Origin of the sequence: Vibrio cincinnatiensis (genome assembly GCF_022113815.1) — a bacterium.
GTDB classification, from domain to species: domain Bacteria; phylum Pseudomonadota; class Gammaproteobacteria; order Enterobacterales; family Vibrionaceae; genus Vibrio; species Vibrio cincinnatiensis_A.
Genome location: NZ_SGOM01000006.1, coordinates 1 through 57,671, shown reverse-complemented (window position 1 = coordinate 57,671; position 57,671 = coordinate 1). Strand labels below are relative to the sequence as shown.

52 protein-coding genes, 2 tRNA genes, 1 riboswitch and 1 other annotated feature (1 of these 56 running past the window's edge) are annotated in these 57,671 nt (G+C 44.2%); of the genes, 44 read left to right on the top strand and 10 right to left on the bottom strand.

Annotation, left to right across the window (positions count from 1 at the left end):
* From EXA13_RS09270 to EXA13_RS09235, 8 genes are all read left to right on the top strand, one after another.
* Nucleotides 1–438 carry the 3' end of a type II secretion system F family protein gene (locus tag EXA13_RS09270; RefSeq protein WP_238132919.1) on the top strand. The gene continues 462 nt to the left of window position 1, outside the view, so 438 of the gene's 900 nt are visible here — the last part of the coding sequence; its start codon lies beyond the left edge, outside the window; its stop codon occupies nucleotides 436–438.
* Nucleotides 431–1,291, top strand: coding sequence for a tetratricopeptide repeat protein (locus EXA13_RS09265; RefSeq protein WP_238132918.1), 861 nt, complete (start codon nucleotides 431–433; stop codon nucleotides 1,289–1,291). Before EXA13_RS09270 ends, EXA13_RS09265 begins: the two co-directional genes overlap by 8 nt.
* Complete coding sequence (locus EXA13_RS09260; RefSeq protein WP_078924827.1) at nucleotides 1,288–1,785, top strand: TadE family protein; 498 nt, start codon at nucleotides 1,288–1,290, stop codon at nucleotides 1,783–1,785. Before EXA13_RS09265 ends, EXA13_RS09260 begins: the two co-directional genes overlap by 4 nt.
* Nucleotides 1,766–2,287, top strand: coding sequence for a tight adherence pilus pseudopilin TadF (gene tadF / locus EXA13_RS09255; protein ID WP_238132917.1), 522 nt, complete (start codon nucleotides 1,766–1,768; stop codon nucleotides 2,285–2,287). Before EXA13_RS09260 ends, tadF begins: the two co-directional genes overlap by 20 nt.
* A 2-nt stretch (nucleotides 2,288–2,289) precedes the next feature.
* The gene (locus tag EXA13_RS09250) at nucleotides 2,290–3,600 is read left to right on the top strand and encodes a TadE/TadG family type IV pilus assembly protein (RefSeq protein ID WP_238132916.1); all 1,311 of its coding nucleotides are present in this window, start codon (nucleotides 2,290–2,292) and stop codon (nucleotides 3,598–3,600) included.
* A gap of 31 nt (nucleotides 3,601–3,631) precedes the next feature.
* Nucleotides 3,632–3,856, top strand: a complete 225-nt coding sequence (locus EXA13_RS09245) for a hypothetical protein (protein ID WP_238132915.1) — start codon at nucleotides 3,632–3,634, stop codon at nucleotides 3,854–3,856.
* 108 nt (nucleotides 3,857–3,964) lie between these two features.
* Nucleotides 3,965–4,603: an OmpA family protein gene (locus tag EXA13_RS09240; protein ID WP_238132914.1), complete on the top strand. Its 639-nt coding sequence runs from the start codon at nucleotides 3,965–3,967 to the stop codon at nucleotides 4,601–4,603.
* A gap of 186 nt (nucleotides 4,604–4,789) precedes the next feature.
* On the top strand, nucleotides 4,790–5,737 hold the full coding sequence (locus EXA13_RS09235) for a glutathione S-transferase family protein (RefSeq protein ID WP_238132913.1): 948 nt from the start codon (nucleotides 4,790–4,792) through the stop codon (nucleotides 5,735–5,737).
* A 74-nt stretch (nucleotides 5,738–5,811) separates the two neighbouring features.
* Here EXA13_RS09235 and pta read toward each other — a convergent pair whose 3' ends face one another.
* Nucleotides 5,812–7,956 carry a phosphate acetyltransferase gene (gene pta, locus EXA13_RS09230; RefSeq protein WP_238132912.1) on the bottom strand — a complete coding sequence of 715 codons (2,145 nt, stop codon included), beginning with the start codon at nucleotides 7,954–7,956 and terminating at the stop codon, nucleotides 5,812–5,814.
* A gap of 142 nt (nucleotides 7,957–8,098) precedes the next feature.
* Nucleotides 8,099–9,295: an acetate kinase gene (locus tag EXA13_RS09225; protein ID WP_238132911.1), complete on the bottom strand. Its 1,197-nt coding sequence runs from the start codon at nucleotides 9,293–9,295 to the stop codon at nucleotides 8,099–8,101.
* 368 nt (nucleotides 9,296–9,663) lie between these two features.
* On the opposite strand from EXA13_RS09225, the gene yfbV reads away from it, so the two are divergent.
* From yfbV to EXA13_RS09200, 5 genes are all read left to right on the top strand, one after another.
* Nucleotides 9,664–10,116, top strand: a complete 453-nt coding sequence (yfbV, locus tag EXA13_RS09220) for a terminus macrodomain insulation protein YfbV (RefSeq protein WP_238130722.1) — start codon at nucleotides 9,664–9,666, stop codon at nucleotides 10,114–10,116.
* A gap of 275 nt (nucleotides 10,117–10,391) precedes the next feature.
* Nucleotides 10,392–11,357: an ABC transporter substrate-binding protein gene (locus EXA13_RS09215; RefSeq protein ID WP_238130723.1), complete on the top strand. Its 966-nt coding sequence runs from the start codon at nucleotides 10,392–10,394 to the stop codon at nucleotides 11,355–11,357.
* Nucleotides 11,358–11,412: 55 nt separating this feature from the next.
* Nucleotides 11,413–12,345, top strand: coding sequence for an ABC transporter permease (locus EXA13_RS09210; RefSeq protein WP_238130724.1), 933 nt, complete (start codon nucleotides 11,413–11,415; stop codon nucleotides 12,343–12,345).
* Nucleotides 12,342–13,136, top strand: a complete 795-nt coding sequence (locus tag EXA13_RS09205; RefSeq protein WP_238130725.1) for an ABC transporter ATP-binding protein — start codon at nucleotides 12,342–12,344, stop codon at nucleotides 13,134–13,136. The genes EXA13_RS09210 and EXA13_RS09205 overlap by 4 nt, the downstream gene beginning before the upstream one ends.
* 284 nt (nucleotides 13,137–13,420) lie before the next feature.
* A complete protein-coding gene (locus EXA13_RS09200; RefSeq protein ID WP_238132910.1) occupies nucleotides 13,421–14,881 on the top strand; it encodes a sensor domain-containing diguanylate cyclase in 1,461 nt (486 codons plus the stop codon).
* On the opposite strand, the gene dusC is transcribed toward EXA13_RS09200, so the two are convergent.
* Nucleotides 14,878–15,828: a tRNA dihydrouridine(16) synthase DusC gene (dusC, locus tag EXA13_RS09195; RefSeq protein WP_238132909.1), complete on the bottom strand. Its 951-nt coding sequence runs from the start codon at nucleotides 15,826–15,828 to the stop codon at nucleotides 14,878–14,880. The two genes, EXA13_RS09200 and dusC, sit on opposite strands and share 4 nt — an antisense overlap.
* 172 nt (nucleotides 15,829–16,000) lie before the next feature.
* On the opposite strand from dusC, the gene EXA13_RS09190 reads away from it, so the two are divergent.
* From EXA13_RS09190 to nirD, 13 genes are all read left to right on the top strand, one after another.
* A complete protein-coding gene (locus EXA13_RS09190) occupies nucleotides 16,001–16,621 on the top strand; it encodes a YecA family protein (protein ID WP_238132908.1) in 621 nt (206 codons plus the stop codon).
* 83 nt (nucleotides 16,622–16,704) lie between these two features.
* Complete coding sequence (gene lolA, locus EXA13_RS09185) at nucleotides 16,705–17,298, top strand: outer membrane lipoprotein chaperone LolA (protein WP_238130812.1); 594 nt, start codon at nucleotides 16,705–16,707, stop codon at nucleotides 17,296–17,298.
* A gap of 21 nt (nucleotides 17,299–17,319) precedes the next feature.
* Nucleotides 17,320–18,669 carry a replication-associated recombination protein A gene (locus EXA13_RS09180; protein ID WP_238132907.1) on the top strand — a complete coding sequence of 450 codons (1,350 nt, stop codon included), beginning with the start codon at nucleotides 17,320–17,322 and terminating at the stop codon, nucleotides 18,667–18,669.
* Between the two features lie 103 nt (nucleotides 18,670–18,772).
* On the top strand, nucleotides 18,773–20,080 hold the full coding sequence (serS, locus tag EXA13_RS09175; protein WP_238132906.1) for a serine--tRNA ligase: 1,308 nt from the start codon (nucleotides 18,773–18,775) through the stop codon (nucleotides 20,078–20,080).
* Nucleotides 20,081–20,347: 267 nt separating this feature from the next.
* Nucleotides 20,348–22,978: a nitrate reductase gene (locus EXA13_RS09170; RefSeq protein WP_238133064.1), complete on the top strand. Its 2,631-nt coding sequence runs from the start codon at nucleotides 20,348–20,350 to the stop codon at nucleotides 22,976–22,978.
* Nucleotides 22,979–23,031: 53 nt separating this feature from the next.
* Nucleotides 23,032–23,838 (top strand): uroporphyrinogen-III C-methyltransferase, encoded by an 807-nt coding sequence (cobA, locus tag EXA13_RS09165; RefSeq protein WP_238133063.1) that lies wholly within the window; start codon nucleotides 23,032–23,034, stop codon nucleotides 23,836–23,838.
* A gap of 10 nt (nucleotides 23,839–23,848) precedes the next feature.
* A complete protein-coding gene (locus EXA13_RS09160) occupies nucleotides 23,849–24,799 on the top strand; it encodes a glycosyl transferase family protein (RefSeq protein WP_238132905.1) in 951 nt (316 codons plus the stop codon).
* A 163-nt stretch (nucleotides 24,800–24,962) separates the two neighbouring features.
* Nucleotides 24,963–25,541 (top strand): ANTAR domain-containing response regulator, encoded by a 579-nt coding sequence (locus EXA13_RS09155; RefSeq protein WP_238132904.1) that lies wholly within the window; start codon nucleotides 24,963–24,965, stop codon nucleotides 25,539–25,541.
* Between the two features lie 299 nt (nucleotides 25,542–25,840).
* Nucleotides 25,841–27,175 (top strand): CmpA/NrtA family ABC transporter substrate-binding protein, encoded by a 1,335-nt coding sequence (locus EXA13_RS09150; RefSeq protein WP_238133062.1) that lies wholly within the window; start codon nucleotides 25,841–25,843, stop codon nucleotides 27,173–27,175.
* Between the two features lie 98 nt (nucleotides 27,176–27,273).
* Nucleotides 27,274–28,242, top strand: a complete 969-nt coding sequence (locus EXA13_RS09145) for an ABC transporter permease (protein ID WP_238132903.1) — start codon at nucleotides 27,274–27,276, stop codon at nucleotides 28,240–28,242.
* A 10-nt stretch (nucleotides 28,243–28,252) separates the two neighbouring features.
* Nucleotides 28,253–29,080: an ABC transporter ATP-binding protein gene (locus tag EXA13_RS09140; protein WP_238132902.1), complete on the top strand. Its 828-nt coding sequence runs from the start codon at nucleotides 28,253–28,255 to the stop codon at nucleotides 29,078–29,080.
* Between the two features lie 15 nt (nucleotides 29,081–29,095).
* Nucleotides 29,096–31,579 carry a nitrite reductase large subunit NirB gene (gene nirB, locus EXA13_RS09135; protein WP_238133061.1) on the top strand — a complete coding sequence of 828 codons (2,484 nt, stop codon included), beginning with the start codon at nucleotides 29,096–29,098 and terminating at the stop codon, nucleotides 31,577–31,579.
* Nucleotides 31,579–31,929, top strand: a complete 351-nt coding sequence (gene nirD, locus EXA13_RS09130; protein WP_238132901.1) for a nitrite reductase small subunit NirD — start codon at nucleotides 31,579–31,581, stop codon at nucleotides 31,927–31,929. The genes nirB and nirD overlap by 1 nt, the downstream gene beginning before the upstream one ends.
* A 110-nt stretch (nucleotides 31,930–32,039) precedes the next feature.
* Here the strand turns inward: nirD and bioA are convergent, their stop codons facing one another.
* The gene (gene bioA / locus EXA13_RS09125; RefSeq protein ID WP_238132900.1) at nucleotides 32,040–33,329 is read right to left on the bottom strand and encodes an adenosylmethionine--8-amino-7-oxononanoate transaminase; all 1,290 of its coding nucleotides are present in this window, start codon (nucleotides 33,327–33,329) and stop codon (nucleotides 32,040–32,042) included.
* Between the two features lie 141 nt (nucleotides 33,330–33,470).
* Between bioA and bioB the strand changes: the two genes are divergently transcribed.
* Genes bioB through bioD form a run of 4 tightly spaced genes read left to right on the top strand, consistent with a single transcriptional unit; the run spans nucleotide 33,471 to nucleotide 37,144 of the window.
* A complete protein-coding gene (gene bioB, locus EXA13_RS09120) occupies nucleotides 33,471–34,523 on the top strand; it encodes a biotin synthase BioB (protein ID WP_238130781.1) in 1,053 nt (350 codons plus the stop codon).
* Nucleotides 34,510–35,661, top strand: a complete 1,152-nt coding sequence (gene bioF / locus EXA13_RS09115) for an 8-amino-7-oxononanoate synthase (protein WP_430794486.1) — start codon at nucleotides 34,510–34,512, stop codon at nucleotides 35,659–35,661. The genes bioB and bioF overlap by 14 nt, the downstream gene beginning before the upstream one ends.
* Entirely contained in the window at nucleotides 35,658–36,461 is an 804-nt protein-coding gene (gene bioC, locus EXA13_RS09110) for a malonyl-ACP O-methyltransferase BioC (protein ID WP_238132898.1), read from the top strand. Before bioF ends, bioC begins: the two co-directional genes overlap by 4 nt.
* Entirely contained in the window at nucleotides 36,458–37,144 is a 687-nt protein-coding gene (gene bioD / locus EXA13_RS09105) for a dethiobiotin synthase (protein WP_238132897.1), read from the top strand. Before bioC ends, bioD begins: the two co-directional genes overlap by 4 nt.
* A gap of 60 nt (nucleotides 37,145–37,204) precedes the next feature.
* Here the strand turns inward: bioD and EXA13_RS09100 are convergent, their stop codons facing one another.
* The gene (locus EXA13_RS09100; RefSeq protein WP_238130777.1) at nucleotides 37,205–37,372 is read right to left on the bottom strand and encodes a hypothetical protein; all 168 of its coding nucleotides are present in this window, start codon (nucleotides 37,370–37,372) and stop codon (nucleotides 37,205–37,207) included.
* 250 nt (nucleotides 37,373–37,622) lie between these two features.
* On the opposite strand from EXA13_RS09100, the gene htpX reads away from it, so the two are divergent.
* Nucleotides 37,623–38,486, top strand: a complete 864-nt coding sequence (gene htpX, locus EXA13_RS09095; protein WP_238130776.1) for a protease HtpX — start codon at nucleotides 37,623–37,625, stop codon at nucleotides 38,484–38,486.
* A 115-nt stretch (nucleotides 38,487–38,601) separates the two neighbouring features.
* On the opposite strand, the gene purB is transcribed toward htpX, so the two are convergent.
* From purB to mnmA, 3 genes are read right to left on the bottom strand one after another with little or no spacing between them, the layout of a single operon-like run.
* A complete protein-coding gene (purB, locus tag EXA13_RS09090) occupies nucleotides 38,602–39,972 on the bottom strand; it encodes an adenylosuccinate lyase (protein WP_238130377.1) in 1,371 nt (456 codons plus the stop codon).
* Nucleotides 39,973–40,029: 57 nt separating this feature from the next.
* Nucleotides 40,030–40,647 (bottom strand): high frequency lysogenization protein HflD, encoded by a 618-nt coding sequence (gene hflD / locus EXA13_RS09085; protein ID WP_238132896.1) that lies wholly within the window; start codon nucleotides 40,645–40,647, stop codon nucleotides 40,030–40,032.
* Between the two features lie 20 nt (nucleotides 40,648–40,667).
* Nucleotides 40,668–41,786, bottom strand: coding sequence for a tRNA 2-thiouridine(34) synthase MnmA (gene mnmA, locus EXA13_RS09080; protein WP_238132895.1), 1,119 nt, complete (start codon nucleotides 41,784–41,786; stop codon nucleotides 40,668–40,670).
* A 435-nt stretch (nucleotides 41,787–42,221) separates the two neighbouring features.
* Here mnmA and EXA13_RS09075 point away from each other — a divergent pair, with 435 nt between their 5' ends.
* Nucleotides 42,222–43,526: an inosine/guanosine kinase gene (locus tag EXA13_RS09075; protein WP_238132894.1), complete on the top strand. Its 1,305-nt coding sequence runs from the start codon at nucleotides 42,222–42,224 to the stop codon at nucleotides 43,524–43,526.
* Nucleotides 43,527–43,617: 91 nt separating this feature from the next.
* On the opposite strand, the gene EXA13_RS09070 is transcribed toward EXA13_RS09075, so the two are convergent.
* Nucleotides 43,618–44,031, bottom strand: coding sequence for an H-NS family nucleoid-associated regulatory protein (locus tag EXA13_RS09070; RefSeq protein ID WP_238130381.1), 414 nt, complete (start codon nucleotides 44,029–44,031; stop codon nucleotides 43,618–43,620).
* A 489-nt stretch (nucleotides 44,032–44,520) separates the two neighbouring features.
* Nucleotides 44,521–44,734, top strand: a riboswitch (Lysine riboswitch).
* A gap of 106 nt (nucleotides 44,735–44,840) precedes the next feature.
* Between EXA13_RS09070 and EXA13_RS09065 the strand changes: the two genes are divergently transcribed.
* From EXA13_RS09065 to hisIE, 9 genes are all read left to right on the top strand, one after another.
* Complete coding sequence (locus EXA13_RS09065) at nucleotides 44,841–46,442, top strand: Na+/H+ antiporter NhaC family protein (protein ID WP_238130382.1); 1,602 nt, start codon at nucleotides 44,841–44,843, stop codon at nucleotides 46,440–46,442.
* A gap of 166 nt (nucleotides 46,443–46,608) precedes the next feature.
* Nucleotides 46,609–46,746: a sequence feature (His leader region), on the top strand.
* A 43-nt stretch (nucleotides 46,747–46,789) separates the two neighbouring features.
* On the top strand, nucleotides 46,790–47,686 hold the full coding sequence (gene hisG / locus EXA13_RS09060; RefSeq protein WP_238130383.1) for an ATP phosphoribosyltransferase: 897 nt from the start codon (nucleotides 46,790–46,792) through the stop codon (nucleotides 47,684–47,686).
* A gap of 5 nt (nucleotides 47,687–47,691) precedes the next feature.
* Nucleotides 47,692–48,984: a histidinol dehydrogenase gene (gene hisD, locus EXA13_RS09055; protein ID WP_238132893.1), complete on the top strand. Its 1,293-nt coding sequence runs from the start codon at nucleotides 47,692–47,694 to the stop codon at nucleotides 48,982–48,984.
* Nucleotides 48,985–48,989: 5 nt separating this feature from the next.
* The gene (hisC, locus tag EXA13_RS09050; RefSeq protein ID WP_238132892.1) at nucleotides 48,990–50,030 is read left to right on the top strand and encodes a histidinol-phosphate transaminase; all 1,041 of its coding nucleotides are present in this window, start codon (nucleotides 48,990–48,992) and stop codon (nucleotides 50,028–50,030) included.
* A gap of 48 nt (nucleotides 50,031–50,078) precedes the next feature.
* Nucleotides 50,079–51,152, top strand: a complete 1,074-nt coding sequence (hisB, locus tag EXA13_RS09045) for a bifunctional histidinol-phosphatase/imidazoleglycerol-phosphate dehydratase HisB (RefSeq protein ID WP_238130386.1) — start codon at nucleotides 50,079–50,081, stop codon at nucleotides 51,150–51,152.
* Nucleotides 51,152–51,763 (top strand): imidazole glycerol phosphate synthase subunit HisH, encoded by a 612-nt coding sequence (gene hisH / locus EXA13_RS09040; protein WP_238130387.1) that lies wholly within the window; start codon nucleotides 51,152–51,154, stop codon nucleotides 51,761–51,763. Before hisB ends, hisH begins: the two co-directional genes overlap by 1 nt.
* Before the next feature lie 47 nt (nucleotides 51,764–51,810).
* Complete coding sequence (hisA, locus tag EXA13_RS09035) at nucleotides 51,811–52,548, top strand: 1-(5-phosphoribosyl)-5-[(5-phosphoribosylamino)methylideneamino]imidazole-4-carboxamide isomerase (protein ID WP_238133060.1); 738 nt, start codon at nucleotides 51,811–51,813, stop codon at nucleotides 52,546–52,548.
* Nucleotides 52,530–53,303, top strand: coding sequence for an imidazole glycerol phosphate synthase subunit HisF (gene hisF, locus EXA13_RS09030; RefSeq protein ID WP_238132891.1), 774 nt, complete (start codon nucleotides 52,530–52,532; stop codon nucleotides 53,301–53,303). The genes hisA and hisF overlap by 19 nt, the downstream gene beginning before the upstream one ends.
* Nucleotides 53,300–53,935 carry a bifunctional phosphoribosyl-AMP cyclohydrolase/phosphoribosyl-ATP diphosphatase HisIE gene (gene hisIE / locus EXA13_RS09025; protein WP_238130389.1) on the top strand — a complete coding sequence of 212 codons (636 nt, stop codon included), beginning with the start codon at nucleotides 53,300–53,302 and terminating at the stop codon, nucleotides 53,933–53,935. The genes hisF and hisIE overlap by 4 nt, the downstream gene beginning before the upstream one ends.
* A gap of 38 nt (nucleotides 53,936–53,973) precedes the next feature.
* On the opposite strand, the gene EXA13_RS09020 is transcribed toward hisIE, so the two are convergent.
* Nucleotides 53,974–54,684, bottom strand: a complete 711-nt coding sequence (locus EXA13_RS09020) for a pseudouridine synthase (protein ID WP_238132890.1) — start codon at nucleotides 54,682–54,684, stop codon at nucleotides 53,974–53,976.
* Between the two features lie 307 nt (nucleotides 54,685–54,991).
* Between EXA13_RS09020 and EXA13_RS09015 the strand changes: the two genes are divergently transcribed.
* The 3 genes from EXA13_RS09015 to EXA13_RS09005 all read left to right on the top strand — a co-directional run bounded on the left by EXA13_RS09015 (nucleotide 54,992) and on the right by EXA13_RS09005 (nucleotide 57,671).
* Nucleotides 54,992–57,220: an NADP-dependent isocitrate dehydrogenase gene (locus EXA13_RS09015; RefSeq protein ID WP_238132889.1), complete on the top strand. Its 2,229-nt coding sequence runs from the start codon at nucleotides 54,992–54,994 to the stop codon at nucleotides 57,218–57,220.
* Nucleotides 57,221–57,519: 299 nt separating this feature from the next.
* A tRNA-Cys gene (locus tag EXA13_RS09010) sits at nucleotides 57,520–57,593 on the top strand.
* A gap of 2 nt (nucleotides 57,594–57,595) precedes the next feature.
* Nucleotides 57,596–57,671: transfer RNA gene (locus EXA13_RS09005), tRNA-Gly, on the top strand.

Sequence of the window (57,671 nt, the reverse complement as noted above, 5' to 3'; positions counted from 1 at the left end):
GCCAAATTACCTTATTTATTAGATTTGATGGCGGTATGTGTTCAAACCGGGATGACGATAGAATCATCCATTAGCTACTTAGCAAAAGAGATGAAAGGGTTTGATAAAGATATTAGTTATTTGCTGGTAAAAACCGATGACAGAGCACGCTTAGTGGGCTTAGAGCAAGCGCTTGACGAACTTTACCAACGGGTTCCCTCTAATGAGATGCGTAGTTTCGTCATGACATTAAAGCAAAGTTTGCAATACGGTAGTTCTATATACGGTGTATTAACAACATTATCAGCAGACATTCGTGAAGTACAAATGTTACAAATTGAAGAAAAAATTGGGAAATTGGCGGCGAAGATGTCGATCCCATTGATTATTTTTATCATGGTGCCGATTGTGATTTTAATTGCGGCACCGGGGATAATGAGGATGATGGTCAATGCATAAAATAATATTACTTTTTCTCTTCGTCATCACGGTTTCTGGTTGTGTTTCCACCTCAGGAAATCAAACAAAATCTGCGAGTAGAGATATAGAATTAAGTCCGGTTGATCAAGAGCAAGTTTATAAAAAAACTTCAAATTATCCCGCGTTGATTGATTTTTATAAAAGTCAGTTACAAAAGCGTGAAGAAAGTGAAACTCGGTTAAAGCTCACGGAAGCCTACTTAAATTATCAAGACGCCGAATCGGCTTTATTTACCTTGACCCCATTAATGAATCGTGATCAAACAACCGATCAAGCCTTTTATCTACAAGGTGTTGCGCTCTTTCGTTTAGGGAAAATTGAAGCGGCTGAACATTCCTTAGCGATGGCGCGAGAAAAGAATCCAACCGATGCTAAAGTCATTAATTTACTTGGAATTATTCGTGCTCAGCAAGGGGATTTTATTCAATCCAGAGATTTATTTACGCAAGCAAGGGTATTAATGTTTGATGATATGACGATTAAAAACAATTTGGCATTAATCGATATGTTAGAAGAAAATTATACTAGCGCGGCTGCACGTTTATTACCTATATATTTAAATGGAGAAGCCGATGAGCAAGTTAAAGCAAATTTGGCTATTATCATGGCTAAAATGGGGAGTTTAAACCATTTACTGGCTTTTTATGCGGGTCAATATAATGAAGAAGACATTATCCTATTATATCAATCATTACGTAGCTTAAATTTAGCCACTAACTTTCAATTTTCAGCAAAAAATGATTCTCCGGTCTTATTAGAAAATAAGTCAAATGTGGCACTTAATGAGCCGATTGATGCGGTTCACTCCCAGCAATGGGGAGATAAAGAATGAAAAACTACGCGCTCTTGCCCAAGAAAGGGATCGCAACCATAGAGTTTGTGGGCGGATTTTTTGCTTTTTGGTTGATGTGTATGGCTTGGGTTGAGATGAGTTTTATTTCTTACGTTTCCAGCTTGGGGGATCTCGCTATTGCAAAAGCAGCAAGAGAAGCTAAAAAAACCGATGGCATTAATTATGTCACGGAATTTAATCAGTTGCTTAATGAAGAAAATAGCCTATGGCATTATGTTGTGGATGCGAATAAATTCAAAGCGAGAGTCCAATTTGTTAAACACTTAGATGATTTACATAACTATGAAACTCGCTGTTTAGGAGAAGGGGAAGAGGCTTTTAACTGTAATGACCCTAAAGACATGGCGATAGCGGTTTACCATATTAGTTATGATTATCAGCCTATTTTTAGTTTCTTTTTAAGCCGTGAAACGCTATTTGCCCGTGAAGTTATTGTGATTCAGGAGTATCAACGTGAAACGTTCACTCATTAATCAATGGGGTAATTTTACCGTGGAATTTGCCATCGTTGGGGTGTTTTTTGCTCTATTATTAGTATTCAGTGCAGATATTGTGGTAAAGCTAGCCTATAAAGGAAAGTTAGATCGTATGTCCTATTCTGCGGTGAGCATTATTAAAGAAAGAACCGAATTAGCCGGAGCCGATAATTTTTCGGTTGAGGAAACAGAAGTTAATACTATTTATGACATTGTACGCCGCTCATTACACCGAACGACGGGGAACTTTAATGATAAGAAATTTGGTTTTCAATTAGATATTGTTCGTAATGGCGTTAATGTTGTTTTGCCTTATCACAGGGGAATTGACTGTGAAAGTCAAAGCCCTGATGCCTCACTCGATTTTGTCACCACTTTTGGTCGGCATGCGACGCTATATCAAGTGACGCTTTGTTATGACACGGATAGCTGGTTTGGAGAGTTAATCGGTCGCGATTTTTCCCGAGTTTCTAGCCGTTCGATAACAATGGGGAGGTAGTCATGATTCACCGTATTCAAAAGCAGTCTGGCCATGCAGCAATTTTATTTGCTCTCTTTATTCCCATTTTGTTTGGTGTCTTTGCGTTAGGTACTGATGGTGCGAGAGCAATACAAGATAAAGCCCGTTTACTTGAAGCCGTAGAGGTGGCGAGCCTTGCGGTTGCTGGGCAAGGATCTGATGATAAAACGTTAGCCAAAAGCTATGTTCAGTATTATTTCCCATTAGCGACGGTGGAAGATAAAGATATCTCTATTACGAAATTAAATTGTGAGGATAATTCAAATTGTCGAAATCAAGAACGGCGATTTTTTGAATATCGTGTCACCGCAAGTATTACTCAACCCACTTGGTTTCCCGGTAATGAGTCCATTATTGGTTTTGGTGAAAGTTATCAGGTTTCTGATGGGTCTATCACCCGGAAATATCACTCTGAGACTGTGGATGTTATATTGGTAGCGGATTTTTCAGCATCTATGTATGATTTTTGGGATGGGGGTTCGAAAAGAAAGTTTCTTGATTTAAAAGATATTATAAAAGTTATAGCGCATGAATTAGAACTGTTTAATGGTTATACAAAAGATGAGTCGAATAAAAATAGACTAGCGATTATTGGCTTTGATTTCTATACGGTACAAAGGTCTGGTAATACTCGGGCTTTTCGAGATCATTTAATTTGTAGAGGAAGTGCAAATTCATCCCATTCCTCTTATCTAAAAGAAGTGAAGTGTGATTCTTATTATCCAGGAAGAAATAGTGATCTCATTAATGAAACGGCTACGGTAAGAGACATCTTTACTATGGATTCTATTGCTCACCAAGCAATAAATTCAAATAGAGTGACTAATGTTTCCTATTTTGAAGATATTATTTTAACTGAAGATATGGAGTCAATTACGGATCGTATTTTTTCATCTAATTTTTCAATTCCAAGAAACTCAGGAAGTGGAACCTCTTCGTATGCTGGGTTAATCCGTGGTGCACAAATGGCTTATCATCAAGGTGAAAATCCAAGGCAGTTGATTATTATCTTATCGGATGGTCAAGATTCATACCGTCAAACAACGAGTAAATTAATTAATGCTAATCTCTGCTCGACTATTCATACTAAATTAAATTCAAAAGTATCTGAAGATGGAAAAAAAGTTAATGCAAGATTGGCCGCGGTGGGTTTTGATTATGAATTAGAAAAGTATCCGGAAATGGGGAGTTGTGTTGGACAAGAAAATGTTTTTAAAGCAGAAAATCAAAATGACATCATCAACAAAATTTTAGAACTGATCACTGAAGAAATAGGGCATTTGGCACGATGAAAAAAGTGAAGGGTTTCTGGCTTTTTTTGCGATGATTAGTCAATTCAGTTATGCCAACCATTATCTGATTTTTATTAATAGTGATGATCCATACCAGCAAGAGCAGGTAGATCAACTGAATTCTTTGGTTTTTGAGCAAAAAAGCATTCCAGCAGAGCACATTTATCTTATTGATTCGGCAAGTCAGGAGAAGCCATTTCGAGGTGAAATTCAGTACCTCCATGATGGTGAAGGGCGTTATGTGGCGAAATATTAGGCAATTACCGGAAGTTATCATGGTTCGTTCAGGACGAATCACACAACATTATCCCTTAAGTGATTTTTTAGCGGAGTATTTACCTCCTCCAGTAAAGGAATTTCCATAATGAAAATAACAGTAAAGACTCTTTTCATCGTTCTAGTTCTGGTGGCTAGCACTGTGGTTACCGCAACTGAACAACCGACAAGACAAAACGCTTTACACTATTACTGTAATAATCCGGATTTAGAGTTTGAGCTACAAGTTCAAGTTGCAGAAGGGCGTCGAGTCCATCTTAATCAAGGTGCTTTTCCTCAAATTGAAGATCAAGAACGGTATTCTGCCAATTTTACTTTTGTTGAGCAGCAGATGCGACAAGCAGGTATTCAGGGGGAGTGTGTAGAATATTTATTGAGTCATGCTAAGTCTTCTGTCACTCCAGATAGTGATCTTTTAGCTAGGGTTTATTTTTCTTTTGATCGCTCAGAACTGACGGATTCTTCACGTTATATTTTGGCGCAGATAATCGAACGTTTACAGCATGATCAAACCCTAAAAGTAGAAGGGCATACGGATAATATTGGTAGTGATGAGTACAACTTTTCGCTCGGTTTACGTCGAGCTCAGTCCGTGACAGCTTATTTACAGCAACAGTCTAATCAACCCATTTACACTGAAGTGATTTCTTATGGAGAAAGAAAACCGTTAAGTCGTAATGATACAGCGCAAGGTCGAACTCAGAACCGTCGGGTTGATATTTACTAAATTAATAAGAACGACACTTTCTCTACTTTTGCCACGTACGTCGACTCTCTCTGGTGATGCGTGGCTCTTTTTATTTCTTACCTTCAAAAATTTCGAACAACTAAGCCAATTTCCTCCGGTTTTGTCGCAGTCGCCTATGCCTATAATGGTAATCAATACAGCAGAGCAATAAACGTGAGGTGAATCATGGGTAAGTTAGTTGAAGGTGTATGGCATGATGTATGGTATGACACCAAAAGCAGCGGTGGAAAATTTGTTCGTGAAGATGCGGGATTTCGTGATTGGATCGAAAATAAGCCGGACGCAATATTCACACCGGAGTCTGGTCGTTATCATTTATATGTTTCTTTAGCTTGTCCTTGGGCACATCGAACCTTAATTTTTCGTGAACTAAAACAGCTTAAAGAACATATCGATGTCACAGTTGTTTGCCCTGATATGCTAAGCCAAGGTTGGCAGTTTGGTATTCCTGAGCCGTTATTTGGCCACACTAAACTGCATCAAGTCTATACTCAGGCCAAGCCTGATTATACTGGCCGTGTTACGGTACCTGTCCTGTGGGATAAAAAGACTCAGACTATCGTGAGCAATGAGTCTTCAGAAATTATTCGTATGTTTAACTCAGCGTTTAATGAATTAACGGGCAACCATGTGGATTATTATCCAACAGAGTTACGCAGAGTGATCGATGAGTGGAACGACTTTATTTATCCAAATATTAACAATGGCGTTTACCGTTGTGGGTTTGCAACAACGCAAGAAGCTTATGAAGAAGCGTATGAATCGCTGTTTGCTGCTTTAGATAAAGTTGACCAGCATTTAGCGACACATCGATACTTGGCAGGGCAAGTTTTAACAGAAGCCGATTGGCGATTATTTACTACCTTGATTCGTTTTGATGCGGTGTATGTGGGTCACTTTAAGTGTAATAAAAAGCGTATTGCAGATTACCCGAATTTAAGTGGTTATTTGAAAGAACTTTATCAAATACCGGGAATTAAAGAGACGACGGATTTTTATCATATTAAACGTCATTACTATTTTAGCCATACCACGATTAACCCAACACAAGTGGTGCCTGTCGGGCCTGATTTGGACTTAGAATCTGAACATGGACGCGATCATCTTAGCTGAGAAAGGATAAAAAAGCCCTCGATTAAAATCGAGGGCTTTTACTTTTGCCTGTAAATCTTTAAAAAATCGAGGGTTTATTTCTGATCTTGATCCGCTTGAATCGCAGTCAGAGCGATAGTGTAGACAATATCATCCACCAAAGCGCCGCGAGACAAATCGTTAACCGGTTTGCGCATACCTTGCAGCATTGGACCGATAGATACAAGATCTGCTGAACGTTGTACCGCTTTATAAGTGGTATTACCCGTATTCAAGTCTGGGAAAACAAAGACCGTCGCTTTACCGGCAACAGGAGAATTAGGTGCTTTAGAAGCAGCCACGTTTTCCATGATAGCGGCATCGTATTGCAGTGGACCATCAATCATAAGATCTGGACGTTTTTCTTGTGCGATACGTGTTGCTTCACGCACTTTATCAACATCAGCACCTTTACCAGATGTCCCTGTAGAGTAGGAGATCATCGCTACACGTGGTTCGATACCAAATGCGGTTGCAGAATCGGCAGATTGAATCGCAATTTCAGCTAGCTGTTCTGCCGTTGGATCTGGGTTGATGGCACAGTCACCATAAACCAATACTTGATCCGGCAGAAGCATAAAGAATACAGAAGAAACGATAGACGCATTAGGCGCAGTTTTGATGATTTGGAAAGGCGGTACAATGGTGTTGGCTGTGGTATGAACCGCACCAGAAACCAAACCATCCACTTCATCAGCTTCCAGCATCATAGTGCCTAAGAAAACGGAGTCTTCTAATTTTTCACGCGCAACGACTTCGGTCATGCCTTTGGCACCACGAAGCTCAACTAAACGTGCGACATAGTTTTCACGTACGGCATCGGCATCAATGATTTCAACGCCAGCACCTAATTCCACACCTTGTAGCGCTGCAACACGTTTGATTTCGTCTGGGTTACCTAGCAACACACAACGAGCAATGCCGCGTTCCGCACAGATAGCCGCCGCTTTCACGGTACGAGGTTCATCACCTTCAGGCAGTACGATTCGCTTATTAGCACGACGAGCAAATTCAGTCAGTTGGTAACGGAATGCTGGTGGGCTCAAACGACGAGTGGCTTGAGTGCCTTCAGTGAGTGTATCAATCCAAGGGCCATCAATGTGGCTTGCTACATGCTCACTGACAAATTCGATGCGTTCTTTATCATCCGCAGGGACTTCAAGGCTGAAGCTTTGTAGGTTTAGAGATGTCTGCCAAGTGTTACCTTGTGCTTTAAAAATCGGTAGACCAGTATCAAACGCAGGTTTACACAGGTTAACGATTTCATTGGGCATATCGTAACCGCCAGTCAGCAGTACCGCACCAATTTCTACACCATTCATAGCAGCAAGAGCCGCAGCCACGATAACATCTGGTCGGTCAGCAGAAGTGACGAGCAGTGAACCGGGTTTAAAATGCTCAATCATGTGTGGGATAGAGCGAGCGCAGAAAGTAATGCTTTTAATGCGACGAGTATTGATATCGCCTTCATTGATTACTTCTGCTTTTAGGTGTTTTGCCATATCGATAGCGCGAGTTGCAATTAGGTCAACATTCCAAGGCACACAACCCAATACGCGAATTGGACTGCTGTTGAAGATTTGCATCACTTCAAGGTTAGCTTGTTTCGCACTATCTGCATCATCAAAAATTTCAGACAAATCAGGACGAGTACGGCCAGCATCATCGACAGGGGCGTTCAATTTATTGATCACCACACCAGAGATGTTTTTATTCTTTGTTCCACCAAAATTTGAGCAGGCAACTTCAATACGCTCTTTGAGCTGAGTTGGATTATTCGTTCCTGGCGTTGCAACAAAGACGATTTCTGCACCCAGTGTTTTCGCTATCTCTGCGTTAACTTGGTTTGCAAAAGGGTGCTTACGCGTCGGCACCAAACCTTCAACCAAGGTGACATCAGAATCAACAATGATTTGGTTATAACGTTCTACGACGGTTTCTAGTAGAACATCCATTTTTTCACCACCGATCAAGGCTTCAGCGGTAGACATTGGCATTGGTTCGCCAATCTTCATATCGCTATTATGACTGATGATGGTGGAGGTGAGATCAGGTTGATCGCCACCACTGCGTGGTTGTGAAATCGGTTTATAAAAAGAAACACTTACACCTTTGCGCTCCATGGCACGAAGGAGCCCCATGCTGACACTGGTTAAACCAACACCAGCACTGATGGGAACAAGCATAATAGTACGGGACATTCGTAAAGTACCTCAACACTATTGATTGCAATCTAAAGGGGTTTAGATTGAAAGGAACAAAGCCCAACGCCGTATTCCATGAAGAATAGGTCTTGAGCCCCTAAAAAAATCTGGCTAACTGTGAAGTTAGCCAGATAATTAATTAGATATCAGCCAGACGAGCAGTATCTTCTGCGATAACCAACTCTTCATTGGTAGAAATTACCATGGCAGGAACGCGGCTATCTGCTGTGGTAATAACGCCTTCTCCACCAAAACGAGCTTTAAGGTTTGCTTCGCTGTCAACGTTAATACCAAAAATGGCAAGGCGGTTTAAGACCATTTCACGAATGGGGGCAGAGTTCTCACCGATACCACCAGTAAAGACAATCGCGTCTAAACGGCCATCAAGGCTGGCTGTGTAACCCGCAACGTATTTGGCTAGACGGTGACAGAAAACATCCATCGCACGAGTGGCTTCTTCTTTTTGACCGTAGTTGTCTTCAACAAAACGGCAGTCAGAAGTCACTTGAGTTAAACCAAGCAGACCGGATTCTTTGGTTAACATGGTGTTGATTTGGTCAACAGAATAACCTAGCGCATCGTGTAGGTGGAAGATAATCGCTGGGTCAATTTCACCACAACGAGTTCCCATCACTAAGCCTTCTAGTGGTGTTAGACCCATAGAGGTATCAACCGATTGGCCATTTTTAATCGCACAAACAGAAGCACCATTACCTAAGTGGCAGTTGATAATGTTTAATTCATTTACAGGTTTGCCTAAACGCTCAGCGGCTTCACGCGCAATAAAGAGGTGAGACGTTCCGTGCATACCGTAACGGCGAATGCCGTGCTCAGTGTACAAATGGTATGGAAGCGCGTACAAATATGCTTGCTCTGGCATTGTTTGGTGGAATGCGGTGTCAAACACAGCCACATTTTTGAGGTGTGGGAATGCTTTTTTCGCTGCCTGAATACCAACAATATGTGCAGGGTTATGTAGAGGAGCAAACGTGGCTGCGTCTTCAATACCTTTGATGACTGCATCATCAATAAGAACTGATTGAGTGAACTGTTCACCACCATGCACAACACGGTGACCAATAGCTGCAAGGTTTTCAGCTAGTTCTGGTTTAGAAGCAAGAATGGTTTCAACCATAAATGCAAGCGCTTCTTCGTGGGCTGCACCATTTCCAAGTTGTGCTTCATGTTTACCATCAAGTTTCCACTTGATGCGTGCTTCAGGAAGGTGTAGACATTCTGCAAGGCCGGAGAGATGCTCAGTACCGTTTTCTGCATCAACAACCGCGAACTTTAAAGAAGAACTACCGCAGTTTAAAACTAAAACTAGCTTTGACATGTATAACTACCTGTAATGATCGGTTAGGATAAAATTTAATCACAAGAATAGCTGAACTCGGTAAAAGTGAGAACTAATCTTGGTCAATAAAACAGCGAATATCCTTATTAAAAAGGTGGAACAAAAACGGTCCCATCAATACTGCTTTCCATGCTTTTTAGTCTCACGGTTGCCTAAATTGTAAATAACAGCAACAATGAGATTGAGAGTCCGCAAAGGATAGCGATAATGACTCAATATAACAAAAAAAATTTGAAGCGATATTAGTTTTAGTCAAATTTTTACGTCATTTGTTGAATTCTTCAACTATTTTTTAGTAAGAGTGAACTAAAACGATCAATACTGTCGTGAAACAGTGAGGAACGAGCATGAGCAATCGATCTGGCATTATTCATAGTTTAAGAGATGGCCAAAAGTATATGGATACGTGGCCAATGCGAAAAGAGCTGAACTTACTGTTTCCAGAAGCTCGTATTATTAAGGCGACGCGTTTTGGCATCAAGGTGATGCCTGCGATTGCGGCGATCAGTGTGTTAACTCAAATGAGCTTTCAAAATATTCAAGCAATGCCACAAACCGTGGTGATGGCGTTGTTTGCTATTAGCTTGCCATTGCAGGGCATTTGGTGGCTAGGCAACCGTGCCAACACTCAATTGCCGCCTTCATTAGCGGGGTGGTATCGAGAGCTGCACCAAAAGATCATTGAAACCGGATTTGCGCTTGAACCAATGAAGTCTAAACCCCGTTATAAAGAGCTGGCCTTGGTGTTGAATCGAGCCTTTCGCCAGCTCGATAAAACGGTATTGGAGCGTTGGTTCTAATGTATTTCACTATGTACTAGGATAAACCGATGAAGTCGTCTCACGGCTGTGTTTATCATGTCTTGCTTTTTCTTCCTACCTAAAAAGAGAAGATGGTTGTTAATTTTGCTTTAGCTACCACATTTTCCTCTTCTTTTTGTTATTTCTGTGTTAACTCAAGCTTCCCTTTGCACTAACTTGCTGGTAATAATGTTGTTAGTTGCACACCTTATGCACAATAAAAAGAAACAAAAACACAACATTAATAATAAAATGCTTTGAATCAAGGAGTTAAGATGAAAGCAGGCAAAATTATCGCGACCGCCGTTCTAGCCGGAACTGCGTTACTATCTTCCCATACACTGATGGCTAAAACCGTTAAAGTGGCGGTATCTCAAATTGTTGAGCATCCAGCGTTAGATGCGACTCGCCAAGGGTTATTCGATGGTTTAAAAGCAAAAGGTTATGAAGAAGGAAAGAACCTAATCTTTGATTTTAAAACTGCTCAAGGTAATCCCGCGATTGCGGTACAAATTGCTCGCCAATTTGTTGGGCAAAACCCTGATGTACTGGTTGGCATTGCAACTCCTTCCGCACAAGCGCTGGCCTCGGCGACTCGTAACATTCCGGTTGTTTTTACTGCGGTGACAGATCCTGTTGGTGCAAAATTGGTTAAGCAGATGGAACAGCCTGGGGCCAATATCACAGGGCTGTCCGATCTTTCACCGATAAAACAGCATGTAGAATTAATTAAAGAATTACTCCCTAATGTTAAAACAATTGGGGTGGTATATAACCCCGGTGAAGCAAACTCCATCAGTTTACTGGCGTTACTGAAATCAGCGGTAGCAGAACAGGGGCTGCAATTGGCAGAAGCCACGGCACTACGTAGTGCTGATGTTCAATCAGCAACACAGGCTATTTCTGGCCAATCTGACATTATTTATGCGTTGATTGATAATACGGTAGCCAGTGCCATAGAAGGAATGATCGTCGCGGCTAATCAAGCGAAAACCCCTGTGTTTGGCGCTGCGACTTCTTATGTTGATCGTGGTGCCGTGGCGAGTTTAGGGTTTGACTATTACCAAATTGGGCTACAAACGGCTGAATATGTCGTCAATATTCTTGAAGGGGCTAAGCCGGGAAGCTTAGATGTCAAAATTGCGCAAGGTTCTGATTTAGTAATTAATAAAACGGCAGCTGACCAGTTAGGCATGGTTATTCCTAGTGCAGTTTTAGATCGAGCCACTAGCATCAAATAGAACGTTGTTATGCTGGGCAAGTCAGCCCAGCTTTTTAAGCAGAAAGGGAGTGGTTATGTCTGCTTTTGCATTGTTTGGGGCACTAGAAATTGGCCTAATTTACGGATTAGTCGCGTTGGGGATTTACCTGACTTTTCGAGTCCTGGATTTTCCTGATTTAACGGTAGATGGCAGTTTTCCGATGGGAGCAGCGGTTGCGGCAACCGCTATTGTTGCAGGGGTGAACCCATGGTTCGCTACGGGGCTTGCTATTCTTGCTGGCGCAGCCACGGGGTGGGTAACTGCCTTTTTAACTGTACGTTGTGGCATTATGAATTTGCTGGCTTCCATTCTCACGATGATTGCTGCCTTTTCGGTGAATATTCGGATTATGGGACGGCCCAATATGGCCTTATTAGGTGAAGAAACCATATTAACGCCTTTTGAAACCTTAGGTGATCCTATGCTGGTGCGCCCTTTTATTGTGGCGATATTAGTTTTGATTGCTGCCATCTTGGTGATTCGTTTACTTAATAGTGATTTTGGTCTTGGGTTACGAGCGACAGGTGTCAATGCTCGTATGGTTGCCGCCCAAGGAGCCAGTACAGCGTTTTATACTTATTTCTGCTTAGCTTTGTCTAATGGATTTGTGGGCTTTGCGGGAGCTTTGTTTGCTCAAACCAATAGTTTTGCGGATGTCACCTCCGGAGTTGGAACCATTGTGGTTGGTCTCGCAGCCGTGATTCTTGGGCAAACGTTAATTCCGGGGAAAAAAATCTGGGTGGCTGTGGTGGCGGTGATTATTGGTTCGATTCTTTATCGGCTTGCGGTTGCTTTTGCACTCAGTTCGGGAATGTTTGGTTTACAAGCCTCCGACCTTAACTTAGTCACGGCCATTTTGGTTGCGGTGGCATTAGTGATGCCTCGTTTAAAACGAAATTCGAACAAAGCATGGCTATCAACATCGAAAGCGAAAAAGGTTAAAAATCAGTCAGGAGAATCGTTATGATCCATTTGGAAAATATCCAAGTCACATTTAATCCTGGCACCATTTTAGAAAATCAAGCGTTAAAAGGGGTTTCGCTTACAGTACCTGAGCATCAATTTCTTACGGTCATTGGATCCAATGGTGCAGGAAAGTCTACCTTATTGGGAGCCGTAACCGGAGAGACACCAATGGTCGGGGGGCGAGTGTTGATTGATGAGCTTGATGTAACTCGGCACAGCGTGGATAAACGAGCCTCATTGTGCGCTCGTGTTTTTCAAGACCCATTAGCCGGCACCTGTGGCGCTTTGACGATCGAAGAGAATATGGCCTTAGCCTATATGCGTGGCAAACGAAGAGGGTGGAAATATGCGTTATCGAGTCAACGACGTCGATTGTTCCAAGAACGGATCAGCATTTTAGGTTTAGGGTTGGAAGATCGTTTGAGTGATAGCATTGGTTTGCTATCTGGTGGTCAGCGTCAGGCGGTTAGTTTAGTGATGGCAACGTTATCTGACAGTAAATTATTGTTGTTGGATGAACACACGGCAGCATTAGACCCGAGAATGGCCGCGTTCATTATTGATCTGACTAAAAAAATTGTTTCAGAGTTTAATTTAACGGTCATGATGGTGACGCATTCAATGAAAGATGCATTGGCGTGTGGCGATCGAACCGTGATGCTTCATCAAGGAAATATTGTCTTAGATGTTGCAGGAGAGCAGCGTACTAATATGCAAGTTCCTGATCTGCTGGATATGTTTTCTAAAGTACGTGGCGAAGAGCTAAGCGATGATAGTTTGTTATTAAATTAATCTCCTAAAATCTCATCAACAGAGAAAAGCCCTTTAATTTTTGTGTTAAAGGGCTTTTTATACGTGCGTTCTGTCAGGATTTGGTTAAACTTGTCCAATATAAGTCAATTTCGTTAGAGATAGTGACTCGTGATTTGGCATAATCTATTGATTCAGTAGATGGTTCTAATCACTCTGCGTATGAATCTAATCACCCCAGCCAATGACCGCCTTAAATGTTGCTAAGCTTTGAATATATCAGCCTATGCTCGGTTAATGGTCTGTTTTAGGATATAAAGAATTTAATGAAAAAGCGTGATCACGCAAAAATCATTTTGCTGCCATTTGTTATTGCGTTAATGCTATTGGCTTCTGTGGCGTATTCTCACTTAAGAGTGGTCAATAGTGATATTGATGAAGAATATACCAGGATAGAGCGTGAGCTTGGGCATGCAGTCAAAATGATGGTAGCGCTAGACTACAGTTTTACCAATTATTTTGAATCGACACCCGCTTCACTGATTGGTTTTCAACATGAAGTGGTGGATGGTCTATGTAAAATGTGGCCTAAAGAGTCATTAACGCCAACAGATATTCAAAGCCATGCGGCGTTTCCTATCGAAGTGAGCTACATGATGGTTGGTGAAGCACAGCTCTGTGATGAATCGCATCCCGCCTATTTACGTGTTTCTCGAAAAATGTCACTCGCTCCGATGGTCTCTTTTTTAAATGATTTGGATGAGTACATTGTTGGTGTGCATTATATTGCTGATGGCGGTTATGTTATTTCTTCACCCGATGCGATGGTGAAAGAATTAACAAAAAGTAATCTAGTGACTTTAAAACTACGACCCTTTTGGCATTTAGCATTGGAACAACCTAATTTAGTGACGGTTACAGGGCCAAGTAACCAGATAGGGTTACTATCAAGAAGCAATACCGTGACATTGGCGGCTCCTATTTTCCATCAAAAAATATTTCAGGGCGTGGTCGCTATTGACGTTGGGGTGGATAAACTTACAGAGAAAACCACAAGATTGGTTGGAAAAATCAATTTCGAAAAAATTAATGAAGAAAAACCGCTAGCTTCTTATCAATATCGGCCCAAAGTTTTAGAAGTAGGGTACGCTCAATTTAACCACCGAGTTTATTACCACTGGGATTGGATGGATGAGGCCCGGCATTTTTTCTATGACAGACAAACCAGCTTGTATACTGTTTTGCTGGCCTATTTTATGTCAGTCGTCGGCATGTTTTACCTAAATACACGTGTAGAAAAAACCTACTACGCTGATTTAGCGGCTCGTGATCCTATGACTGGGTTGCTTAACCGTCGTGGAATGGAAGAGTTTTTGCAGGGCAAGCAGCACAGTACGTTTATTGCGATCGCTGTGTTGGATATTGATAATTTCAAATCCATCAATGACAGTTTTGGTCATGATGTTGGCGATCAGGTGATCCGCTACACTGGTGAGCAGATTGAATCACACCTGCGTGATACTGATGCGGTTGCTCGTTTTGGTGGGGAAGAGTTTGTGCTATATGTTACCGCCCCAGAAGAGTCGATTATTGAAACCGTGATGCACCGGGTTAAAGAAGCCATCGGTCGTGACTCGACGCGCTTATTAGAGAAAGGTTTCACGGTTTCGGGTGGCGTCCACATTGTTCATCGTGAAGACGGCGATGATTTTAATAAGCTATTCAAAGCCGCAGATGAAAAACTCTATGTGGCAAAAACCTCTGGAAAAGATAAGCTAGTTTTTTAGTCGGTTAATTTTTCACGATAGCGCTGAAAATGAGAGACGATCGGGTCTACTTCCGTGAAAGTCCGGATTTCACGGAAGAGATCGGCGGCTTGTGGATAGGCGTGACGCAAATAAGCAAACCACTGTTTGACTCGGTTAGGATAATATTTTCGCTTATCCCCTCGAACTTCATAAGCGGAATACTTGAGTAAGAGATCAAGCACTTGGTGCCATGGCATGGGCGGATGGTCGTATTTCAGCATATTCCCTAAATTAGGAATATTCAGTGCCCCTCGGCAGACCATTAAAGAATCAACCCCTGTTGTGGTTATACAAGCTTGCCCATCGGCATGGTTCCAGATCTCGCCGTTTGCAATCAGAGGAATGGAGCTTGTCTGACGAATTTTATCAATATATTCCCACTGAATTTCACTCGCTTTGTAGCCACCCGCTTTAGTGCGCGCATGAACCGTTAACTCATCAGCTCCTGCCTGAGTAATCGCATCCACAATCTCAAAGCAGTCATTCGGATCTTCCCAACCTAAGCGAATTTTAGCACTGACGGCTAAGTGGCGAGGAACGGCTTCTCTGCATGCCTTCACCACTTGATAAATCAGCTCTGGGTGTTCTAATAAGGCTGCGCCACCCTTACTTTTGTTGACGGTTTTAGCGGGGCAACCAAAATTGAGGTCAATTCCACTCGCTCCCAGTTCTGCGGCCCGTAACGCATTTTCAGCCATCCAAACGGGCTCTTGACCCAGTAGTTGAACTTTGACGGGGGTGCCTGATGGGGTAGTTGAAGCCTGTTTTAACTCAGGGCACAGACGGTAGAACAGATGATCAGGTAAAACTTGATTAATCACTCGAACGAATTCAGTGACACAAAAATCATAATCATTGATTTCGGTGAGCATCTGCCGCATCAAGTGATCAAGGACGCCCTCCATCGGGCCTAAAATAACGCGCATAATAAAAACTGTGGTGGCTAACAATAAAGAAAGAGGCGAGATTGTAGAGGGAGTTGCCAGTCGAGTCATCCTCTTTTATCTGCTTCTCCTCCATAGCTTGTTATCATGGGCTGCAACTTTATCGGCTTTACGTTTATACTGTCGCCATTCTTAGTGCAACACAGAAAATCGTATGATCTATCCCTTAGTAAACTTGTCGCAGCTAGAGGTGAACGAATCCCCCCTTTTTATTGAAGGCATGGTGTTGGCCGCCAATTTTACAATTCAGCCACTGGATCCAAAATCTTGGCTTTCGGAGCTCTTCCCCGATCAGGCTGAGGAGCTTGAGCCTATCATTACGCAACAGATCCACACCCAATACCAAAAATTAAAAAGCAATGAATACGGTTTATTGCACTTATTGCAAACACAGGTGCAGAGTAAAGAAGAAGGGCTGGCAGATTTTGCAGAAGGGTTTATGACCTTATGGCCACAGATTGAGACACAGTGGGCATCGGCGCAGGTTTCCGATGGTTCGTATCGTATGCTACAGGCGCTATTAACTACCTTGATGCTCGCTATTGACGAAGAACAAACGCATGAGGCAATGAAAGCTGCTGGGTATGAGACATTACCCACCTTGAGTCATATGATTGATCAAATCGACCTTATGGTGCATGAAGTTGCGTTAGCAGCCGATGAACAGATGATAGGCGCTCAAGTGCAGCATGTGAACCCTTATAAATCGGTTGGACGCAATGATCCTTGTCCTTGCGCTAGTGGTAAAAAATTTAAACAGTGCTGCGGGCAGTAGAACTTTTTCTACCTAAGATTGACATACAAAGGATAGAAAACCGTTATAACCTTGCTAATAAGGTTTCTAGGAGTCAAATGAAAATGAAAAAATGGGCTGCATTGCTTTTTTGTAGTTTTTCCGTCTTCGCCACCCCGAAAGAGACGTTAAGTGAACGTTTGGCGTTAACCGACGGGTTTAGTGGGCAATTTAACCAGCAAGTGATTAGCCCTGATGGGGAAACCGTCATGGATGGGAAAGGAGTGGTAGACATCGCTCGCCCCGGCTTTTTTCGTTGGGAAACCACAGCACCAGATGAAAACTTATTGGTTTCTGATGGGCAATCACTTTGGTACTACAGCCCGTTTATTGAACAAGTGACCATTTATGATCAAAAACAGGCCACAGAGCAAACGCCTTTTGTACTATTGACTCGTAATCAGGCCAGTGACTGGGATGCTTATCAGGTTGAACAAGAAGGAGATGTGTTTACCTTAACGCCGATTTCTTTTGAATCTAACCAAGGCCATTTTCAAATTACGATTAATAGCCAAGGCATGGTGCAAGGGTTCAATGTGATTGAGCAAGATGGGCAGCAAAGCCGATTTACCTTTCACAATGTGAAGCTACAAACACCACCAAGCCGTCAGTTTCAATTTACCATCCCGGATGGGGTTGAGGTTGATGACCAACGTTAATGTCATGAACAATGAGTGATCGTGAGTAATTACAGTTTAGATTTTTCAGGGGACGAGGATTTTCGTCCCCTTGCCGCACGTATGAGGCCTCAAACCGTTGAGCAATATATTGGTCAACAGCATATTCTTGGGCCCGAGAAACCGCTGCGCCGAGCCTTGCAAGCGGGCCATATCCATTCCATGATTTTATGGGGGCCGCCAGGGACGGGGAAAACAACCTTAGCCGAGGTGGCCGCCAATTATGCGAATGCGGAAGTTGAACGGGTTTCAGCCGTTACTTCTGGAGTGAAAGAGATTCGTGCGGCTATTGATAAAGCGAGAGAAAATCAACGTGCAGGGCGGCGAACCATTTTATTTGTGGACGAAGTGCATCGGTTTAACAAATCTCAGCAAGATGCCTTTTTACCGCACATTGAAGATGGAACCGTGACCTTTATTGGTGCGACAACCGAAAACCCATCATTTGAGCTCAATAACGCCTTATTATCACGGGCGCGAGTCTATAAGTTGACCTCGCTCAGTGAGCTAGAAATTCTTCAGGCGCTAAACCAAGCGGTGCATGATGCGGAGCGAGGTCTTGGTAAAACGCCCGCGATCTTTCATGACCAAGTATTAGAGCGGTTGGCAGAGCTTGTGAACGGTGATGCTCGGATGTCTCTAAACTATTTAGAACTTTTGTATGACATGGCTGAAAGTGATGAGCAAGGTTATAAACAAATTACCTTAAGCTTACTGGCAGAAGTGGCGGGTGAAAAGGTGGCCCGTTTTGATAATAAAGGCGACCTCTGGTACGACTTAATCTCCGCTTTTCATAAATCGATACGAGGTTCTAACCCTGATGCAGCGTTGTACTGGATGGCGAGGATGATCTCCGCTGGTTGCGATCCTTTATATATTGCTCGCCGGTTATTAGCCATTGCCTCAGAAGATGTCGGCAATGCGGATCCTCGAGCTATGCAAGTTGCGCTTTCTGCGTGGGACTGTTTTATGCGGGTTGGGCCCGCCGAAGGCGAACGGGCTATCGCTCAGGCTGCTGTCTATCTTGCTTGTGCTCCGAAAAGTAATGCCGTTTATACAGCGTGGAAACAAGCACTGAGTGATGTACAAAACCTTCCTGAATATGAAGTGCCGGTGCATTTACGTAATGCTCCGACACATTTAATGAAAGAGTTAGGTTATGGGGCCGAATATCGTTATGCCCATGATGAAGTAGGAGCGTATGCTGCAGGGGAACGTTATCTTCCGCCTGAAATGGTCGGTAAGCGCTATTACCAACCGACAAATCGCGGCTTAGAAACTAAAATTGCCGAAAAACTCGAATATCTGGCGGCGTTAGACGCAAAAAGCCCACAAAAGCGCTATGAAAAGTAGTGGCTTTTCGTTATCTTTGACACAGTAAATTTCAATACGTATGGCTTTGCTTAAAAAGCAAGCATATACGTTTCTTCACAACATTAAAAGCATAGGATTAGCAATGCTGGATTCTAAATTACTTCGCACTGAGCTGGATGATACAGCTGCAAAATTAGCACGTCGTGGCTTTAAGCTGGACGTTGAAACTATCCGCACACTTGAAGAGCAACGTAAATCAATTCAAGTAGAAGTTGAAAATTTACAATCCACGCGTAATTCCATCTCCAAGCAAATTGGCCAACTGATGTCGAAAGGCGATAAAGAAGGCGCAGACGCAATCAAGCAACAGATTGGTACGCTAGGCGATGATTTGGATGCCAAGAAAGTTGAATTAGACAAAATTCAAGCGCAGTTAGATGCGATCACTCAAAGTGTGCCTAACCTTCCTGATGAATCGGTTCCTGAAGGGAAAGATGAAGACGATAACGTGGAAGTTTCACGCTGGGGGACACCGAAAGAGTATGACTTTGCGGTTAAAGATCATGTTGATTTGGGTGAAATGGGCGATGGTTTAGATTTTGCGAGTGCAACGAAAATTACCGGTGCTCGCTTTGTGGTAATGAAAGGCCAATTTGCCCGTCTGCACCGTGCTATTGCTCAATTTATGCTGGATTTACACACTGAGCAACACGGTTATACTGAGTTATATGTGCCTTATCTTGTTAATGCGGATACTTTGTTTGGAACGGGGCAGCTACCAAAGTTTGGTCAAGATTTGTTCCATACCGAACCGTTGGCTGAAAAGGTGAGTGATGAAGAGCCTCGCCGTTTGTCCTTGATTCCAACCGCAGAAGTGCCAGTAACGAATTTAGTGCGTGATGTGATTCTTGATGAAGCAGAGCTTCCTTTGAAAATGACCGCACATACGCCTTGCTTCCGGTCTGAAGCGGGCTCTTATGGCCGTGACACGCGTGGTTTGATCCGTATGCACCAGTTTGACAAAGTGGAGTTGGTGCAGATCACTAAACCAGAAGATTCAATGGCAGCGTTAGAAGAGCTAACCGGTCATGCTGAGAAAGTATTACAACTGCTTGAACTGCCTTACCGCAAAGTGGTGCTGTGTACCGGTGATATGGGCTTTGGTGCGCGTAAAACCTATGACTTAGAAGTGTGGGTTCCGGCGCAGAAAACTTATCGTGAAATTTCATCATGTTCTAACATGTGGGATTTCCAAGCCCGTCGTATGCAAGCTCGTTTCCGCCGTAAAGGGGAAAAGAAACCAGAATTGGTACATACATTAAACGGTTCCGGTTTAGCTGTAGGGCGTACCATGGTAGCGATTTTAGAAAACTACCAACAAGCGGATGGTCGTATTGAGATCCCAGCGGTACTACAGAAATATATGAATGGTTTAACCCACATCGGTTAATTTTTTCAAACTGGCTTTAAACCGATGCTTTATGCATCGGTTTTTTATGTGCACTTCGTCGCTATTTTGGGGCGCGTTGCACTGTGATAGTGCATTCTTTCTTGTAGGTTTGTTTTAACTCTTTGATTTATAATATTTAACAAGTTGGTATATCACTTGCTCTGATCAACGGGTAACAATAACTTGTCCCAGTTACACTCTAGGCAAAGGCGCCTTGCTTCTAAGAAGTAAGGCGCTTTTTATTTGCCCGATCATAAGGAAGTGATGATGACTCAAACGAAAATTAATACAACGTGTCCCTATTGTGGTGTCGGTTGCGGCGTAGCTATTCACCATAACCAGATAGTTGGCGACAGTCTGCATCCCGCGAACTACGGTGCATTATGTGTCAAAGGGGCAGCGTTAGCCGAAAGTTTGCAGATGCCGTCACGTTTACTGTATCCCAGAATTGCGGGCAATGAAGTGAGCTGGCAGCAAGCGACGGATCATATTGCTGAGCAATTCTACCAAGCCATTCAGCAGCATGGTCCTGATTCGGTGGCAATGTATGTCTCTGGGCAACTCCTTACGGAAGACTATTACGTCGCCAACAAGCTCATGAAAGGTTATGTAGGTAGTGCCAATATAGATACTAACTCGCGGTTATGCATGTCTTCCGCGGTTGCAGCGCATATTCGCTCTTTTGGTGAAGATGTCGTGCCGGTCAATTATGAAGATATTGACCACACCGATCTGTTAGTGCTGGTTGGTGCTAATAGTGCGTGGACTCATCCGGTTTTATTTCGTCGTATTCAGCAAGCACGTGAGGATAATCCCCACCTTAAATTAGTGGTGGTTGATCCTCGCAAAACCATCACGGCCGAACAAGCCGATTTACACCTCGCCATTAATAATGACGGAGATGTGCTGTTATTTAATGGCTTATTGCGTTATCTCATGGATAACCATGCTTTAGATGAAGCGTATATTTCGGCACATACCCAAGGGTTTGAGCAATTAGCCGCGGAACTACGGTTAGAACGTTATCAAGTTAAGCAAGTAGCCCAAGATCTAGAAATTACCCCATCTGCTTTAGAGACCTTCTACCATTGGTTCTGTTGTAGCCCTTCCGCACTCACTCTTTTCTGCCAAGGGGTGAATCAGTCGGAGTCTGGGGTGGATAAAGGCAATGCCATTATCAACGTACACTTGGCGAGTGGGAAAATAGGTAAAGCGGGCAGTGGACCATTTTCATTAACGGGTCAGCCCAATGCGATGGGGGGAAGAGAAGTCGGTGGGCTAGCGAATCAGCTCGCCGTACACCGAGGTTTTGATGCCGAGTCACTGACCTTAGTTCAAGAGTATTGGCAATCACCGACCATTGCAGCCAAACCCGGTCTGAAAGCGGTGGAATTGTTTCAGGCTGTCGAAAGAGGCGAGGTCAAAGTGTTGTGGATTATGGCCACCAATCCTGTCATTTCGATGCCTGAAAGCGATCATATTCGCCGAGCCTTAGCAAAGTGCGACTGTGTCATTGTCTCTGACATCAGTGTTGACAGTGATGTTGCGGCTTATGCGGATGTATTATTGCCTGCTGCGGGTTGGGGAGAGAAGCAGGGGATGGTGACTAACTCAGAACGGCGGTTATCACGGCAACGAGCCTTTCTACCCGCTCCCGGAGAAGCCAAACCGGATTGGTGGGCCATCAGCCAAGTGGGGGAAAAGTTGTGTCAGCGCCTTCATGTCCCAAATGGGTTTGACTACCGCAATGAAGCGGATCTGTTTCGTGACTATGCAGGTTTAACGGCGATTAACCATGCTTCCCATTATTTATTAGACTTATCCATGTTTGCCCATATGAGTGATGAAGAATACGCCAACTGGCAGCCCACTCAATGGCCTATTGATGTGCCGAGACCTTTTCAACATGGTCAGTTTTCCACCCCTTCCGGTCGGGCAAACTTTATATCTACTCCCGCTCCTTTGTTAATGCAAGGTCACTGGTGGTTAAATAGCGGGCGCCAACGAGATCAATGGCATACCATGACTCGCACCGGTCATGTGGCAAAGTTAGCGGCGGGGGAACCTGAGCCCACTCTCTATATGAATCCACTTGCTGCCGAATCGTTGGGCTTGCAAGCGGGCGAAATAGCGGCGCTGCGAGGGGAGGAGCAAACATCGTGCTTATTTGCGAAAGTCGCGTTAGATGAGGGGTTAAAAGGCAAGCAACTGTTTATGTCGATGCACTGGGCGGGACGCTACAGTGAGCAGTCACAAGTCAATCGAGCCATCGGTCAGCAGCGAGATCCTATTTCTGGGCAGCCCGCCTTTAAGTCAGCGCTAGTTCATCTTGCTTCTGCGCAGATGCATAGCTATGGGCTTTATGTGGGGGAGCGGCGAGCATTGCCTGAGTGTGATTACCAAAGCTATCAACAAGAACAAGATTGCGGCGTTTCGCGTTTTGCCTCCTTAACGCCACTCAATAAAGCGCAGTTTGCAGTGAATGCCGGGGAGCAAGTGCTGCGTTGGGATCTACCCCAAGGATGGCTGATGATTTTAGGTCGCTCATCGACCAATGACAGCGCGATGAGAGTGACGGGAATCGTGCTGGTGTCACCACAACCCATTGCACAAGATTACACTATGATAGCGACACTGATTGGTCAGCCACTTCAGTTAAGTTCAGTATTAGCTTTAGCAGAAGGTCAGCAAACCAGTCGTTTAATCTGTAGCTGCTTTCGAATTACCGATCAACAAATCCATCAAGCAATAGAACAAGAGGGATGTGTGTCGCTTAATCAACTGCAACAGCGTTTAAAATGTGGCACCAATTGCGGATCATGCGTGTCCGAAATTCGTCAACTACTCAATGAACATGACAGCCTAATCATGAATAAAAAAGTAGGAGTGAAATCATGAATCGACCTCTTTTGTTGGAATCTCCTACACTTATCGGTTACTCCAGTGACTGGATGGAGCAAATTCAGCCTCTAAACACGGCAGAAAAAAAGCCGCAAGGTTATGTTTCGCTGGTGGGGGCGGGGCCAAACGATCCGGATCTGCTAACGCTAAAAGCATTGAAAGCTTTGCAAAAGGCGCAGGTATTAGTGTATGACCGACTCGTGGGGAAAGAGATTTTGGCACTCGCTAACCCTAAAGCTGAGCAAGTGTATGTAGGAAAGCGTTGTGGTCAGCCCAGCATGAAGCAGGAAACCATTTGTGCACTGTTGGTCAAGTATGCTCAGGCAGGGAAAAATGTGGTACGTCTGAAAGGAGGCGACCCATTTATTTTTGGTCGTGGTGGTGAAGAAGCCTTAGAGTTGGCCAAGCATCATATCCCCTATCAAGTGATCCCCGGTATCACAGCCGCGATTGGCTGTGCGGCAAGTAGCTTTATTCCGCTGACACATCGCCAAGTCTCCCGAAGCGTGACCTTTATTACGGGTCAAGTCGTGAGCGGGGCTTTACCCGCTTGGGCTGGGTTAGTGGCAAGCGGACAAACGCTGGTTTTCTATATGGGGTTGGAAAAAGCAGCGTCGATCGAGCAAGGGTTGGTGCAAGCTGGATTAAGCCCAGCCACGCCCGTGGCGATTATCGGTCATGGCTGCTCAGCCAAGCAAACCGTGATTACCTTTGAATTAGCGGAGTTGACGGACATGGCACATCAGCAACAAGGGTTAAGCCCGGCTTTAATCATTATGGGAGACGTGGTAAAACTGCGAGCGCAACTGTTGCAAACTGCACGAGTGGCTGAATTGCAGACCGTTTTCGCTGATTGATGAGGATAGCATGAGTATTATTTTGGAGTGTATACGCACTGTCGGACGAGGTGAGCGAGGGCGCAAACCCTTGACGTTTGAGCAGGCAGAGCAGGTGATGACCGCTTATCTTGCAGGAGACGTTGGTGATGATCAGATGGCGATGCTGCTGATGTTGATACGAGTACAAAATGAAACGAATGCTGAAATTGCGGGTTTTGTGAAAGCTTTCCAATCGCGTATGCCCGAGATTGGCGCGGACATTGATTGGCCTTGCTACGCAGGGAAACGCTCTTCTTCAGGTAAACCATGGCATGTACGAGCGGCCAAAATACTGGCTGATAATGGACATAAAGTCTTATTACACGGCTATCACGACCCCATGAGTGATCGTGAACACGCTGAGCATTATCTTACTGCGTGTCAAATCCCGCTCGCCACCAACGCCGAGCATGCACAAGGGCTTTTGCAAACCGATAATATTGCTTATTTACCTTTGCGTGCTTTTGCCCCTCAAGCGGAGGTGATGTTGAATTGGAAAAAACGTTATGGACTAAGAACGCCGATTAATACCGTCGTACGAGCACTCAATCCCGGTGGTGGAAAGGTGGGGCTACGGGGCAGCTTTCATCCCGGTTTTCAACAATTACACGCAGAAGTTGAGCATCATATCGGCAAAACAGCCCATGCTGTGATCTCGTTTAAAGGTCAGTCGGGGGAGTCAGAATATAACCCTAAAGTTAGCCAGACAGTCTGGCTCAGTCAGCCCGATGGGGTGCAGTCCTATTACTGGCCGGAGCAATTTATTTCAGACATTCCACTGCCAACGCATTGCCCACTCGGTACGCCACAAGAGGATTGGATTTTAATGGCGAATACCATTGTTGCGACCATAAGCGCGGTGTTGTTTACCCAAATGCATGATCGTGAACGTGCAATAGCCACGGCTTATCACTATTGGCAACAATCGTTACAAGGATAGAGAATGATATTTTGGTGCATAGTATCAACTACTCATAAAGAGGTATAAAAGTAGAAGTTTGATTATCTAAATTATTGTTATTTATCGTATTTGTATTTTATTTTTACAGTGGCTTACTCCTTGCAAACAAACCGAGTGTGTTTGAATAAAACAAGGAAGGTTTATGCCACTCTCTTTTCCCTCTCAACCCATCATCGTGTGCTGCGATAGTGTGAATGATCAAGCCACACTGAGCAGCAAACTTGCGCCGTATTACGATCACATTCTTGCCTGCCAACTGAACCAATTTGACGCTTTATTACAGAAAGAATCGGTGGCTAGTGTGGTCGTGTCTTGGCGTCAACCCAGCGCCGAGTTGAGGATGATGGTGGAGGCTTGCCAAGCTTACCAATCTCCATTGGTTGTCCTATTAAAACAGTTTCAAGTCTCTGATATTAAACGATTACCAGAGACGCATGATTTTATTTTGCTTCCTTTTGATACCCAGTTTGAATTAAAGCCTTGGCTTGAATATGCCCAGCAAGTACGCGACAAAGATAGCAGGGTAAAAAAAGAGGTGGCTCAGTTAGCTCAGCAATTACAAGAGCGTAAATGGGTTGAAAAAGCCAAAGGGCTCTTAATGCGTCTCCATGGGTTAGAGGAAGAAAAAGCCTATCAATTACTGCGCAAGAGTGCGATGCAATCGAGCTTGCCACTGGCTCAAGTGGCAAAGAATGTGGTGCAGACGTTAGAAAGAAACTAATACTTTGGGAGTATCTGGATTTCTGTGAATTGGTGCAGATTGCACACCAATAAGGCAAAAAAGGATAACAATAGAATAGCTTTTCATTTAACTCTTTGATTTTATTTTGAAATAATATCTGGCACGGTAATTGGATTAATCACTAACGTAAACACAACTTAATCCGCACAAAACATCAGTCATGATGATTAAAGGATGATTGGCAAAGACGCCACGGCTTATTCAAGCGGTGGCGTCTTTTTTTATGATACCGCAAAGGGAGTATGGCGATGGGATCAATTAAGAACTGGATAGGGAGCATGGTGTTAGGCTCAGTTCTGCTTGCCACGGGGGCACAAGCAAACCTTGCTAAGCCTGAAAAAGAAGATCTAAAGCTGGGATTTATTAAGCTCACTGATATGGCACCACTGGCGATTGCTTATGAAAAAGGCTTTTTTGAAGATGAAGGTTTGTATGTCACGTTGGAAGCGCAAGCCAACTGGAAAGTGCTACTGGATAGAGTGATCGATGGCGAATTAGATGGTGCACATATGTTAGCCGGACAACCGTTAGGGGCGACCATCGGTATTGGGACTCAAGCTGACATTATTACCGCTTTCAGTATGGATTTGAATGGTAATGCGATTACGGTGGCCAATGATGTGTGGCAACAGATGCAACCTTATTTGCAAAGAGATCAAGCCGGAAAGGTAGTTCATCCGATCAGTGCCAGCGCATTGAAACCTGTGATTGAGCAGTATGATCAGGAAGGTAAGCTTTTCAAGATGGGTATGGTGTTTCCGGTTTCAACCCACAACTATGAACTGCGCTATTGGCTCGCCGCCGGAGGTATTCACCCCGGTTTTTATGCTCCTCTTGCTGGCGATAATAGTGGTCGAATTCAGGCACAGGCTCTGCTCAGCGTGACACCACCACCACAAATGCCCGCCACGATGGAAGCGGGAACCATCAAAGGTTATAGCGTGGGGGAACCTTGGAATCAACAAGCGGTATTTAAAGGGATTGGTGTACCCGTTATCACCGATTATGAGATCTGGAAAAATAACCCAGAGAAAGTATTGGGGGTCTCTAAGTCGTGGGCAGAGCAAAATCCCAATACGCATATTCGGTTAGTGAAAGCATTAATCCGAGCCGCTCACTGGTTGGATGAAAATCAGAATGCGAACCGTCGTGAAGCAGTAAAAATATTAGCCAAAAGTGACTATGTGGGAGCGGATGAAGAGGTGATTGCTAACTCGATGTTGGGAACCTTTGAATATGAGAAAGGCGATGTCCGCCAGGTGCCCGATTTCAATGTATTTTTCCGCCACCACGCAACGTATCCCTACTACAGTGATGCCATTTGGACGCTCACTCAAATGCGCCGTTGGGGGCAGATCCCACAAGCGAAGTCGGATGATTGGTATCAGCAAATCGCCAAACAAGTTTATCGCCCAGATATTTATCAACAAGCAGCTCAAGCCTTAATTGAAGAAGGTCGAATTGGTGCGGAAGTGTTTCCTGATTTTAGCCAAGAAGAGGGATTTCGTGCCCCACAGTCTGATTTTATTGATCAGATCGAATATGACGGACGCAAACCCAATCAATATCTGGAACAACTCACCATCGGTCTTAAAGGTAACGACAAAGTATAAACCAGCCGCTTAGGGCGTATATCGGGTACGCTCAAGCGGTTTTTTCAGGAAGTTAATGGATAGCCCTAGTTAGAAAGGGAATCGCGAAGGAGTCAGCTATGTCGAGTAATGTAATTTCACTTATCCCTAATCGGGCTCAAGTGATGAATCGAAGTAAAATGGTGTTACTGCCATTGATTGGATTGTGCCTCTTTTTACTGGGATGGCATCTGGTTGCCAAACAGGTACAAACCTCATTAGGAACGCTGCCCGGACCAGTACAAACGTTTACTCAGTTTACTCATCTGGTGCAAGAACATGTTCAACAACGAGAGAAAGCTCAAGCATTTATTGAACGTCAGGAACAACGTAATGCAGAGACCTTGGCTGAAAATCCTCAAGCCGAAGTCAAAATTCGCCCTTATACCGGTAAAGCGACCTTTTTTGATCAGATAGGAACCAGCTTGTTAACGGTTGGTGCGGGATTTCTGTTTGCTTCTTTATTGGCGATTCCGTTGGGCATCCTGCTTGGTTTGAATCAAGGCTTGTATCAAGCGGTCAATCCGATTATTCAACTGCTTAAACCCGTCTCACCACTGGCTTGGTTGCCGATTGTCACTATGGTGGTCAGTGCCACTTATGTCAGTGACGATCCGCTCTTTGCCAAATCTTTTGTCAACTCATTGTTCACTGTCGCGCTTTGTAGCCTTTGGCCAACATTAATTAACACAGCCGTTGGGGTCACCAGTGTCGACAAGGACTTAATCAATGTCAGTAAAGTGTTGCGTTTATCGTGGTGGCAACATATCCGTACCATCGTTTTACCCTCGGCGGTTCCGATGATTTTTACGGGTTTACGTTTGTCGCTCGGGATAGCTTGGATGGTGCTCATTGCGGCTGAAATGCTGGCACAAAATCCGGGACTGGGCAAGTTTGTCTGGGATGAATTTCAAAGTGGTAGCTCAGCGTCACTGGGTCGCATTATGGTGGCAGTGATCACCATTGGTTTTATTGGGTTGTTACTCGATCGCGGCATGTTGGAGTTACAAAAACGCTTGTCGTGGAACAAACAACAAGCGCTGCGCTAAGGAGAACAGGATGTCAAAACCATTATTAGATTTAACTCAATTAGGGATGCGTTTCCCAACACCACAAGGTGAGTTTGTGGCGCTAAAAAATGTCAATTTGCCCATCCAAAAAGGGGAGTTTATTTCGCTGATTGGTCACTCCGGTTGTGGTAAATCGACGGTACTGAATTTGGTGGCGGGGCTACATACACCAACAGAGGGTGGCGTGATCTTAGAAGGGCGGGAAGTATCAGGTCCCGGACCCGAACGTGCAGTGGTGTTTCAAAACCATTCGTTACTACCGTGGTTAACGGTGTATCAGAATGTGGAGTTAGCGGTAAAACAAATAGCCCAAGGGCGAAGTAAACATTGGGTCAGAGAGCAAGTGGAACATTATTTAGCCTTGATTCAGCTTTCGCATGCTGCCGATAAGAAACCCGATGAAATATCAGGAGGAATGAAACAACGGGTGGGTATTGCCCGAGCCTTAGCCTTGCGTCCCAAAGTGTTGTTGATGGATGAGCCGTTTGGCGCATTGGATGCATTAACACGGGCCCGTTTGCAAGATGCGTTGATGGATATCCAAGCGGAGCTCAGCAACACCATCATTATGATCACCCACGATGTGGATGAAGCGGTGCTTCTCTCAGATAAGATAGTCATGATGACGAATGGCCCAGCCGCCACCATTGGTGAAGTGCTCAGCATTGATCTGCCGCGTCCGCGTGATCGGGTGCAATTAGCCGATGATGTGACCTATCAAAAATATCGTCAGTCTGTGCTGCGTTTTTTGTATGAAAAACAGAGTCATTCAGAGCCACGTAGCCTTCCGGTTGCAACGGTCGCCAAACGAGCATAAGGAATTTATAAGATGATGGAACATATTGTCATTGTCGGAAACGGCATGGTCGGACACCACTTGGTCGCTCAGTTAGTGGAAAAACAAGCGCATTTAGAAAAACGGATCACAGTCATTGGTGAAGAACGCTTTATTGCTTATGACCGAGTTCAGCTCTCTTCTCTGTTTAGTGGAAAGTCCCATGACGACTTAATGCTGAGTAGTGAAGAGTGGTATCAAAAACAGGGGATTAACCTGATCTTGGGCAGTCAGGTTACCGCGATTAATCGTGGACAAAAAACGCTTATCTTGGATGAAGAAGAGCTTATGGGCTATGACCGCTTGGTACTGGCAACCGGTTCTTATCCTTTTGTTCCACCAGTGCCCGGTCGTGAGCGAGACAACATCTTTGTCTATCGCACATTAGAAGATTTGTCTGCAATTCGGTTGGCTTGTCAGGGCGCAAAAAGTGGTGCGGTGATCGGAGGGGGATTACTGGGACTTGAAGCCGCGAATGCCCTGCGTTTGCTTGGTTTAGAGACGCATGTGGTGGAATTTGCGCCGCGTTTAATGCCAGTTCAGTTAGATGACGGCGGTGGTGCGTTATTAAAAAGTAAGATTGAGCACTTGGGTCTTAAGGTGCATACCTCCACCGTAACCGAAAAGATTATTGACGGGGAAAGTGCCAAACACCGGATGGTCTTTAAAGATGCTCCTGCGCTGGAAGTGGATGTAATTGTTTTTTCTGCGGGGATTCGTCCGCAAGATACATTAGCTCGTCAAGCTGGGTTAGAGATAGGTGAACGAGGAGGGATTGTTATTTCCGACCAATGCGTAACCAGTGATGAGCATATTTATGCTATTGGTGAATGCGCCCTGTGGCAGCAAAAGATCTTTGGCTTAGTGGCTCCCGGTTATGCGATGGCGCGAGTGGTGGCTGACCATCTGTTAGGTAGAAGCCATACCTTTAGTGGCGCGGATATGAGTACCAAACTCAAATTGTTAGGGGTTGACGTTGCCTCGATTGGTGATGCGCAGATGCAGAGCGAAGGGGCAAAAGAACTGGTGCTGCAAGACACCAATAAAGGGACGTATAAAAAACTGGTGGTCGATGAAAGCGCCACTCGGCTGTTGGGCGCAATTTTAGTCGGTGATAGCGGTGATTATGATGTTCTATTGCAAGCCTATTTGAATCAAACCGTGTTACCTGAGCATCCGGCTCATCTCTTGTTTGATAGTTCATTACTTCGTGGCGAGATGGCAGACAGCAGTGTGATTTGTTCCTGCCACAATGTCACTAAAGGGGCTTTGGTGGCGGCGATTCATGCGGGGGCAACCGAGTTAACTGATCTCAAAGCGGTCACCAAAGCGGGCACCGGATGCGGTGGTTGTAGCGGTATGGTTAAGTCGGTGTTGGATGCAGAATTGGTCTCGATGGGCATGGAGGTCAATCACCATCTATGTGAACACTTTGCTTATTCACGTCAAGAGCTGTTCCATCTTTGTCAGGTTGAGCAGATCAAAGACTTTGCAACACTGCTGCATAAACACGGGCAAGGGTTAGGGTGTGATATTTGTAAACCCACCGCCGCCTCTCTGTTCGCTTCATTGTGGAATGAACACATCATGCAGCCTGATCTCAGCGGGTTGCAAGATTCGAACGATGCCTTTATGGCTAATCTACAAAAAGATGGTTCTTATTCAGTTGTCCCACGCGTCGCTGGTGGTGAAATTACGCCAGATAAACTGATTGTGCTGGGTGAGGTTGCCAAGCGTTATGACCTATACACCAAGATCACCGGTGGACAACGTGTGGATCTGTTTGGTGCGCAAATGGAACAGTTACCTGAGATTTGGCGAACCTTGATCAATGCTGGGTTTGAAACCGGGCATGCTTATGGAAAGTCCCTGCGCACCGTGAAATCGTGTGTGGGTTCAACTTGGTGTCGCTACGGTGTGGATGATTCGGTTGGTTTGGCGATTGAGCTTGAACATCGTTACAAAGGTTTGCGTGCCCCTCATAAATTAAAATTTGCCGTGTCTGGGTGTACGCGAGAGTGTGCAGAAGCGCAGAGCAAAGATATTGGGGTTATTGCCACAGAAAAAGGTTGGAATTTGTATGTGGGCGGTAATGGCGGTATGCGGCCACGACATGGTGACTTATTCGCCGTGGATTTGAGCAAAGATGAATTGGTTATGCTGATTGATCGAGTTTTGATGTTTTACGTTCGTACCGCTGATCGGTTACAGCGTACTTCGGTGTGGCTGGACAATTTAGAAGGGGGCATCAGTTACCTTAAGCAAGTCATTGTTGAGGATTCATTAGGGGTGTGTGAACAGTTAGAAGCTCAGATGCAGCATGTTATTGATACCTATCAATGTGAATGGAAAAGTACATTAGAATCTGAGCTGAAACTGCGGAAATTCCGCCCATTTATCAATCATCAGCAAGGTAGCATGGCGCTCAATTATCAACGGTTGCGTCAGCAACGAATTCCAGCTGAGCAAGAGGAGGTGTAATGATGGAACGGATTTGTCATCTGAATGAACTCATCCCTTACCAAGGTTGCGCAGCATTGATTGGCGATCAACAAGTGGCGCTCTTTTATCTGCCCGAGTGTCAGCCACAAGTGTATGCGGTACAAAATTGGGACCCAATCAGTAAAGCTTATGTATTAAGCCGCGGAATTGTGGGGGATGTACAAGGAGTCCCTTGTGTCGCCTCCCCAATGTATAAACAGCATTTTAACTTGTTAACGGGGCACTGCTTAGAAGAGCCAGAGATTCAGATCGATTGCTGGCCTGTGGTTATCGAGCAGGGAAGGGTCTATCTGGTGGCTAATGAAGTGGTCAATGCCTTGTCGGCATAATATCCCCTTCCTATTTGCAACGCCAAGTTGTTTGGGTATCGCTGCTCAGTATTGGATATGAGAATCGAAAGCCAATCCACCGCCATGTATATACGATGGCGGTGGATTGTTTATTGCTCAACAGGTTGAAAACAATCTGGGCTCTGCAACGCAACTTCTACCGCATCGAGTAATGCTGCTATATGTTCAGGCGTACTGATATAGGGTGGCATCAAATAAATTAAGCGCCCGAAGGGGCGAATCCATACCCCTAATTCAACAAACAGGGCTTGAATGACTTCCATATTGACTGGTTGCTGAGTTTCGATAACTCCGATAGCGCCGAGCCAACGAGTCTCTTTGACACTAGGATAAGTATGAAATGTGGGTAATCGCGCAGCAAATTGCGCTTCGATCTGCGCAACTTGGGTTTGCCAGTCGCCTTGTTCGATAAGCGCTAAGCTAGCGGCTGCAACGGCGCAAGCCAGTGGATTACCCATAAAAGTTGGTCCGTGCATAAAACACTGCGCGTCACCACTACAGACCGTATCCGCGACTTGCTTACTGGTTAAGGTCGCGGCCAGCGTCATATAACCACCAGTCAGGGCTTTTCCCACACACATAATATCGGGTTCCACACCTGCATGTTGGCAGGCAAACAGTTTTCCTGTGCGGCCAAACCCCGTGGCGATTTCATCGAGGATCAGCAGTACGCCATATTCATCACATAGCACTCGAACTTGGCGTAAAAATTCAGGATGATAAATCCGCATTCCGCCCGCTCCTTGCACAATTGGCTCTAAGATCACCGCCGCAATCTGCTTGTGATGTTCGATCAATTTGTTGCGAAAATCGTCGATATCATGCTCTTGCCAGTTTTGCCAAAAACCGATTTGTGGTGAATCGGCAAAGAGATGTTCTGGGAGAAACCCTTTATATAGGCGGTGCATTGAGTTATCAGGATCGGTGACCGACATAGCAGCAAAGGTATCCCCATGATAACCGTGGCGTAGCGTCAAAAATTTTGCGCGAGGCTCTCCTTTCGCTTGCCAATATTGCAGCGCCATTTTCAGGCTTACTTCAACGGCAACTGAACCGGAATCCGCGAGAAAAATGTGTTGTAAATTTTGGGGGGCTAGCCTTAATAAACGTTGGCAGATATCAATTGCAGGCTGATGCGTGATCCCTCCAAACATCACATGTGCCATCTTATCCAATTGTTGGTGGGCGGCTTGTGTGAGTACGGGGTGGTTATAGCCATGAATAGCTGCCCACCATGAAGACATACCATCAATCAGTGGTTTTTCATCGTCTAAATAGAGATGAACCCCTTGTGCATGGCTAACGGGATAACAGGTCAGAGGTGTCAGTGTTGAAGTATAAGGATGCCAGATATGCTGGCGGTCGAACGCTAAATCCATAAAAACGTCAAGCTCAGATTTGTTTAAAAATAAACCGAGTGTAAACTCGTTTCATTTCTTTGTGTTGACAGTCTAGCGCGGCTCAGTAGACTAACCAAGCATTAAAACCAATAAAATCTGATCATCTGTTAAGGATTACCTGTGGAAGTACGTCATAACTGGACAGTGACTGAAGTGAGAGCACTGCTGGAAAAACCGTTTATGGATCTGCTGTTTGACGCGCAGCAAGTTCACCGTCATTACCACCCGCATAACCATGTACAAGTCAGTACCTTGCTTTCAATTAAAACGGGTGCCTGCCCGGAAGATTGTAAATATTGTCCGCAAAGTGCGCATTATCGTACTGATGTGGATAAAGAACGCTTGATGGAAGTGGAACGTGTTTTAGATGCAGCACAAAAAGCGAAGCAGTCCGGTTCGACTCGTTTCTGTATGGGGGCGGCATGGAAGAATCCGAAAGCGCGTGATATGCCGTTACTGAAAGAGATGATCTCAGGCGTGAAAGATATGGGGTTAGAGACCTGTATGACCCTTGGCATGTTAACGCCTGAGCAAGCCAAAGAGCTCGCGGGGGCTGGGCTAGATTATTACAACCATAACTTAGACACATCACCTGAATTCTACGGCAATATTATTACCACACGGACTTATCAAGATCGGTTAGACACCTTGTCTCACGTGCGAGAAGCTGGGATGAAGATCTGCTCTGGTGGGATTATTGGTATGGGAGAAACTACTCATGACCGTGCTGGGTTATTGGTGGAGTTAGCCAATTTACCGACTCAACCGGAAAGTGTGCCAATTAATATGCTAGTGAAAGTGCAAGGTACACCGCTGGAGACGGCTGAGGATGTGGAACCGTTTGACTTTATTCGCTTAATTGCGGCTGCCCGCATCATGATGCCGAAATCCGCAGTACGGCTATCGGCTGGTCGAGAGAAAATGAACGAGCAGATGCAAGCACTCTGTTTTATGGCCGGAGCTAACTCTATTTTCTATGGCTGTAAGCTATTGACTACGCCAAATCCAGCGGAAGATAGTGATATGTTGCTCTTTAACAAATTGGGGATTAATCGTCAGCACATCGCACAGAAACCCGATGAAGTGACCGAGAATGAGTTGCTCGATCAAGTTGTTGAGCGTGTAGCTGCTCGTCCTACTGCCGATGATCTTTTTTATGATGCCACCGTTTAACTCTCGTATTCAGCAGGCATTATTGGAGCGAAAACAGCAAAATGGTGCGCGTCAATTGCAACCATTACAGGGTGGTAATCAGCCTCATATTCAGTTTAATGAGCAAGCGTATCTCAATTTTTCCAGTAACGATTATTTAGGACTGGCGACGGATAAGAGCTTGATTCAAGCGTGGCAGCAAGGTTTGAGTTTATACGGCGCTGGAAGTGGTGGCTCTCCTTTGGTGACGGGGTTTTCCGTCGCGCATGAGCGGCTGGAGAAAACGTTGTGTGACTGGTTTGGCTATTCACGAGCTATTTTATTTGGTTCGGGTTTTAGTGCTAATCAAGCGTTACTGTTCACCTTGTTAGCTAAAGGGGACATACTCCTGCAAGACAAGCTTAACCACGCATCGCTTATGGAAGCGGGGCTGCTGTCTCCGGCAACCATGAAACGCTTTAAACACAATGATTTTCTACATCTGGGTCAGCTATTACCTGAATCGGCGGCATGCTTAGTAGTGACAGAAGGCGTTTTCAGTATGGATGGGGATTGCGCGCCACTGGCTGAGATTTATCAGCAGATAAACCAGCGTGCTTGGTTGATGGTTGATGATGCGCATGGTGTTGGCGTGTTGGGGGTGCACGGACGAGGTAGCTGTGAGCAAGCGGGGATCTGGCCTGATATGTTATTGGTGACGTTTGGTAAAGCTTTTGGTTTATCTGGTGCGGCGATTCTTTGTCGTGATGAGGTGGGGGATTACTTAACCCAATTTGCTCGGCACCATGTCTATTCAACCGCTATGCCACCAGCACAAGCGCATGCAATTACTCATGCGGTCAGTATGATTCAACAACAAGCTTGGCGGCGCGATAAATTGGCAGAACTTTCCGCCACTTATGAGGAAGCGTTGCAGAAAGTGGCGGGATTTATACCCAGTCAAACGCCGATTAAGCCTTTGATATTAGGGGAGAGCCAGCGTGCAGTGAGAGTTGCGCATCAATTGCGTGAAAATGGCATTTGGCTGACTGCGATTCGCCCACCTACGGTCGCTCAAGGCTATGCAAGATTGCGTATTACCTTGACTGCCAACCATTCCGTTCCACAAGTAAAAAAGATGACCCAAGCTTTAATTGACACCTTGGAGAGACACGGATGATACCAGCGATGAGTACCGTGCTTTATGAGCAAAATGATAAAACGGCGATTGCGCAAGCGTTTAGTAAAGCCGCTGCTCGTTATGATCAGCATGCGGCTTTTCAACGAGATGTTGGATTACGATTACTGAATAAATTACCGCAGCAATTGGATGGATGGCGTATTCTTGATCTAGGATGTGGGACCGGTTATTGCTCTCAAATATTACAATCGAGAGGGGCAACCGTTGTGTGTGTTGATCTCTCCTCCGCCATGTTGCAGCAAGCTTATCAACGCTGTGGTAGTGAGCGCATGAGTTATTTGCAAGCCGATGGAGAAGCGCTGCCTTTTGCTTCTTTCGAATTTGATGCGGTGTTTTCGAGCCTAGCTTTACAATGGTGTGACAATTTAGCCTGTCCATTGACAGAAATTTATCGAGTGCTAAAACCGAGGGGGCAAGTTTACCTCTCAACCTTATTAGAAGGGTCACTGATTGAGTTGCAACAGGCATGGCTAAAAGTTGATTCATATCAACACGTCAATCGCTTCACGACGGTCAATCAGGTAAAAATTGCGTTAGCGCAAGCTGGTTATCAAAAAATTCACTTAGACTTACCTTCAATAACAGTATGGTATGAAAGTGCTTTCTCTTTAATGAGAGATTTGAAAGGGATTGGTGCGAATCATGTTCCTGGTCGTGCACAAGGGTTAACTCGCCGCCATACGCTCGCTCAGGTAGAGCAGGCATATCAAGTGTTTCGTAACCATCATGGTCTTCTACCTGCAACATATCAGGTTTGTTTAGGGGTTTTACATCGATGATAGATGCATTATTTATTGCGGGTACGGATACCGATGTGGGCAAAACAGTGGCTTCAAAGGCCATTCTTCAAGCCTGTGCTGAAAAAGGGTTATCGACCATTGGCTATAAGCCAGTTTCAGCTGGGTGTGAAAAAACAGAGCAAGGTTTGCGCAATGATGATGCACTGCATTTATTGCAAGCTGCAACAGAAAAAATGCCTTATGAGGATATTAATCCTTACGCGCTAGCACTGCCGACTTCACCACATATTGCAGCAAAACACGAGCATCAAGTGATTGATTATTCCGTGCTGAGTGAAAAATTGGCGAAATTAAAAGCGCAGGCCGATGTAGTATTAGTTGAAGGTGCTGGTGGTTGGCGTGTGCCCATTTCTGATACTGAAAGCCTTTCAAGTTGGGTTCAACAAGAACAGCTAGCAGTGGTTCTTGTTGTTGGAATTAAATTAGGCTGTTTAAGCCATGCGTTATTAACAGTTGAATCCATCAAGGCAGATGGTCTGAATCTGATCGGGTGGGTGGCAAACCGTGTTAACCCTGGCACTGAACATTATGCCGATATTATTTCACTACTTGAGGCTCGTATTGATGCACCTAAATTAGGTGAAATTCCTTATATGCCGAGTGTGAAGTGCCGTGAATTAGGGAAGTTTATTAATCTTTCTCCTTTACTTGAGAGGGAATGACTGGCTGTTTTTTTGAGTTAAAAAGAGAAGGGCTGCATTACGCAGCCCTTCTTTATTCGGCTATTTCTCTTGAGATAAACCCACTAAAGAGTGTGGAGTATTCACGATTTGAGAAGGAATTGTTTGCTCTGTGCTTAACCCTAACTGCTGTTTTGCTTCTTCTTCACTTAAACCTAGGTGACAACGCAGTAAGTCAATTGCCATTTGGTAGTTATTTGCTTCAGCCATGCTCGTTTCCTTTGCTGAGAATTAACGTTCTTTTAACCTTTAGCAATGTAGTCTCTTTATCTCTGAGCCTCAATAAGACTAAAGTATAAAGTCAGACTGCTCGGATCAGTCGGTTTTAATTAGACATTAAATGTTGCAATTTATCCGTTAGCCTTGAATATTCAATCGATGACATTATGTATTAAAATACCCCCAGCTGAAGGATCTTCATTCAGCACTAATTAAATAAAATCCTATTCGGAGAGAAGTAATGAAGCGAGTATTGTTATTCTTGGCAACAAACTTAGCCGTAGTGCTGGTTCTTAGCGTTGTTTTGAATATTGTTTATGCCGTAACAGGTATGCAGCCGGGTAGTCTGTCTGGCCTATTGGTTCTGGCCGCTGTATTTGGTTTTGGCGGTGCATTCATCTCACTTCTGATGTCAAAGGGTATGGCGCTCCGTTCGGTCGGGGGCAGAGTGATTGAAAGCCCACGTAACGAAATGGAACACTGGTTGGTCCAAACCGTTCGTCGCCAAGCAGAGCAAGCGGGTATTGGTATGCCAACGGTTGCTATTTATGATGCTCCTGACATGAATGCGTTTGCGACAGGTGCAAAGCGAGACGATTCATTGGTCGCGGTTTCTACCGGGCTTTTACATAATATGACCCGAGATGAAGCGGAAGCCGTATTAGCCCATGAAGTCAGTCACATCGCTAATGGTGATATGGTCACCATGACATTAATGCAAGGGGTAGTGAATACCTTTGTCATTTTCTTATCTCGTTTTATTGCCAATATTATTTCTTCACGTAATTCAGACGAAGGTGAAGGGAGTAATATGATGGTTTATTTTGCGGTTTCGATGGCGCTTGAATTAGTGTTTGGTTTCTTAGCAAGCTTTATTACCATGTGGTATAGCCGTCATCGTGAGTACCATGCGGATGCCGGTGCGGCACAATTGGTGGGTCGGCATAAAATGATCGCGGCATTAGAGCGGTTAAAAATGAGCCATGAGCCTCAACTTGAAGGATCTATGATGGCATTTGGCATTAATGGAAAACGAACCATTACCGAACTTCTAATGAGTCATCCTCCATTGGATAAACGTATCGAAGCATTGCGTCAAGCATGATCTTAAAGCGTACTCGCCTTGTGCTGGTACTCTTTTTTCAACGCAGTAAATCCTGCGCGATTTCACACATAAAACAAAAGGGCCATACGGCCCTTTATCATAAAGATAATAATATTCAGAGCTGATCAGTGAGTTCGATAGCGTAGCCAATATAGCTGGCTGGCGTCATCTGCTTTAGGCGCTCTTTTTCTTCTGGTGGCAACTCTAGCCCATCAATAAATTGACGCATGGCTTCACCATCTACTCGTTTTCCACGAGTTAATTCTTTGAGTTTTTCATAGGGTTTTTCAATGCCATATCGGCGCATCACCGTTTGAATTGGTTCGGCAAGCACTTCCCAGTTTTTGTCCAACTCAGCGAGTAGTGCATCACGATTGACTTCTAGCTTGCTAATTCCTTTTAAGGTTGAGGAATAAGCGATCACAGCATAACCGACCCCCACGCCTAAGTTGCGTAGAACCGTTGAGTCTGTTAGGTCACGTTGCCAGCGAGAAATCGGTAGTTTTTGTGCAAGGTGAGTGAAAATAGCATTTGCTAAACCTAAGTTACCTTCCGAGTTTTCAAAATCAATCGGGTTAACTTTGTGCGGCATGGTGGAAGAGCCAATCTCTCCAGCAATGGTTCTTTGTTTAAAGTGACCCAGAGCGATGTAACCCCAAATATCACGGTCGAAGTCGATCAGAATGGTATTAAAGCGGGCAATCGCATCAAACAACTCAGCAATGTAATCATGAGGTTCAATCTGAGTCGTATAAGGGTTCCAGGTTACCCCTAATGATTCGCAAATAAACTCTTCACTGAATTTGTGCCAATCTACCTCTGGATAAGCCGAAAGGTGAGCGTTGTAGTTACCTACAGCACCATTAATTTTAGCTAAAATTTCAATGTTGGCGATTTGCTTATATTGGCGTTCCATACGGTAAGCCACATTCGCCATTTCTTTACCCATGGTGGAAGGTGAAGCAGGTTGGCCATGGGTACGAGAAAGCAGAGGAATATCACGATATTCTTCTGCCAATTTGCGAATCGCATCAATGATATTGCGGATCTCTGGGAGGATAACTGAATCACGAGCTTCTTTAAGCATGAGCGCATGAGACGTGTTGTTAATATCTTCGGATGTACAAGCAAAATGGATGAACTCATTAATTGCATGAAGCTCAGGAACTTCAGCCACTTTTTCTTTTAAGAAATACTCAACCGCTTTCACATCATGGTTCGTTGTGCGTTCGATATCTTTGATACGCTGTGCGTCTTGTTCGTTAAAATTTTCGGCTAGTTGATCAAGAAATTGATTTGCTTGCGCACTGAGTTGTGGGACCTCAGTAATTGCTGCAGTAGCAGCCAGCTTTTGTAGCCAACGAATTTCAACAATAGTTCGGTACTTTAGGAGACCATATTCACTGAAGATACTACGTAACGCAATCGTTTTACTTCCGTATCGGCCATCTACCGGTGAAACAGCAGTCAATGCTGACAGTTCCATGTTCTTCTCCTGGAGTTTGAGTTAAATGTAAAAGTGAGTGAAGTGGACCTCGAGCCTTTAAAGTCTTGCTAATAGCAATTGAGCTTGCTCGATCATCTTTTTACGACCAAAAATCAAATGGCGGCGTCGGCCACCAACCTGACGCCAAAGTACCGCACAGCGTATACCAGAAAGTAGTAATGCTCTGACCTTATGCTGATTGGCGGTTTGTTGTAATACGGTAGGGGTTCCTGTGACTTGAATACGAGGACCAATAGGGCTAATCACATCCAGATAGACGCTGGCAAGGTTACTGATCATCGTGTCATCAAGGAGATCAAAATGTGCCACTTGACGTTCTAAGGTTTGCAGGCGATCGCCAAGTTGTGCCATGGAGTCCCGACGACTATTCAGTTTACGTTCTAAGGCCATTAAACTGATGATATAGCGTGTCATTTCATTGCCTGCTGGAGTGCTATCAATACCGTTGACTAAACTTTCAAGGCCAACTTTTAGGTTGACCTCATTGCCAAATACATCCAGCGTACTACTGGGGTTTGTGTTCAGTATGGCTTGGAGTGAAGTGGCAAACGCGTTGGAATCACAGCGACCATCTCTTGCGACTTGTTGAACCAAAGCAACGGCTTGGCAGATCCCAGCAAAGGCGATAGTGCGATCATAATTAGTGTTAGCCACGTAAATACTCCTAAAATTGACTATGAGATACGTTGTTCAATAATACCACCACCAAGGCAAACCTCTCCTTGATAAAATACCGCTGACTGCCCAGGGGTTACGGCAATTTGTGGCTCATCGAACATCACTTTGATGTTATTGTCATCGATAGGGATAAGCGTACAAGCAATATCCGTTTGGCGATAACGCGTCTTTACTGTGCAACGAATCGCTTCTGTTATTGGCTGACGTTCGACCCAATGTAGCTGGGATGCGAATAATCCGTGCGATTTTAGCAAGGGGTGATCTGAGCCTTGAACAGCAATCAATACATTTCGCTTTAGATCTTTCTCTGCGACATACCAAGGTTGTTCGGTACCGTCTTTAAGGCCGCCAATATGTAACCCTTTGCGCTGGCCGAGCGTATGGTACATCAAGCCTTGATGTTCACCGATGATTTTTCCTTCCGGTGTTTCAATTTTACCGGGTTGTGCCGGCAAATAGCGAGATAAGAAGTCAGTAAATTTGCGCTCGCCAATAAAACAGATACCGGTTGAATCTTTTTTCTTCGCCGTGACTAGGCCTTGTTCTTCTGCAATTCGGCGTACCTCTGGCTTTTCCAATTCTCCAACTGGAAATAAACTGCGAGCAACTTGTTCATGGCTAAGGGTGTATAAGAAATAGCTTTGATCTTTATTGTTATCAAGCCCTCTCAGCATTTGTGGTTTTTCACCAACCTCAGGGAAGGTACGGCGAACATAGTGACCCATCGCAATGTAGTCAGCATCAAGCACTTCGTCGGCGAACTCTAGAAAAGCTTTAAATTTGATCTCTTTATTACACAGTATATCGGGGTTTGGGGTTCGGCCGGCCTTATATTCAGCTAGAAAATATTCAAACACATTGTCCCAATATTCAGCGGCAAAGTTGATGGTATGTAAATGAATACCTAATTTGTCACAGACAGCTTGAGCATCAGCCAAATCTTCAGCAGCGGTACAGTATTCTTCGTTATCATCTTCTTCCCAGTTTTTCATAAACAGGCCTTCAACTTGATAACCCTGTTGCTGTAATAGATACGCGGAAACGGAGGAATCGACGCCGCCGGACATACCGACAATAACTTTCTTTTGACTATTTATACTGTGAGCTTCTGACATAACTCAATACCACTTAATGAACTTGGGGAAGGATTCTAACAGAAAGATTTTTTTGAGGACAGATCCGAGACCGCAATCACACTTCTTTATGGCGATGATCTGTCCCTTTTTAATGTTATGTTGCAAGGGTGAGGGGCGTTCCTTCTTGGTTTTTTTGACTATTATCTTGATGATTAGGTTTCTATTGTTAAAACAAACGACAAGGCTAAGAAAAAGGAAGCTGAAGAAAGAACGCAATGATATGCATAATTAAACTCTTGGATGGATGTTTTTATTCAAACCTTATGTGTGTTTTTTCCTCTCATTTATTCTAGGGATGAATAATAAAGAAAAAACTCGTTGGCGAAATCGTTTGCTCTTTTTCTGTCAGTTGCTGTTTTATAGCAGAGCGAGTTAGAATCGCCCATCTTTTTATTCCTATGCCGAACCGCTCTTATGAAATTTCCTGGTCAACGTAAGTCAAAACATTATTTTCCTGTCCATGCTCGTGATCCTCTGGTCATTCAGGCTCAAGAAAATAAGAAAATGTCCCGTACACATATTATTGGTATTGACCAAACCTTAGTCGATATTGAAGCGAAAGTAGATTCAGAATTGATTGAACGCTATGGATTAAGTAAGGGACATTCGTTAGTGATTGACGATGAATCAGCGGAAGCGCTTTATCAGGAATTAAAAGATAATCGATTAATTTGTAGTGAGTATGCAGGTGGAACCATTGGTAATACACTTCATAACTATTCAGTGTTGGCCGATGATCGTTCAACCTTATTAGGGGTGATGAGCCAAGATATCGAAATTGGCAGTTATGGTTATCGTTATTTATGCAATACTTCTAGCCGAGTCGATCTTAACTATTTGCAAGGTGTAAATGGGGCAATTGGTCGCTGTTTTGCACTGATTACAGAAGATGGAGAGCGGACATTTGCCATCAGTGAAGGGCAAATGAACCAATTAAGCCCGGAAAGTATTCCTGAGAAAATTTTCAAAAATGCTTCTGCTTTGGTTATTACCGCCTATCTTGTTCGTTGTAAGCCGGGAGATCCCATGCCTGAGGCAACCATGCGTGCGATTGAGTTTGCAAAAAAATATCATGTACCGGTTGTATTAACGCTAGGAACAAAGTTCGTTATTCAAGATGATCCTGAATTTTGGCAAGCTTTCTTGCGAGATCATGTATCCGTTGTCGCAATGAATGAAGATGAAGCATGGGCGTTGACAGGGGAACAAGACCCTCTGGCAGCCTCTGATAAAGCATTGGATTGGGTAGATTTAGTGCTTTGTACCGCAGGCCCTGTTGGTTTATTTATGGCAGGTTATACAGAAGATTCAGCTAAGCGAGAAACAACCTTACCGTTGTTACCCGGTTCTATTGCCGAGTTCAATCGTTATGAATTTAGCCGTCCAGCGAGCCGTCATGGGTGTGAAAATCCGATTCGGGTCTATTCTCATATTGCTCCTTATATGGGAGGGCCGGAAAAAATTAAAAATACGAATGGAGCTGGTGATGCAGCTTTATCTGCGTTGCTACATGATATGGCGGCAAATAAATATCATAAAGAAAATGTGCCAAACTCAAGTAAACATCAACATCAGTTTTTGACTTATTCCTCTTTTTCTCAAGTATGTAAATATTCTAATCGTGCCAGTTATGAAGTGTTGGTACAGCATTCTCCCCGTTTATCTCGTGGTTTACCTGAGCGAGAAGATAGCTTAGAAGAAGCATACTGGGAGCGATAATCTGTTATTTTATGAATAAGAATAATGGTGACTAAAAATAAAAAAGGCTCGAAAACGAGCCTTTTTATCGTTGTTACTTAAACGAATGAAGTTAGATAGCAAAATCTTCAAGAGATTTGCCTGCATCCAATGCTTGTTGGATGACAGAAGGAGTGCGGCCTTGGCCTGTCCATGTTTTTTCCACACCATTGTCCATGTATTTGTATTTTGCTGGACGAGGAGCACGTTTTCCTTTGCCTTTTTTAGCTTTGGTTTTTGTTTCACCAGCAAGCGCAGAAATAAGAGCTTCAACATCAATGCCATCTTTAGCGATTTGTTCAGCAATTGCTGCAAGTTTTGCTTCTTGTTCTGCGAGCGCTGCTTTTTCTTGCTCTTCAATTTCTTTACGCTCTTGCACAACGGTAGTTAATTTATCGAGAGCTTCTTCAAGTTGCTCTAGAGTGAGATCACGAGCATAAGCGCGTAGGCTGCGAATATTTAATAGCGTTTTAGTAAGTTCCGACATTTCGGTTTCCTGTGAGGTAAATTTATTTACAATTCCAATATTAAACCCAGTAATTTATTCTGGCAATATTGATTTTACCTTAATAGTAAAATATTAAGTCAAATTATAATCAAGTGTAAGTTATCTTAATAATAGTATTTTGTGAAAATCGCCCCATTATGACAGTGTTGTATAATTAATCGAAGGGTTTACGTTATATAGGATTAATATATTCACTTTAATGAGATTCATTGCATAGCTATATGTGACGAAATTCTTTCATAGTGATTTATCTTCGCTATTGTTTATGCCTCTTTTTGGTGTTGGTCACTAGATAAAACAAGGTGTGTGGGTGTTTTATCGATTCATTTAGGCGGTGGAATAATAAATACTCGACAATTAACCCGTAGGATAGGTTGCATTGATACTGATGATAAGTACAATGGCCGGCACCTAATGCGAGATTTATAAATAATGTTGAGTCTACTCATCCAGTAGATCACAATAGAGTCTCGACGTAGAGGTGCGGTATTGAAAAGTAATCATGATTGGGGTGATACCAATGAATCATGAAGAAAGGCTTTATCGCCGAAGTGAGTCGTAGATCAAAACGATTTGCTGGGGTTGTCAGCGAATAGGGGCAACACTGCCATAGTCTACATACCAATGCAGGTATTACTTTGCTTGGTATTACCTTGTTAAACTATGGAGCGCTACTGTAGGGTTGGGTGAAGTGTTCACTTCCCTTTCGCTTAGTTCAACATAAGCTGTGCTAGACGCAGCTTGTCTGCAGTAGATCTCTCGCCATTTATTACTGGTTTTTGAAGATCATGAATGTAATTGATTTTGCTTCCTCTCCTTTGTCGGTGCTTCCTCCGTTGATAGCATTGACTTTAGCCATTGTGACTCGTCGAGTATTAGTTTCTTTGGGTGTAGGTATTCTGCTTGGTGCTATCTTATTAGCCGATTTCTCCTTGTCAGGTGCTGTCCGTTATACCGGAGCTCAAGTGGCCAGTGTATTTGTTAAAGACGGCAGCCTAAACACTTGGAACATGAGTATTGTGGGCTTCCTCATTTTACTGGGTATGATGACTGCACTTTTAACCCTGTCTGGTGGCACGCGCGCTTTTGCTGAATGGGCTCAAGTACGCGTCAAAAGTAAACGGGGTTCTAAGCTTTTAGCGGCATTTCTTGGCGTGTTTATCTTTGTTGATGATTACTTTAATAGCTTAGCTGTTGGTTCTATTTCCCGCCCAGTTACGGATCGGTTTTATGTTTCTCGAGCCAAGTTAGCTTATATTTTAGATTCAACCGCGGCACCTATGTGTGTCGTGATGCCTGCCTCTAGCTGGGGGGCTTATATTATGACCATTATCGGTGGCATTTTAGTTTCACACGGGATAACGGATTATTCTCCTCTTGGGGCTTATTTGCGGTTAGTGCCGATGAACTTTTATGCCATTTTTGCTCTGCTGATGGTCTTTGCGGTGGTGTGGTTCCAAATGGATATCGGCCCGATGCGTCGACATGAAATCCAGGCATCACAGGGTCGAGGTTTCGATCAAGATACTGAAAATGATAGCCAAGAAGCCCATGAACTTAATGAAGAGTTAGACATTCCCGAAAGTGATCATGGTAAAGTTTCAGATTTAGTTTTGCCGATTATTTTACTGATCATGGCCACGATTGGAGCCATGTTATATACCGGAGGGCAGGCGCTAGCTTCTGATGGACTGGTTTTTAATGTTTTAGGTGCATTTGAAAATACGGATGTTGGAACGTCATTAATCTATGGTGGATCCGTGGGGTTATTGGCGGCTCTTTTCACGGTTATTAAGCAAAGCCTTCCTATGGGTGATGTGCTTAGTACCATGTGGATTGGAGCACGCTCTATGTTTGGCGCTATCTTAATTTTAATTTTTGCGTGGACAATTGGCTCTGTGATTGGTGACATGAAGACAGGGGCATATTTGTCTTCGCTAGTGCAAGGTAATATCAATCCACATTGGTTACCCGTTATTTTGTTTCTTTTGTCTGGCATTATGGCGTTTTCAACGGGAACATCATGGGGAACGTTTGGTATTATGTTACCGATTGCAGGTGATATGGCAGGGGCGACAGATCTTGCATTGATGTTGCCAATGCTAAGTGCGGTATTAGCCGGTTCTGTGTTTGGTGATCATTGCTCTCCCATTTCTGATACCACAATATTGTCTTCAACTGGGGCGCGTTGTAACCATATTGACCATGTTGCGACTCAATTGCCTTATTCACTTTCTGTCGCTGGTGTGTCGACGGTGGGCTTTATTGTATTGGGTATGACAGCATCACTTTTTGCTGCATTAGCGGCAGCTAGCGTTGCATTTGTGCTAGTGTGTGTTGTTTTTTCTTGGCTTTCCAAGTCAAAAATAGTCACAGAATCTGCTCAATAATCTTCTTTTAACCCAACCTTATTCAAGGTTGGGTTAATTATTTTCGGTATTAAACTGAAAAACCCTTAAATTGCAGTTGCAAAAAAGTTCAAGCTTAGTTAGTGTTGAAAACAGTCGAGCTAACCAGTGTAAAGAAATTAAGTATGCGTAGTTTTGTAATGAATATTCATCATCACCATCATCCCTAGTCAGTCTTTCGGGAGATGTACGCATACCCGGGAGGCAGGATTCTCCCGGCGGTTAAATCAAAAGTGTATTTAGATTTTAAACCCTCGGGAGACCAAACTCTCGAGGGTTTTTTACTATTTGATTTTATAAAATTCAATAAATTGCAAAGGAATCATGTCATGCAAACACAACGCCTAAGAATTGCCATTCAAAAGAAAGGTCGCCTGAGCCAAGAATGTCAGGCACTGCTGAAAAAGTGTGGAGTAAAATTCAATATCATGGGCGAAAGCCTGGTTGTTCATTCACTCAATATGCCGATTGATTTGTTGCTTGTTCGTGATGATGATATTCCCGGTTTGATTATGGACGGTGTCGTTGATTTAGGCTTTGTGGGAGAAAACGTACTCGAAGAGGCGCGATTGGATCGTAAGGCGTTAAATCAACCTAGTCAGTTTGTTGGGTTACGTCGGATGGATTTTGGTGGATGTCGTCTATCGATTGCGATGGATAAAGACGAAGTCTATAACGGGCCTCAAGATTTAAAAGGTAAACGTATTGCAACGACCTATCCTCAGTTACTCAATGCTTATATGAATGAGCAAGGTATTGATTTTAGTACCTGTATGTTGACTGGCTCTGTTGAAGTTGCTCCCCGTGCTGGGCTTGCTGATGCGATTGCTGATTTAGTTTCCACTGGAGCCACTTTGGAAGCGAATGGTTTAAAAGAAGTGGAAGTCATTTTTCAGTCTAAAGCAATGCTAATTCAACGTTCTGGTGATTTTTCAGCGGATAAAGCAGCATTGATTGATAAGTTGCTGACTCGTATGCATGGCGTTCAACAAGCCAAAGAATCAAAATACATTATGCTGCATGCTCCAGTCGAGCGATTACCACAAATTACGGCATTATTGCCAGGGGCGGAAGACCCTACCGTATTACCTCTTTCTGCAGATAAAAGTAAGGTTGCCGTACATTTAGTGAGCTCAGAAAATCTATTCTGGGAAACCATGGAACAGCTGAAAGCACTCGGAGCTAGCTCCATTCTTGTTCTTCCTATTGAAAAAATGATGGAGTAATCGTCATGAGAACGGTGGTTTGGCAATCGTTGAGTGAAACTCAACAAGAATCGGTGTTAGAGCGTCCTGCGATTACTGAAGGTGCAAATATTACGGCTGCAGTCAAAGCAGTAATTGCTCAGGTTCGAGCTGATGGTGATGCCGCTTTGATGGCGTTGACCGAGAAATTTGACCGTGTAAAGCCTGAGTCAATCCGTGTACCACAGGCTGAAATAGATGCGGCTTGTGGACGGCTTTCACAAGAGATGAAACAAGCGCTTGAACAAGCGTATAGCAATATTGTTAAGTTCCATAAGGCGCAAAAGCCTCAACTCGTTAAAGTCGAAACAATGCCCGGTGTCGTTTGTGAACAAGTGACTCGTGCGATCAATAAGGTGGGGCTTTATATTCCTGGAGGAAGTGCACCATTGCCTTCAACAGTATTGATGCTAGGAGTCCCAGCCCAAATAGCAGGTTGTCGCAAAGTGGTACTTTGTTCACCGCCGCCCATTGCGGATGAAATTCTGTATGTGGCGAAGCTGTGTAATATTGATGAAGTTTACAACGTGGGTGGTGGCCAAGCGATTGCTGCAATGGCTTATGGCACAGAAACGGTCACTAAAGTAGATAAAATCTTTGGTCCGGGTAATGCGTATGTCACCGAAGCCAAGCGCCAAGTTAGTAACGATTTCCAAGGCGCTGCTATTGATATGCCAGCTGGCCCGTCTGAAGTATTGGTGATTGCCGATGAAACTGCCGATGCAGAATTTATTGCCGCAGATTTGCTTAGTCAGGCAGAACATGGTCCAGATTCTCAAGTGGTATTAGTGACGCCATCACCTATCATCGCGGATCAAGTCACTGATGCGGTTCAGCGCCAATTGAAAACCCTATCTCGATCCGATATCGCTCAAAAAGCGTTAGCATCAAGCCTGATTATTATTGCCGAATCGGTTACTCAAGCGATTGCGATTTCTAATTATTATGGGCCTGAACACCTGATTGTACAGACGAAAAACCCTCGGGAACTGGTGCCACTATTAGATAATGCAGGGTCTATTTTCCTTGGTGCTTGGTCTCCTGAATCGGTCGGCGATTATGCCTCAGGTACTAACCACGTTTTGCCAACCTACGGCTATACCCGCACTTATTCAAGTTTAGGGCTGGCAGATTTCAGTAAACGCATGACAGTACAAGAGCTTAGTGCGGACGGTTTGAAAGCTTTAGCTCCCACCGTGGTAGCCATGGCGAATGCAGAAGGTTTAGATGCACACAGACGTGCAGTCACCATTCGTATTGATAAGTTACAAAAGGCGTAATCATCATGGAAAAATTGGCTCGTAAACAGGTACAGGCATTAACGCCTTATCTTTCCGCTCGTCGTATTGGGGGCTGTGGTGATGTATGGCTTAATGCCAATGAGTCACCGTTCGATAATGAATATAAAACCGATTTTACCCGTCTTAACCGCTATAGCGATTGTCAGCCTAAAGCTTTGATTCAAGCCTATGCGGATTATGCCGGGGTAAGCCAACAGCAAGTATTAACCTCTCGGGGTGCGGATGAAGGGATTGAATTACTGATTCGTGCTTTTTGTGAGCCTAACGAAGATGCCATTCTATATTGTCCTCCGACTTATGGAATGTATGCGATTAGTGCGGAAACTTTTGGGGTTGAGCGTAAAACCGTTCCCTTGACGGCAGATTGGCAACTGGACTTGCCGACAATTAAGGCCAGTCTTGATAACGTTAAGCTGGTGTTTGTCTGTAGCCCAAATAACCCAACGGGTAACCTAGTTAAACGTGAAGATATCATAGCTTTACTCGAGATGACCAAAGATCGCGCCATTGTGGTAATGGATGAAGCTTACATTGATTTTTGCCCTGAGGCATCCACCGTGGATCTGCTGGCGGATTACCCCAATTTAGCCATTTTACGAACCTTGTCAAAAGCGTTTGCTTTGGCAGGGTTACGTTGCGGGTTCACGTTGGCTAATGCATCGATTATCGATGTATTACTCAAGGTTATTGCCCCTTATCCGGTTCCTGTCCCTGTTGCAGAAATTGCAACGCAAGCACTTTCAGAAGCTGGGCTAGCACGCGCTAAGTTTCAAGTTTTGGATCTCAATGCGAATCGCGCTTACTTGCAAGTGGGGTTGCAGATGATCGAGGGAATCAAGGTTTTTGAAGGGTGGGGGAATTATCTACTTGTCCAATTTCCTAATGGTGATGCCTTGTTTAAAGCCGCTTGGGAACACGGAATTATTTTACGTAATTCACCGATTGAGCATTGTGTTCGTATTTCGGTTGGCAACCGTGAAGAGTGTGAAAAGACCGTCGCTTTTATTCGCAATTATTATCAATAAATAGGATGCAAGCGTATACGCTTGCATCAAAAAGAAAAGGATATTCTCGTGAGCATGAAACAAAAAATTCTCTTTATTGACCGTGACGGTACCTTAATTGTTGAGCCACCGATTGATTTTCAGGTGGATCGTTTAGATAAGCTGAAGCTAGAGCCTAATGTGATTCCGAGCCTTTTGACTTTACAAGCGGCCGGATACCGTTTAGTTATGGTGACGAATCAAGACGGGTTAGGAACGGAAAGCTACCCTCAAGAAGATTTTGATGCGCCCCACACCATGATGATGGAAATTTTCCAATCTCAGGGCGTTATGTTTGATGATGTATTGATTTGTCCGCATTTCGAAAAAGATCATTGCTCATGCCGAAAACCTAAGCTTGGGCTTGTCAAAGAATATCTGCATAGTGGCAAAGTGGATTTCAAACACTCTGCGGTGATTGGTGACCGTGTTACCGATTTACAATTGGCTGAAAATATGGCGATTCGAGGTATCCAATACCATCCTAAGACCATGAGTTGGCCTGAAATTGTTAGAACTTTGACCATCCAAGAGCGCAAAGCTGAGGTGGTAAGAAAAACGAAAGAAACCGATATTCAAGTCGCGGTTAATCTTGATCAAAGTGGTGGCAATCACATTGAAACGGGGTTGGGCTTTTTTGACCACATGTTGGATCAAATTGCTACCCATGGCGGGTTTCAACTGAAATTAACGGTTAAAGGTGATCTGCATATTGATGATCATCATACTGTAGAAGATACCGCATTGGCCCTTGGGCAGGCATTGAGAGAAGCGCTTGGGGATAAACGTGGTATTGGTCGTTTTGGCTTTACGCTGCCGATGGATGAATGTTTAGCACAATGTGCATTAGATTTATCCGGCCGCCCATATTTAAAATTTTCCGCTGAGTTTAGTCGTCCACAAGTGGGGGATTTTTCAACGGAGATGGTTTATCACTTCTTCCGCTCATTGACGGATACCTTGGCGTGCACCTTACACCTTTCTACGGTGGGTGAGAATGATCACCACATGATTGAAAGTTTATTCAAAGCGTTTGGCCGTACACTTCGCCAAGCTATTCAGGTACAAGGGAATGAATTACCAAGTAGCAAAGGAGTGCTGTAATGACTCAACAGATCGTTATTATTGATACTGGGTGTGCCAATATCTCTTCTGTTAAGTTTGCCGTTGAACGCTTGGGTTACCCTGTCACGATATCGAAAGATCCAGCGGTCGTATTAGCTGCAGATAAACTATTCTTGCCTGGAGTCGGAACCGCCAGTGAGGCGATGCATAACTTGGCGCAGCGCCATTTAATTGAGTTGGTCAAACAGGTAGAAAAGCCGTTGCTAGGCATTTGCCTTGGCATGCAACTGATGGGCAAGCTATCAGAAGAGAAGGGACAAAAGGCTCAAGAAACGGTTGAGTGCTTGGGGCTGGTTGGTGGTGAAGTTCGCCGAATGCAAACACAAGGTCTGCCTTTACCCCATATGGGCTGGAATACGGTGTCTGCAACGTCTGGTCACCCGTTATTTGCAGGCATTGAAGAAGGCGAGTACTTCTATTTTGTGCACAGTTTTGCCATGCCGGTTGGCGACTACACCATAGCAGAGTGTCAATATGGCCAGCCTTTTAGTGCGGCAATTCAACATGGCAACTACTATGGCGTTCAATTTCATCCAGAGCGCTCATCAAAAGCTGGCTCCAAGTTAATTGACAATTTTTTGAAACTTTAAGGATAGTCGTTTGGCCGATAAGGCTAAACCACCATTAAGGAGAAATGATGATTATTCCCGCATTAGATTTAATTGATGGCCAAGTTGTTCGCCTTTATCAGGGGGATTATGGGCAAGTCACCGAATATAAAGTGGACCCCGCTGAACAATTCAACCTTTATCACCAAGCTGGTGCAAACTGGCTTCATCTAGTGGATCTTACGGGTGCAAAAGACACCTCAGCTCGTCAGTTAACGTTGATTGCAACCCTATTGGCCAGCACGCCAGCTAATATTCAAATTGGCGGTGGCGTGCGTAGTGAACAAGATGTGATTGATTTACTCAACGCCGGTGCTCAGCGTGTCGTGGTTGGTTCAACCGCGGTCAAACAACCTGAATTAGTTAAAGGTTGGATGGAAAAATACGGAGCGGAGAAAATTGTTCTCGCATTGGATATCAATATTGATCGTGATGGCTCACGTAAAGTCGCTATTTCTGGCTGGCAAGAAGACTCAGGGGTAACCATCGAAGCATTATTGGATGATTACCTCACGGTGGGTCTACAGCATGTTTTGTGTACCGACATTTCTCGTGATGGAACGCTGACAGGCTCTAATGTGGCGCTGTATGTCGATTTATGCCAGCAGTATCCACAAATTCAATTCCAGTCTTCGGGTGGTATCGGCAGTTTAGCAGACATTGAAGCGTTGAAAGGCAGTGGAGTCGCCGGTGTTATTGTTGGTCGAGCACTATTAGAGGGTAAGTTTACCGCACAGGAGGCGTTCTCATGCTGGCAAAGCGAATAATTCCTTGTCTAGACGTTCGTGATGGTCAAGTCGTTAAAGGTGTTCAGTTTCGTAATCATGAAATCATAGGTGATATCGTACCGTTGGCTAAACGCTATGCAGAAGAAGGCGCAGATGAGCTGGTTTTTTACGATATTACGGCATCCAGTGATGGTCGAGTCGTCGATAAAAGCTGGGTATCACGGGTTGCTGAAGTGATCGATATTCCTTTCTGTGTCGCGGGTGGGATCAAATCGACAGACGATGCTGCGCGTATTTTAGAGTTTGGTGCAGATAAAGTGTCCATTAATTCGCCAGCATTAGCCAACCCTCAATTGATCACCGATCTTGCGGATAAATTTGGTGTGCAATGTATTGTCGTAGGGATCGATTCCTATTTTGATAAAGAAACGGGCAAATACCAAGTTTATCAATTTACAGGGGATGAAACGCGGACAAAAGCGACGCAGTGGCAAACTCAAGATTGGGTTCAAGAGGTTCAAACACGGGGAGCGGGTGAAATTGTTCTTAACATGATGAACCAAGACGGGGTTCGTAATGGGTATGACCTTGAACAATTGAAGATGATTCGAGCTGTATGCCAAGTGCCCCTGATTGCTTCTGGTGGCGCGGGGGCGATGGAACACTTTGCTGACGCCTTTAAGTTAACCCATGTGGATGGTGCGCTGGCAGCCTCTGTCTTCCATAAACAGATTATTAATATCGGTGAACTGAAGCAGTATTTAAAACAACAACAAATCGAGGTAAGACGATGAGCCTAACTACGCAAAGCCCAATGGCGCTCTCAGACCGAATCAATTGGGAAAAGGTTGACGGTCTTATCCCGGCGATTATTCAAGACTTCACCTCAAGTCAAGTATTGATGATGGGGTATATGAATCAGCAAGCGTTGGCAAAAACGTTGGAAACGGAACAAGTGACCTTTTATTCACGCTCAAAACAGCGGTTATGGACCAAAGGGGAAACGTCTGGGCATATTTTGCAACTGAAAAATATCGCCTTGGACTGTGATCACGATACCTTATTAGTCAAAGTTAACCCCGTTGGCCCCACCTGTCATACCGGAGCAACAACCTGCTGGGATGGTGATGAGCAAGAGGAATCACAATGGGTATGGCTTCATCAACTTGAGCAATTATTGTCTGCCCGCAAGAGTGCCGATCCTGAATCCTCTTATACCGCTAGCCTTTATGCGCGTGGCACCAAGCGTATTTCGCAAAAAGTGGGCGAAGAAGGGGTTGAAGTCGCGCTTGCGGCGACGTCGGGCGATAAGGCGGAATTGATTTGTGAGTCAGCGGATCTTATTTATCACTTACTGGTTCTGTTACAAGATCAAGGGTTATCAATGAGCGATGTAATAGATAAACTCAAAGAGCGCCATCAATAACAATAATGCCCCAGCGATGGGGTATTATCCTAATATGGTTACATGGTAATTTCTTTCCACTGTCCTGGCTGTAGCTCGCCAAGGGTTGTGTTGCCCATGGAATAGCGAATGAGGCGTAAGGTGGGATAACCAATATGCGCCGTCATTCGCCTTACTTGACGGTTGCGCCCTTCAATAATAGTGATTGCTAGCCAAGTGGTGGGTATATTGGCACGAAAACGAACAGGTGGGGTTCGTTGCCAGACGTTTGGCTCATCCATTCGTTCGACTTGTGCTGGAAGTGTTGGACCATCTTTCAATGTTACCCCTTTCCTTAATTTATCGAGATCATCTTCGGTTGGGTTACCTTCGACTTGAACCCAATAGGTTTTGGGTGATTTAGAGGTAGGTTGAGTGAGCCTTGCTTGCAAAATACCATCATTGGTAAGAATCATTAATCCTTCACTGTCTCTATCCAGCCTTCCAGCCGCATATATTTCTTTTATCGGGATAAAATCTGCGAGCGTTTGCCGACCTTGCCCATCAGTAAATTGGCTCAAGGTATCATAAGGTTTATTGAAAATAATGACTTTACGCAATTCGGGTGAAATGGGTGTTTTTTTTATCTCAGAAGCGTTTTTTTTCTGATGAGATTTTGAGCGATGCGGAGCGTCTGAACGTACAGAACAAGAGTGTTTTTGCTGTTTTAAATGAGAATGACTTTTTGAGGACGAAGCGGAGCGGAACGCGCTACGTGAGCGGGAAGACATGTTAACTACCTTGCAAAAATGTGAATGGTTTGTGTTTGATTGTTTTATATTTTCCCTGTTTGAGCTATTATCTGCGCGCCCGAAAACAGGATTGTTGGATAAGATGATAGACTATTATCTTGGTTTTGTTTAATTATAACGATCTTCACTCACGGACTAAGTCGAAAACCACTTGCTGGTAAGAACCGGGATTAGAAAGAGTGAGACAATCGTATACAAGTATTGGGGATGTTGCACCGACTTGTATACGGACATTCACACAGTGCTATATCATCCCATAGTGCTGTTAGAACAATAGGGAAAGTTCATGCCTACAGATAAACCTACCATTATTTATACTATTACTGATGAAGCTCCGGCATTGGCCACTTATTCACTACTGCCAATTATTCAATCATTCACGGCTTCGTCAGGCATCAACGTGGAAACGCGTGATATTTCGTTAGCTGGACGTATTCTTGCCAACTTCCCTGAACATTTGAAAGAAGAACAAAAAGTCGGAGATGCACTGACAGAGTTAGGGGAATTAGCACAAACTCCTGAAGCGAATATCATTAAATTACCCAACATTTCAGCTTCTGTTCCTCAGCTCAGAGCGGCGATTAAAGAGTTACAAGAAAAAGGATTTTCTCTTCCTGATTATCCCGCTGAGCCAAGTACTTATGAGCAAGAGGCTATAAAAGCGACCTACGATAAAATCAAGGGAAGTGCAGTTAACCCAGTTTTGCGCGAAGGAAACTCTGACCGCCGAGCGCCAACGTCGGTAAAAAACTATGCGAAGAAGAATCCGCATTCTATGGGGGCATGGTCAAAAGAGTCCAAATCACACGTTGCGAGCATGGAAGAGAAAGATTTCTTTGGAACCGAACAGTCTTTAACCATGGATGGAGCAACAGAAGTCTCGATTGAATTTGTGGGGCACGATGGTAAGCATAAAATACTGAAGAAGCCTTTTGCTTTGTTAGATAAAGAAATCATCGACAGCAGTGTAATGAGTAAAAAAGCACTGATTGAATTCTTTGAAAAAGAAATTGCAGAAGCCAAAAAACAAGATGTACTGCTTTCTTTGCATATGAAAGCCACCATGATGAAAGTTTCCGATCCGGTGATTTTTGGTTATGCGGTTAAGGTGTACTACCAAGACGTATTTGAAAAATATGGAGCGCTGTTTGAGCAGTTGGGGGTAGATGTTAATAATGGTCTTGGTGATGTATATGCGAAAATTCAAACATTACCAGAAGCTCAGCGTGAAGAGATCGAGTCTGCCATTCAAGCGGTTTATGCGACACAGCCTGCGTTAGCGATGGTGGATTCTGATCGTGGAATTACCAACCTTCATGTGCCTAGTGACATCATTGTGGATGCTTCAATGCCGGCGATGATCCGTTCATCGGGTCAGATGTGGGGGCCAGATGGTAAACAAAAAGATACCAAGGCGATGATTCCAGACCGTTGCTACTCTGGGGTTTATCAAGCCGTTATTGACTTCTGCCGAGAAAATGGTGCATTTGACCCAACCACGATGGGCAGTGTGCCAAACGTCGGGTTAATGGCACAAAAAGCAGAAGAGTACGGTTCACATGATAAAACCTTCATTATGGATGCCGATGGTGCGGTACGCATTATTGATAGAGCCGGAAATATATTCTTAGAACAAGCGGTAGAAGCGGGGGATATCTTCCGTATGTGCCAGGTGAAAGATGCTCCGATCCAAGATTGGGTGAAATTGGCGGTTAACCGAGCTCGTGCAACGGGTGTTCCTGCTATTTTCTGGCTAGATAGCGATCGTGCTCACGATGCTGAATTGATTAAAAAAGTGAATCAGTATTTACCCGAACACGATACAACGGGATTAGAAATACAGATTCTCTCTCCTGTTGAGGCTACGTTGTACACCTTGGCTCGCATGAAAGAGGGGAAAGATACTATTTCTGTAACTGGTAACGTATTGCGTGATTACCTTACCGACCTTTTTCCCATCCTTGAGTTGGGCACGTCGGCGAAAATGCTTTCTATCGTTCCATTAATGAATGGGGGTGGCTTGTTTGAAACAGGGGCGGGAGGTTCAGCACCGAAACATGTTCAGCAAGTCCAAAAAGAAAACCACTTACGTTGGGATTCATTAGGTGAGTTCTTAGCATTGGCAGCATCGTTAGAGCATTTAAGTATGGTTTCGGGAAATACCAAGGCTCAAATCTTAGCCGATGCGCTGGATAAAGCGACCGGGAAATTTTTAGATAACAATAAATCCCCGTCACGTAAAGTCGGTGAGCTAGATAACCGTGGCAGTCATTATTATCTTGCGACTTATTGGGCTGAAGCATTGACAGAGCAAACCCAAGATGCAGAATTGGCGGCTGAGTTTGCTCCGATAGCCAAACAACTGAGCGAACAAGAAGCGCAGATCATTCAAGAGCTCAACGAAGCGCAAGGTAAACCGGGAGAGCTTGGGGGGTACTATGCGCCAGTGTTTGAGAAAGTCTCCGCGTTAATGCGCCCAAGCCAGACGTTCAATAATATTATTGAGCGAGCATAAGAGTCAGGCTAAGTCAGACTAAAAAGTATCACTTAGCCGATTTTCATGAATAAATACCAAGTCCGCTATTGAGAAATGAGTAGCGGATTTTTTTATAAATACTTAGCTTATGTTTGTTATCTTGAGGAAAAATAGACAGTTTTTGCTAAAAAATTGAGCAAAGAAATCGTTTTTGAATGCAAAATAGTCAAACGATTTAAAAAGCAAAAAAATTCTGTTGACTCATTGCATCGAATCCGTAGAATGCATCCCGTACTCAAGAGCAACGCGATAGATAAGCAAGCGGTTTGAGTTTTGACGGCGCGTTGGCAGAGTGGCCATGCAGCGGATTGCAAATCCGTGGACCTCGGTTCGACTCCGGGACGCGCCTCCATTGCGACACTAGCTCAGTTGGTAGAGCGCAACCTTGCCAAGGTTGAGGTCACGAGTTCGAACCTCGTGTGTCGCTCCA

What these genes read in the sequence shown, in the direction of transcription:
- EXA13_RS09265 (WP_238132918.1), top strand. Translation starts at nt 431, where the DNA reads ATGCATAAAATAATATTACTTTTTCTCTTCGTCATCACGGTTTCTGGT.
- EXA13_RS09260 (WP_078924827.1), top strand. Translation starts at nt 1,288, where the DNA reads ATGAAAAACTACGCGCTCTTGCCCAAGAAAGGGATCGCAACCATAGAG.
- EXA13_RS09250 (WP_238132916.1), top strand. Translation starts at nt 2,290, where the DNA reads ATGATTCACCGTATTCAAAAGCAGTCTGGCCATGCAGCAATTTTATTT.
- EXA13_RS09245 (WP_238132915.1), top strand. Translation starts at nt 3,632, where the DNA reads ATGATTAGTCAATTCAGTTATGCCAACCATTATCTGATTTTTATTAAT.
- EXA13_RS09240 (WP_238132914.1), top strand. Translation starts at nt 3,965, where the DNA reads ATGAAAATAACAGTAAAGACTCTTTTCATCGTTCTAGTTCTGGTGGCT.
- EXA13_RS09235 (WP_238132913.1), top strand. Translation starts at nt 4,790, where the DNA reads ATGGGTAAGTTAGTTGAAGGTGTATGGCATGATGTATGGTATGACACC.
- pta (WP_238132912.1), bottom strand. Translation starts at nt 7,956, where the DNA reads ATGTCCCGTACTATTATGCTTGTTCCCATCAGTGCTGGTGTTGGTTTA.
- EXA13_RS09225 (WP_238132911.1), bottom strand. Translation starts at nt 9,295, where the DNA reads ATGTCAAAGCTAGTTTTAGTTTTAAACTGCGGTAGTTCTTCTTTAAAG.
- yfbV (WP_238130722.1), top strand. Translation starts at nt 9,664, where the DNA reads ATGAGCAATCGATCTGGCATTATTCATAGTTTAAGAGATGGCCAAAAG.
- EXA13_RS09215 (WP_238130723.1), top strand. Translation starts at nt 10,392, where the DNA reads ATGAAAGCAGGCAAAATTATCGCGACCGCCGTTCTAGCCGGAACTGCG.
- EXA13_RS09210 (WP_238130724.1), top strand. Translation starts at nt 11,413, where the DNA reads ATGTCTGCTTTTGCATTGTTTGGGGCACTAGAAATTGGCCTAATTTAC.
- EXA13_RS09205 (WP_238130725.1), top strand. Translation starts at nt 12,342, where the DNA reads ATGATCCATTTGGAAAATATCCAAGTCACATTTAATCCTGGCACCATT.
- EXA13_RS09200 (WP_238132910.1), top strand. Translation starts at nt 13,421, where the DNA reads ATGAAAAAGCGTGATCACGCAAAAATCATTTTGCTGCCATTTGTTATT.
- dusC (WP_238132909.1), bottom strand. Translation starts at nt 15,828, where the DNA reads ATGCGCGTTATTTTAGGCCCGATGGAGGGCGTCCTTGATCACTTGATG.
- EXA13_RS09190 (WP_238132908.1), top strand. Translation starts at nt 16,001, where the DNA reads ATGATCTATCCCTTAGTAAACTTGTCGCAGCTAGAGGTGAACGAATCC.
- lolA (WP_238130812.1), top strand. Translation starts at nt 16,705, where the DNA reads ATGAAAAAATGGGCTGCATTGCTTTTTTGTAGTTTTTCCGTCTTCGCC.
- serS (WP_238132906.1), top strand. Translation starts at nt 18,773, where the DNA reads ATGCTGGATTCTAAATTACTTCGCACTGAGCTGGATGATACAGCTGCA.
- EXA13_RS09170 (WP_238133064.1), top strand. Translation starts at nt 20,348, where the DNA reads ATGACTCAAACGAAAATTAATACAACGTGTCCCTATTGTGGTGTCGGT.
- cobA (WP_238133063.1), top strand. Translation starts at nt 23,032, where the DNA reads ATGGAGCAAATTCAGCCTCTAAACACGGCAGAAAAAAAGCCGCAAGGT.
- EXA13_RS09160 (WP_238132905.1), top strand. Translation starts at nt 23,849, where the DNA reads ATGAGTATTATTTTGGAGTGTATACGCACTGTCGGACGAGGTGAGCGA.
- EXA13_RS09155 (WP_238132904.1), top strand. Translation starts at nt 24,963, where the DNA reads ATGCCACTCTCTTTTCCCTCTCAACCCATCATCGTGTGCTGCGATAGT.
- EXA13_RS09150 (WP_238133062.1), top strand. Translation starts at nt 25,841, where the DNA reads ATGGTGTTAGGCTCAGTTCTGCTTGCCACGGGGGCACAAGCAAACCTT.
- EXA13_RS09145 (WP_238132903.1), top strand. Translation starts at nt 27,274, where the DNA reads ATGTCGAGTAATGTAATTTCACTTATCCCTAATCGGGCTCAAGTGATG.
- EXA13_RS09140 (WP_238132902.1), top strand. Translation starts at nt 28,253, where the DNA reads ATGTCAAAACCATTATTAGATTTAACTCAATTAGGGATGCGTTTCCCA.
- nirB (WP_238133061.1), top strand. Translation starts at nt 29,096, where the DNA reads ATGGAACATATTGTCATTGTCGGAAACGGCATGGTCGGACACCACTTG.
- nirD (WP_238132901.1), top strand. Translation starts at nt 31,579, where the DNA reads ATGATGGAACGGATTTGTCATCTGAATGAACTCATCCCTTACCAAGGT.
- bioA (WP_238132900.1), bottom strand. Translation starts at nt 33,329, where the DNA reads ATGGATTTAGCGTTCGACCGCCAGCATATCTGGCATCCTTATACTTCA.
- bioF (WP_430794486.1), top strand. Translation starts at nt 34,510, where the DNA reads ATGCCACCGTTTAACTCTCGTATTCAGCAGGCATTATTGGAGCGAAAA.
- bioC (WP_238132898.1), top strand. Translation starts at nt 35,658, where the DNA reads ATGATACCAGCGATGAGTACCGTGCTTTATGAGCAAAATGATAAAACG.
- bioD (WP_238132897.1), top strand. Translation starts at nt 36,458, where the DNA reads ATGATAGATGCATTATTTATTGCGGGTACGGATACCGATGTGGGCAAA.
- EXA13_RS09100 (WP_238130777.1), bottom strand. Translation starts at nt 37,372, where the DNA reads ATGGCTGAAGCAAATAACTACCAAATGGCAATTGACTTACTGCGTTGT.
- htpX (WP_238130776.1), top strand. Translation starts at nt 37,623, where the DNA reads ATGAAGCGAGTATTGTTATTCTTGGCAACAAACTTAGCCGTAGTGCTG.
- purB (WP_238130377.1), bottom strand. Translation starts at nt 39,972, where the DNA reads ATGGAACTGTCAGCATTGACTGCTGTTTCACCGGTAGATGGCCGATAC.
- mnmA (WP_238132895.1), bottom strand. Translation starts at nt 41,786, where the DNA reads ATGTCAGAAGCTCACAGTATAAATAGTCAAAAGAAAGTTATTGTCGGT.
- EXA13_RS09075 (WP_238132894.1), top strand. Translation starts at nt 42,222, where the DNA reads ATGAAATTTCCTGGTCAACGTAAGTCAAAACATTATTTTCCTGTCCAT.
- EXA13_RS09070 (WP_238130381.1), bottom strand. Translation starts at nt 44,031, where the DNA reads ATGTCGGAACTTACTAAAACGCTATTAAATATTCGCAGCCTACGCGCT.
- EXA13_RS09065 (WP_238130382.1), top strand. Translation starts at nt 44,841, where the DNA reads ATGAATGTAATTGATTTTGCTTCCTCTCCTTTGTCGGTGCTTCCTCCG.
- hisG (WP_238130383.1), top strand. Translation starts at nt 46,790, where the DNA reads ATGCAAACACAACGCCTAAGAATTGCCATTCAAAAGAAAGGTCGCCTG.
- hisD (WP_238132893.1), top strand. Translation starts at nt 47,692, where the DNA reads ATGAGAACGGTGGTTTGGCAATCGTTGAGTGAAACTCAACAAGAATCG.
- hisC (WP_238132892.1), top strand. Translation starts at nt 48,990, where the DNA reads ATGGAAAAATTGGCTCGTAAACAGGTACAGGCATTAACGCCTTATCTT.
- hisH (WP_238130387.1), top strand. Translation starts at nt 51,152, where the DNA reads ATGACTCAACAGATCGTTATTATTGATACTGGGTGTGCCAATATCTCT.
- hisA (WP_238133060.1), top strand. Translation starts at nt 51,811, where the DNA reads ATGATTATTCCCGCATTAGATTTAATTGATGGCCAAGTTGTTCGCCTT.
- hisF (WP_238132891.1), top strand. Translation starts at nt 52,530, where the DNA reads ATGCTGGCAAAGCGAATAATTCCTTGTCTAGACGTTCGTGATGGTCAA.
- hisIE (WP_238130389.1), top strand. Translation starts at nt 53,300, where the DNA reads ATGAGCCTAACTACGCAAAGCCCAATGGCGCTCTCAGACCGAATCAAT.
- EXA13_RS09020 (WP_238132890.1), bottom strand. Translation starts at nt 54,684, where the DNA reads ATGTCTTCCCGCTCACGTAGCGCGTTCCGCTCCGCTTCGTCCTCAAAA.
- EXA13_RS09015 (WP_238132889.1), top strand. Translation starts at nt 54,992, where the DNA reads ATGCCTACAGATAAACCTACCATTATTTATACTATTACTGATGAAGCT.